This is a genomic window from Ferruginibacter yonginensis (genome assembly GCF_042651465.1).
In the GTDB taxonomy this organism is placed as follows: domain Bacteria; phylum Bacteroidota; class Bacteroidia; order Chitinophagales; family Chitinophagaceae; genus Ferruginibacter; species Ferruginibacter yonginensis.
The window spans coordinates 749,731-807,401 of the sequence record NZ_JBHSCZ010000002.1 but is presented as its reverse complement, the minus strand read 5'-3'; the positions used below and the strand labels follow the sequence as shown (position 1 = coordinate 807,401).

Genomic DNA, 57,671 nt, shown 5'->3' with positions numbered 1-57,671 from the left:
GCGAAAAAATAATTATGGCTGCTGGCATAAAAAATACCAGCATTAACGTTGTTACTAACCAACATATGGATTATGCCATTGAAGTAGCTGCTCATCAACAAACCCTTGCAACAATAGGCAGCATTCACCCTAATACGTTGAAACAATTCGGTATTAAAGATGCAGTAATGTACGCTGACATTGCATGGGATGAACTGATGGTATTACAACAAAAAAATAACATCACATTTAAAGAAATATCTAAATTCCCTGCTGTACAAAGAGATTTAGCTATTATTGTTGACAAAGCTGTAACCTACGCTGCTATTGAACAAAATGTAAAATCTCACAAAATACAAGCGTTAAAATCAATAAAATTATTTGACATTTTTGAAAGTGAAAAAATTGGTAGCGATAAACGCTCAATGGCAGTAAACTTTACTTTTAGTGATGAGGCAAAAACTTTTGCCGATGCTGAAACAGATGCGATGATGCAACAAATAATTAATGGTTTAGAAAAACAATTGAACGCTACCATTAGAAAATAACACTTGTTAGAGTTAAGCGACCATATAATTCAATTACAACAAAAGTTACAAGTACTACTAAAACAGTACCATACACTTTTACAACAAAATTCAGCACAACAACAACTCATTCAAACTTTACAACAACAGCAACAACAACAATTACAACAAATTGAAACTCTGCAACAGCAACAACTTGTACTAAAAGCAGCGGTTGATGATTTAAATGACCCCGAAAAAAAACAGCTAGAGCTTCAAATAAACCGATACATCAAAACTATTGACCAATGTATTGCATTACTCAGTCATCAAAATAATATATGAGTGAATTAATTCCTATCAATATTGTGATTGCCGACCGTACGTACCGCATCAAAACCAAACCAACTGATGAGGAAGTTATTAGAAAAACGGTAAAGCTGATTAATGATAAAATTATTGAGTTTAAAACCCAATTTGCTGGCAAGGATATGCAAGACTATATTGCCATGGTGATTATTTGGTACGCTACGCAAAAAAATGCTGGTGAAAACAATAACCTACTCTCCAAAGAGTTGGCTGATGTTATTTTAAAAATGGAACAGCAAATTGATGACACATTGAAGTTGTAATGTCATTATCTTAATTTCATCATAACCGTTTGTTTCAAATTCAAACCTATTTTATTTTCCCATAGTCATCTTTCAATAAAAATTACCCTTACCAATTTAGCAGCAAATTATTTTTGTATCTTCGCCACAAACCGTTTTTATATAACTGGTTGATTTTGTGAACAAGATTTTAAACAACAACTACTAAATGGACAATATTATAATTTACTTAATTGTAGGTGTAGTGGCTTTGGCTGCTGGCATCTTCGGAGGAAAAATCCTCTTTGCTAAAAACACAGAAAAACAAATACAAGACGCTGAATTACAAGCTGAAAGGTTACTTGCAGAAGCAAAATTAAAAGCAGATACCTACAAAAAAGAACGTGAAATTGAAGCAAAAGAGCGTTTTGCTTCCATGAAAATTGAGCATGAGAAAGAAGCGTTACAGCGCATGCAAAAAGTAGTAGAAGGCGAAAACCGTATTAAACAAAAAGAGCAAAGTTTAAATCAAAAAGATGCCAACCTCGATAAACAAATCAAGGAAAACGAAACCATCAAAGAAAATTTAAACAAGCAAACAGACATCGTAAATAAAAAAAGAACAGAGTTAGAAAAACACCAAGAAGAACATATTCGCAGGCTTGAAAAAGTAGCTGGCTTAACGGCAGAAGATGCTAAAGCACAATTAATTGAAGGGTTAAAGCAAGAGGCGCATGCACAAGCCATTACCCTACAGCAAGAAATTATTGAAGATGCTAAATTAAAAGCCAATAAAGAAGCTCGTAAAATAGTAATACAAACCATACAACGTACTGCTGCTGAGCAAGCAATTGAAAACTCTATAACCGTTTTCAACCTCGAGAGCGATGAAATTAAAGGTTCTATTATTGGTAGAGAAGGGCGTAACATAAGGGCAATTGAAGCTGCAACAGGTGTTGATTTAATTGTAGATGATACACCTGAAGCCATTGTATTATCATCATTTGACCCATTACGCAGAGAAATTGCTCGTTTATCACTACAACGTTTGGTGGCCGATGGTCGTATTCACCCAGCACGTATTGAAGAAGTAGTAGAAAAAACCAAACGCCAGCTTGATGACCAAGTAATGGAAATTGGTGAACGTACGGCTATTGAATTAGGTGTACATGGATTACATAAAGAATTAATTCGCATGGTAGGCCGTATGCGTTTCCGTTCATCATACGGACAAAACCTGTTAATGCACAGTCGTGAAACCGCTAACCTTTGTGGTATTATGGCGGCAGAGCTGGGTATGAACCCAAAACTTGCTAAACGTGCAGGATTGTTACATGATATTGGTAAAGTACCTGATGAAGAAACTGAATTAAGCCATGCCCTTTTAGGTGCAAAGTTGGCTGAAAAATACGGTGAAAACCCAGCTGTAGTGAATGCAATTGGTGCCCACCACGATGAAATGGAAATGCAATATGTAATTTCTCCAATCATACAGGCTTGTGATGCTATTAGTGGTGCAAGACCCGGTGCTCGTAGAGAAATAATGCAACAATACATTCAACGTATTAAAGATTTAGAAAATTTAGCCGCTTCGTATAATGGTGTTGAAAAAGCCTATGCTATACAAGCTGGTAGAGAGTTACGGGTAATTGTTGAAGCTGATAAGGTAACTGATGGCGAAAGTGATAAACTTAGTTTTGAAATTGCCCAAAAAATTCAAACCGAAATGACCTTCCCTGGCCAAATTAAAGTAACCGTAATTAGAGAAAAAAGAGCTGTAAATATTGCACGTTAATAGGTGCAAATCATAAAAAATAAGCGATGATTATTGTCATCGCTTATTTTTTTCTTCATTTAGCAGCGTATTATTTTAATTGAAGCACCTTTACAGCTTACCAAAAGTTGATCTTATAAAGTATTTTTAACTGAAATCGACTACCCAATAAAAAATATTAGCAGTTAAATGACATTTTTTGAAAATTTCCCTTACCTTTGCACTCCAAAATAAGAATAGATATGGACGCAGTAGCATTTGTACACGAACAATTAACCACTATACCAACACTTCCTACTTTTAAGGCAGGTGATAACGTAACTGTTAACTACAAAATTGTAGAAGGTACTAAAGAGCGTATTCAAAGCTTTAAAGGTGATGTTATTAAACGTCAAGGTACTGGTTCTACCGCTACTTTTACTGTACGTAAAATAAGCGATGGCGTAGGTGTTGAGCGCCTATTCCCTGTATTTTCACCAAACATCGAAAGTATTGTTTTAAACAAAGTTGGTCGTGTAAGAAGGGCTAAATTGTATTTCTTACGTGAAAGAAGTGGTAAAAGTGCTCGTATTAAAGAAAAAAGAATGGCTGTTGGTCTTAAAAAAGGTAAAGCCTAATTCATATACAAATGATTGTAAAAAGCGAAACTTAATGGTTTCGCTTTTTTTATTTTTATTTAATAGTGATGTAATTAAAGTTAATACCCCGTTAAACGAAATAATAATCAACAAATCAAAGTTGCACTCGTATAAAATCATTTATCTTTACACTTTAAAAAAATAGTTATGGTACAACATATTTTCAACAACGTATTGTTATTGTCTATGCCAGGCGGTAGCGAATGGATTTTAATCATCTTAGTAGTATTGTTAATGTTTGGTGGTAAAAAAATACCAGAATTAATGAGAGGTGTGGGTAAAGGCATGAGAGAATTTAATGATGCTAAAAACAATGTAAAAAGTGAAATTGAAGAAGGCATGAGAGAAAAAGACAGACAACCCATGTCAACTGCTGATGAAATTAGATTACAAGAATTAAAATTGCAACAATTAAGAGAAGAGCAAGCACTTAAAAACTCTTAATATTATTTAAAATATTGATGGCCGAAAAATAGGACAAGCGCCTGTTTTTCGGCCTTTTTATTGGTTTCAATTACCTTTACAATATGTTTTCATTTTCAACTATACAGCAATACCACCAACAACTTAATGCAGCAGAAATAAGCTGCGAAGCGGTGGTACAGCACTATCTTACCCAAATAAAACAACAGCAACACCTTAATGCATTTATTGAAGTGTACGAAACTGAGGCTTTACAAAAAGCACAACAATTAGATGCGTTACGTAAAGCCGGTACGCCACTCAAAAAGTTACATGGTGTTGTAATCGCTATTAAAGATGTTATTTGTTACGCAGGTCATAAAGTATCAGCTGCATCTAACATCTTACAAAATTTTGAATCGTTATACACTGCTACTGCATTACAATTTTTAATTGATGAAGATGCCATCATCATTGGCAACTGTAATTGCGACGAATTTGCGATGGGTAGCACCAACGAAAATTCATATTATGGAAAAGTGCTTAATGCATTAGATCATACAAAAGTACCCGGAGGTTCATCTGGCGGTAGCGCTGTGGCAGTACAAGCTGGTATGTGTATGCTTTCATTGGGGAGCGATACGGGTGGCTCTGTTCGCCAACCAGCCGACTTTTGTGGTATTATTGGTTTAAAGCCTAGCTATGGTGCAATTTCAAGGTATGGGTTAATTGCCTACGCCTCATCGTTTGACCAAATAGGCATTTTTGGAACAACCGTACAAGATGTTGCTTTACTATTTAGCATTATGCACCAGCCAGATGTAATGGATAGTACGATGCTGCAAACCACCACCGCTTTTAATTTTGAGCCGCATCATCCCCAAAAGAAATACAAATTTGCTTTTCTTCAACCAACTTTACAAACAAAAGGTATTGACGTTGAAATTGCTGGTGCCATAACATCATTACAAGTTCAATTACATCAAGGCAACCATTTAACTGATGTTATTGATTTTGAATACCTCGATTATATTGTACCAGCCTATTATGTACTCACCACAGCCGAAGCTAGTAGTAACTTAAGTAGGTATGATGGTATTCGGTATGGCCATCAATCAGCTTTACCTGCAGCCAACCTTAATGAATTTTACCTTCATAATAGAACAGAAGGATTTGGCGACGAAGTAAAAAAACGAATAATGTTGGGCACATTTGTACTAAGTACCGGGTATTATGATGCCTTTTACAATAAAGCACAAAAAATAAGACGCTTGTTAGTTGATCAAGTAACCAAAATATTTGAAACCTACGATGCCATTATTTTGCCTGTATGTCCTACAACGGCCTTCAATATTGGCCAAAATGATAAAGACCCTATTGCCACATATTTAGCTGATATTTTTACGGTATTTGCTAATTTAACGGGCTTACCAGCTTTGGCGGTACCATTATTTTCACACAGTAATAACATGCCGTTTGGGGTACAAATACTCACTAATAAAAACCATGAAGTAATTTTGCACCAAATTGCAGATATGCTCATGAGCGAATATAAAATAACGGCTGTTTAAAATTAATGCTGAAAACCATCGTCATATCAACCTTGTTATGTGTAGCTGTTTTTATAAACGGTAATGCACAAAAAACTATAGCGCAAGATAGTACCCTACTACCTTTAAATGATACCACTTTAGAAAAGGTAGAAGATAATATAATTGATGAAATTGTTGAAACGAGAAGCGTACCTAAAAAAGACAAAGTACAGTACTTTAGTCAATTAACCCGTTATGGATTAAAAAACTTGTTCCCTGCTTACGGCTACAATGCTGCCATGCCCTATTCGCAACAGGTAAACCCTAATGCAGAAAAATATATGCAAGATTATTTACGCCTACACAGTAAATATTTAACCAATATGAAAAGTTGGTGCTTGCCCTATTTTAATTTGATTGATAATATTTTTACCCAATACGGATTGCCGAAAGAATTAAAATACTTAGCTGTAATTGAAAGTAATTTAAAAACCACCGCTACCAGTTGGGTTGGAGCTGGAGGGCCTTGGCAATTTATGCCCTACACTGCTCGTCAATTTGGTTTGGTGGTAAATGGTGTAACAGATGATAGAAGAGATTATTTTAAAAGTACCCATGCAGCAGCCCGTTATTTATTAATGCTGTATAAGCAAATGCACGATTGGTTATTGGTGATTGCAGCCTACAATGGCGGGCCTGGTAGGGTGTACAGTGCTATACAAAAAAGTGGTAGTCGAAATTTTTGGGCATTGCAATATTATTTGCCTGAAGAAAGTCGCAACCATGTAAAAAAGTTTATTGCCACACACTATATTATGGAAGCAGGTGGTAACACCAATACATTTAACAACACAGGTTTTGGTATGAGCGGCTCAGGCGGCAGTGCCTTAAACCCTTATAATAACAAACCAACCATTTCAATTGAAGAAATGGAACAAGCCGAAACAGCAACCATTACAGGTAAATACAGCTCTGTTGTAATAGCAAAAAATATTGCAATGGATATTGTATCGTTTAACCGTTATAACCCTTTGTTTGATAACCAAATTGCAGCCAATGGTAGGTACGAATTGATTTTACCAAGCGATAAAATGACGCAGTTTATTACCAAAAAATACCAGATACTAAATGAATCAGTACAGTTGATGTTAGGCGATGCTGATGTGCCAGATAATGCAACAGTTTACCCAAGTTTAAAAACACCAACGGGTACAAAAAAGAAAACTAAAAATTAAATTATTGTAGTACTTGTAACAAAGCGGCTGCTTTAGCCATACATTCATCGTACTCTGCTGCTGCATCACAATAATAAGTAATGCCACTTCCAGCAAAAAAAGATACTTGTTGCATTGCTTCGTTGTAAAATAAGCTCCTTATTACAACGTTAAAATCAAAATCACCATCAGGAGTAATATAACCTAGTGCACCAGAAAACAAACCCCTTTGTGTTAATTCTGTATTTTCAATAATTTCCATTACTCGTTTTTTGGGTGCTCCAGTCATTGAGCCCATCGGGTAACATACTGCTAAGGCTTTTGCAAAATGTGAGGGGTTTTGTAAGGTACATTCAATGGTACTAATCATTTGATGCACTTGCGGAAAGCTGTAAATACCGAATAACTCTGTAACTTTTACCGATGCTTTGGTACTTACTTGGCTCATATCATTACGTACCAAATCAACCACCATTACATTTTCACTTTGCTCTTTTTTACTGTTGCGTAATGTGGTTTTATTTTGATGATCTTCATCAAAATTACTACTACGCTTTGCTGTACCTTTTATGGGTTGTGATTGTAATAATGAACCTTGCTTTTTTAAAAATCTTTCAGGGCTTGCACACAAACAATATTGTTGATTTAATTTATAAAAGGCCCCAAAGGGTGCTGCTGAAATTGCAGTAAGTTTTTGATAGGCTGTAATGGCATTAAAGGAGGTAACATTACCCAAAAACTCCATACAAAAATTGGCTTCGTAACAATCGCCACGTTGTATATGTGCTTTTATTTGTTCAATTTTTTGGATATAAGCTTGCTTGCTAAGCTGATGGGTTAAGGTGAAAGATGTGGCGGTTGTATCATTAAACACTGGCGTTTGCAAAATTTCAGCAATAATTTTTTCTGATGGTTCAATAGATTGTAAAACCGTTATTTGTGCTTTATCATCTAATCGAATTACTGAAACTGGCTCAAACAAAAAGCCATCACCAAATGATGTATTTAAAACGTTATTAGTTGAGTATGCATTGCCAGCTGCATTGTAACCCAAATGGCCAAACAGCCAACCTGGGCCTGCATTATAAAATTGCTGTAAAGCATCAAAACGGTGTGCTGCTTTAAATTCAAACGAACGTTTTACACCAACAGCCAATAAACATTCAAATGCTGATGTTTGGTGTTGGTAACCATTGTTATCTAATAAACAAAAAATGTTGAACTGGTTAGCCCAGTTCAACATTTTAAATTTTAGCGCTATTACAGCAGCTGTTATTTCAGTATTTTGTTGCAAATGCTTTTAATTAAAAATCATCATCGTCATCATCAAAACCACCACGGCCACCACGGCCACCACCTAAATCATCATCAAACAAATCAAATTCTTTGAACTCATCTAGTTTCAAATCATCATCATCATCTTTCGATTTTTTTGTAGCGCCTTTTTTTGCTTTTGATGGTGGTAAATCAAACTCTTCAAAGTCAGGATCCCAATCATCATCGTCATCTGCTTTTTCCCAATCATCAGCAACATCAATATCATCATCATCGTCATCATCTGCTACTACTTTCTTTCCTTTGCCTTTTGCGGCTTTTGTAGGTTTAATTTCATCGAAGTCATCATCTTCTAAATCATCATCTTCATCAATACTTTTTGCTTTGCTAGCTTTTGATTTTGATGTGCCTTTTTCTGGTACAACTTTTTTTGTTGTTGCTTTTTTTCCAGTATCTTTTTTCAGTGCCATTGTATCAAAATTATATTTGTAAAATTTCAACGGTAATTTTAATTCGCCAAATATTTTGCGTTCTTTTTTTTATAAAATTTTAAATAGTTACCAATTGTTCTCTTCCTGGGCCGTTACTTATATATTTTACCGGAACATTTAAATAATTATTGAGGTAATCAATATATGTTTTCATTTCAGCTGGCATGCTATCAAAAGTTGTTGACTGTGTAATATCAGTATACCAACCTTTAAAAGAATGTAATACTGGTGTAATGTTCAATTTATTCATTTGAAAAGGCACCTGCTTGGTTTCAACACCATTTACATTATATGCGTTACACACTTGCAAAGTATCTAAACCATCTAAAATATCAGCTTTTGTCATTACAATTTGCGTAACCCCATTAATCATACAAGCAAAATGTAAAGCTACTAAATCAATCCAGCCGCAGCGGCGTGGGCGCCCTGTAGTGCTACCAAATTCGTTACCAGTATTTCTTAAAAAATCGCCTGTTGCATCGTGTAATTCTGTAGGGAATGGGCCGCTACCAACCCTTGTACAATAAGCTTTTGTAATACCAATAATTTCTTTTATTTTTTGTGGCGCTATACCTAAGCCAGAGCATACACCTGCTGAAATAGTATTACTGCTCGTAACAAACGGGAATGTACCAAAATCAACATCTAACATACTGCCTTGTGCTCCTTCTGCCAATACTCTTTTACCTGCAGCAATTTGTTCATTGATGAAATACTCACCATTTACAATTTTTAATTCTTTTAAAAATTCTAATGCTTCAAAAAACTCTTCTTCCCAAGCACTAATATCTTCTTGAAAATTAAAACTATCTAACAACCGTTGGTGTTTCAAACGAAGTTTTATGTATTGTGTAGTAAAACTTTTATCTAACAAATCGCCAACTCGTAAGCCGTTACGACCGGTTTTATCCATGTATGCCGGTCCAATACCTTTTAAAGTACTTCCTATTTTTTCTGACCCTTTTGCTAACTCACTAGCTTTATCAAGGGCCCTATGTGTAGGCAAAATTAAATGTGTACGTTCACTGATGTACAAATTTTTTCTGTAATCAAAACCTAAAGCAGCTACTGCATCACACTCTTTTTTAAGTGTTACAGCATCTAACACAACCCCATTACCAATAAGGTTGATTTTATCGGTATGAAAAATGCCACTCGGTATTTGGTGCAATACAATTTTTGTATTGTTTACATACAAAGTATGGCCAGCATTTGGGCCACCTTGAAAACGAGCCACTACATCGTAGTCTTTTGCAAAAAAATCAACAATTTTTCCTTTCCCTTCATCGCCCCATTGCAAGCCCAAAATAACATCAACCATTGTAATTTGTTTAAATAATAATGTATAAAAAAAATAAAATGTCAAATTGGGGCGGTCAACAACTATACCATTCATCAGCCTCAGTTCGGGCTATTCGCTGCAATATTTTTAACCGATGGTTTTAAAAATATTTACGCTACTATCCCGGAGCCCTTGTGCGTTTTTGCAAGAATTAACCCATCATTTTTTTTAAATTTTGGGGCAATTGTATGCTTGTGGGCGTAAAAGTAAAATGAAAAAAAACAATAAACTAAAATAATGTGAACCAATAAAAAAATAACTCATTAAATTAATAAAATGAAAGTAAAATATTGAGCAATCTATTCAAAAAAAAGCCCTTCTCAAATATTGAAAAGGGTTACAAAAATTGATTTTTGGGGTTACGCTACTTTAAGCATACTTAACTTACTGGTACTAAACTTACGTTGTGCATACTCAAGGGTAACATCAAAACTTTTGAGTTTTTGGCTCGGCATTTCATACATAGCATCCGTTAAAATACTTTCGCAAATACTACGTAAACCTCTTGCGCCAAGTTTATATTCTAAGGCTTTTTCAACCATAAAATCTAGTACAGCAGGCTCAAATTTTAAAGCAATACCTTCAATTTCAAACAATTTAGTAAACTGTTTTACCAAACTATTTTTAGGCTCCGTTAAAATATTTTTTAGTGTTGGTGCATCTAAAGGGTTGAGGTAGGTAACCACAGGCAATCTGCCTAATAACTCTGGTATTAAACCAAAGTTTTTTAAATCTGGTGCACTTATATATTGTAATAAATTATCTTCTTGAAACTGTTGTAAATCTTTATTTACATTAAAACCAATGGCATTGGTATTAACCCTACGAGCAATTATTTTATCAACACCACTAAAAGCACCGCCACAAATAAATAAAATATTTTGGGTGTTTACCTTTACCAATTTTTGCTCAGGGTGTTTGCGGCCGCCTTGTGGTGGTACGAGCACTTCGCTACCCTCAAGTAATTTCAATAATCCTTGTTGTACGCCTTCGCCACTAACATCTCTTGTAATACTAGGGTTATCACTTTTACGAGCAACCTTATCAATTTCATCAATAAAAACAATACCTTTTTCAGCTGCTGCAACATCGTAATTACAAGCCTGTAACAACCTACTCAGCATGCTTTCCACATCTTCACCTACATAACCAGCTTCAGTAAACACGGTAGCATCAACAATTGCGAAAGGCACATTCAACATACGAGCAATGGTTTTGGCCAATAAGGTTTTACCTGTACCCGTTTCGCCTACCATAATGATGTTACTTTTCTCTATTTCAACGTCATTTTCTGTTTTTTGGTTAAGTCTTTTGTAGTGATTGTATACCGCAACAGCTAATATTTTTTTAGCATCATCTTGGCCAATTACGTATTCATCTAAAAACTTTTTAATTTCTTGTGGTTTTCTAATGGTAAGTTTATAGTTAGAGGTAGCCTTTGTTTCAGGTGCTAAACCAACTTCTTGACCTATAATTTCTTTAGCATGCTCAACACAGTTTTCGCATATATGCCCATCTTGTCCTGCAATTAAAATTTTAACCTCATCTCTACTTCTGCCACAAAAAGAACAATGAAGTATCGGTGTTTTTGCCATGTTATTTGTATTTAAACGCTGTATTTTTCAATTTGCAAAGATACGTGGTAGTTTTAGTAAGTATGACAAATACTTTCATTTGAAAGTTGCATGGTATATGAATGGCTTTTCAATTTCTTACGAAATAAGTCACACAATAGCCTCTATTTCATAATTACATTATAACCCTATATTTGCAGCCGAAAAAATTAAAGTGAATGATGAGGTATTATACTTTTATACTTGGGACTATATTTTTTTTGATTTGTAATGTTACTTACGCTCAAACAAATACATCACTCGACCCTGTTACGGTTACATCAGCAATTAGTCCTACCAAAGTTTCAAAAACTGGTAGAAATATTACAGTGCTAGATGGAAAGTTATTTACACAATTGCCTGTACATAATATTGATGATTTATTAAAATACATACCCGGTATTGAGGTACAAGCAAGAGGACCATTAGGTGCACAAGGCGATATTATTATTAGAGGTAGTACATTTCAACAAGTATTGCTCATTATTGATGGTATTAGGCTCAACGACCCTTTAACAGGGCATTTTAATAGTTATATACCCATTGCCGTTGCTGAAATAGAACGTGTAGAAATTTTAAAAGGTGCATCATCAGCCATTTACGGTACTGAAGCGGTTGGTGGTGTTATTCATGTAATTACCAAATCATTCGCATCATTAAAAAAGAAACAACAATTTCAAACACAAACTACATTGGGCGAATATGGTTTGTTTACTAATAGCATTGGTGGTATTTACGCAACCGAAAAAACGGCTGTTGCTGGTGGTTTTGATACTGAGCAAACAAATGGGCAACAACAAAGAGGTACCAAAGGATTTGTAAATAATATAAGAGCATCATTATCATACAGTACTTTTTTAAATAAACATTTAAAACTAAGTATTAGGCAAGCATACGACAGTAGAGATTTTAGCGCCCAAAACTTTTATACTACTTTTAGAAGTGATACAGCAATTGAAAGAGTGAACAGTTCTTGGAGTCATTTAAAATTAGCGTTCAATAAAAACAATCATGTACTTACATTAGATGTTGGTTATAAAAAAGCTGATGATTATTATCTATTTTCAAAAGCATCATTACCTAACCAAAATAAAGCTTCATTATTACAAGCATTGGCAACTTTCCAACGTAACCTATTTAAGCAAACTACTTTGCTAGTAGGCGCAAATGCAATTCAAAAAAAAATACGTTCAAACGACCGTGGCAACCACCAAGTAAACCAAATGGCATTGTTTACTACACTTACACAAAAAATTGGTACACATATAAATATCAATACAGCTTTAAGGGCTGATTATAATACTGCTGCAAAAAAATTATATATTGTACCACAACTAAATGCATCGTACCAACAAAATAATTTTCAATTAAGAGGTAGTATTGGAACAACTATTAGAGATGCTGACTTTACAGAACGTTACAACAATTATGGCAAAGCTTTGGTACGCAGTGGTAGTTTAGGCAACCCTGACCTTCAAGCGGAAACCTCTTTAAGTTATGAACTAGGGGCTGATTATTTTATTGGAAAGCCCCTTAAAATAGCTGCATCTGTATTTGAAAGAAAACAACAAGATGTAATTGATTACATACCCACAGCGTATGCTGATATTCCACGTAAAATAAATATTATTCCCAGTGGCACTTATGCTTTGGCAAAAAATGTTTCAACTGTAAACACAAAGGGAGCTGAGGTTGATGTTACGCTGCAACAAAACTTTCATCAACATTTTATTACAGCAACTTTAGGTTGGATTATTTTAACAACAAATACCAGCGAAGCTGTTCCATCATTTTATATTAATTCGCATGCAACACTTTTAACCAATTTTTCAGTTTTTTACCAATACAAATCATTTAGTATTGCTGCGAACGGTATTTATAAAAAACGACCACAACGCAGTGGCAGTGCGTTTTATACTGCTGTTGATAAAGATTATTTTTTAATGAATGCTAAAGCAGCTGTTAGTTTTTGTCAAAAAAAATGGAGTGTATTCGGTGAAATTGATAATGTGTTCAACAGAAAATATGTTGATATTTTAGGTACACAAATGCCTAGCAGGTGGTTAATGGGTGGTGTACAATGGCGATTTCAAAAAAATTAATTTATTGTTTTGTTCAATAAAAAATGCGCTTCAAAATGAAGCGCATTTTTTATTGAATTTTATAAGATTATAATTTAGTAATTACAGCATCCACTATACCGTAAGCCACTGATTCGTTGGCATCCATCCAATAATCACGGTCAAAATCTTTCATAATTTGTGCCTTTGTTTTACCGCAATTATCTGCCAAAATTTGGGCACCCATTTCTTTTACTTTTTGCATTTGCGTTGCCATAATTTCAAGGTCGGCACTAACACCTTGTCCGCCACCACTTGGTTGGTGAATCATTACTTCTCCGTTAGGAAAAATAAAGCGTTTGCCTTTTTCGCCGCCACTTAATAAAATACTACCCATACTTGCTGCCATACCCATACACACTGTACTTACAGGCGACGATATCATTTGCATAGTGTCATAAATAACCATACCGCTAGTAACTACACCACCAGGGCTGTTGATATAAAAAGTAATTTCTTTACCAGGGTCAATAGCTTCTAAGTACATTAAACGATTGGTAATATCTTTTGCACTTTTATCATCTACTGGGCCCCATAAAAATATTTTACGTTGCTCAATAAATTTTTTGTCAAACTGCCAGCCTGACATCATTTTCTCCATCGGACTTTCGGGCAGTTCTTTTGGAGCTTCTTCCTCATCATCTAAACGAATACCTGAATTATATAAACGCATATCTCTAATTGTTTTAATGTTTAATGTTGTTGTGCAAAAGCAAAAATTAATCTTTTTTTGCTTTACGTGGGTTGGTTAACAAAACTTCATCAACCAAACCATATTCTTTGGCTTCAATTGCCGTCAACCATTTATCTCTTTGGCAATCTTCAGCAATACGTTCAATTGTTTGACCGCTGTGTAAAGAAATAACGCTGTATAACTCATGCTTTACCTTCTTCACTTCGTTAACGGTTATTTCAACGTCACTAGCTTGCCCCATAGCACCTGCACTTGGTTGGTGCATCATAATACGGCTATGCTTCAATGCAGTACGTTTACCTTTTGCACCAGCACACATTAACACTTGGCCCATACTTGCCGCCATACCTGTACAAATAGTAGCAATATCTGGTGTAATAAACTGCATGGTATCATACATACCCAAGCCAGCATACACACTACCACCCGGACAGTTTACATACATTTGAATATCCCTAAAACGATCGGTACTTTCTAAAAATAATAATTGCGCTGTTACAATGTTAGCTACTTCATCATTAATTGGGTAGCCCAAAAATATGATACGGTCCATCATCAACCTACTATAAACATCCATTACTGCTACGTTCATAGGACGTTCTTCAATAATATTGGGTGTGAGGTTCGTTACATTGTGTTTTATATAGCCATCGAGTGTGTTACTACTAATGCCTTTATGCTTTACAGCATACTTTTCAAACTCTTGTCCAAAATTCATGGTTTATAAATTATGTTAGCAAATATCGTTGAATTGACTGTATTATTAGTTCAATATTAGGGAATTAGTCAAAAACTATTCCTTTACAATAACCATGACATATTAACACAAAAAAGCCCCCAAAAATGGAGGCTGTACAATATCTTTTGCTGTAATAGCTAGATTATATGCTATTTTTTTGAACCATGCTCATCAGAAACAGTAAGTTTATGACGACCTTTTGCCCTGCGGCTAGCCAATACTTTACGGCCATTTGCAGTTGACATACGCTCACGGAAACCATGTACTGATTTTCTACGACGTTTGTGGGGTTGGTAAGTTCTTTTTTTTCCTGGCATTGTTAAATGTTTTTCCTTTTACAAAAATTGTTTAAGCATTCTCATCAGCAAGGCACCATCCCCGCCGCTTGTGAAAGGATGGCAAAAGTAGGAAAATAATTTCAATCCATCAGCTAATTTTAAATCAAATTAGATTTTTACCTGCGTTGAAACAATTGTTTCACCAAAAAAAACTGACGCATGGTTGTCAAAATCTATTGTATTACCTGTTGTAAAAAACTTTCTTTCGCCATTTTTAGAACAATGAGCATCAATTTCAGGATGCTTTTGTAGATATTGAACCAAACTTTCTGCAACAATATTACCTTGTGAAAGTACCGTAACGTGTTGGGGTGTATATGTTTTTATTTTATTGATTAACAACGGATAATGTGTACAAGCTAAGAGTAAACAATCAATTGAAGCATCTTTTTGAAGTAAATTATTTACATGGTATTGTACGGGGCCATCTGCCATTGGTGTATTATATGCACCTGATTCCACCAAATCAACCCAAGCTGGCGAAGCTTCTTGCGCAACAACTATTTGAGGATGCAGTTTCTTAATTTCTAATAAATAGGAGGCTGATTGTACTGTACCATTGGTAGCTAAAATACCTACATGGTTGGTTTTGGTATATTGATTTATTACTTCTGATGTAGGCCTAATAACCCCCAATACCCTTTTATGTGGTGCTAAATGTGGTAAATCATTTTGTTGTATGGTTCGCAATGCTTTCGCTGATGCAGTATTACATGCTAATATAACAAGATGACAACCTTGGTTAAAAAACCATTGTACAGCTTGTAAAGTATACTTATATACGGTATCAAAATCAAGAGGACCATAAGGAGCCCTTGCATTATCACCTAAATACATAAAATCGTATGATGGTAATAATGCGGCAATTTCTTTTAAAACGGTTAATCCTCCATAACCACTATCAAATACACCAATATATTGTTGTTGCTGTTGCATCATCTCATCAAAAATAAAGAGGATAATGGTATAAATAAAATCCCAGTCGATGATCGACTGGGATTTTACAGTTTCAATTATTTGATAATTTAATATTTAATTACTTTATCGCTAACAATTTTCTTACCAGATGCATCGCTCAGCATGATGGTGTAGGTACCTTGATTCATTCTTGATAAATCTAACTCCATCGTACCATATCTACCTGCAACAGTAAAGTTTTTACTCATTACTCTTGCACCTTTTGCATCGTACACCGTAATAATTCTTTGTTGCGGTGTGGTTACACTACTGTAATAACTAATTCTTACTAAACCTTGTGTTGGGTTTGGAGAGATAAATAATTGATCTCTTTGATTAGCAATATCTGTAATTGTTACTGAGTTTGATAATCCAAAACAACCACTAACTGCATCAGTAACCCTAACTTGATAAGTGCCAAAATCATTCAACAAACCATTTGCTTTTGTGATTGATGTGGCTGTAATACCAGTTAAAACTTGTCCATTTAAAGTCCATTGGTAAGTATAATTTCCTACAGGACTTACAGTTGTATATAAACCACCTTGTATTGATGGGTTAAATGCAGTTGTTGGCGATGCCGTTAAAACTATAACCGGAGGTAAACCCACTCGAGCTGTAACACTATTTGAAGTAACTGTACCACATGAAGTTGTAGATACTACCACACGATATTTGTAGTTGGCCATTGCAGCGGTTAAGTTAGGTATCACCAAAGTAGCGCTGTTAGCACCTGATATGTTGGTGTATGTAGTACCACCATCAGTACTTAATTGCCATTGATACACAATACCAGTACCAGTTGCAACAACATTGAAAGTTGCAGTGGTTGTACAAGAGGTAATATCTGCCGGTTGTGTGGTTATACTTGGAGCTGATTGTACTGTTAAAATAGCTGCATTTGTTGGTGTATTTGCAGCACATGAACTTGAAATTAAAGCTCTATACCTATTATTGGCCATAGCTGCTGTAACAGATGCAATTGTGTAAGTAGCATTTGTTTCGCCAGCAATATTAGTCCAAGTAGTTCCGCCATCGGTACTTACCTGCCATTGGTAGCTAATTGTACCACCTACAGCAGCTGCGGTAAATGTGGCTGCTGTACCTGTACACCTTGTTATATCAGTTGGTTGTGTGGTTATTGTAGTAGCAGCATTTACGGTTAATGTTACACAAGTTGAAGTTACACTTGTAGGAGCACAAGTTCCACTTACAATTACCCTGTATGCAGTACCACTCATAGCCGTGGTAACATTGTTAACAGTATATGTAGCAGCATTTGCACCTGCAATATTTGTGAAGGTTCCAGCACAACTTGTTGCTGATTGCCATTGGTAAGTAACGTTTGTACCAGTTGCAGCAACTGTAAATGTTGCGTTCGCTCCACTACATGTTACTACCGCTGCTGGTTGAGAGGTAATGGATGTTGCCGCTGTAACGTTAACTACTATTGCAGTTCTTGGACTTTCACATGTAGTTGTTTGGCTAACATAAAAAGTAGTAGAACCAACCGTTGTTGTTGATGGTGTTGGTGCAGTTGCACTACCTGTACCACCTGTTGCAGTGGTGTACCATAATAAGTTACTTCCAGTTGCAGTTAATGCAGTTGCCGTAGCTCCTTGACAATAGGTTACTGGCGAACTAGCAGTTGGAGCAGCAGGCACTGCTACCGTGTTTACTGTTATTGAAGCTCTTGGGCTTTCACAACCTACTGTTTGACTTACATAATATGTTATACTACCAATTGTAGCAGTAGAAGGTACTGGTGCTGTTGCACTTCCTGTACCGCCTGTAGCTGTTGTATACCACAACAAGTTGCTACCTGTTGCGGTTAATGACGGAGCCGTAGCACCTTGACAATACGTTAAAGGTAAACTAACTGTTGGAGCAGCAGGTGGTGCAGTAACATTTACCACAATTGATGCCCTTGGGCCTTCTCCACATGAAGTTGTTTGACTCACATAAAAAGTAGTTGACCCAACAGTGGTTGTTGAAGGTGTTGGTGCAGTTGTACTACCTGTACCACCTGTTGCAGCAGTATACCATAATAAACCAGTACCTGTAGCTGTTAATGGCGTTGCTGTTGCATTTTGACAGTATGTAACTGGACTAGTAACCGTTGGAGCAGGGGTTGTTGCTGTTACATTAACAACAATTGATGCTCTTGGGCTTTCACAACCAGCGACTGTTTGGCTTACATAGAAAGTTGTTGAACCAACAGTTGCAGTAGATGGTGTTGGTGCAGTTGCACTACCTGTACCACCCGTTGCCGTAGTGTACCATAATAAACTTGTACCTGTAGCTGTTAATGGTGTAGCTGTTGCATTTTGACAATAAGCAACTGGCGTTGTAACTGTAGGTGCTGCCGGTGCTGCATTTACTGTAACTACAATTGATGCTCTTGGGCTTTCGCAACCATTTACTGTTTGGCTTACATAGAAAGTGGTAGAACCTGCGGTTGAAGTTGATGGTATTGGTGCAGTTGTACTACCAGTACCACCTGTTGCAGTAGTATACCATAATAAACTATTGCCAGTTGCTGTTAAAGCAACAGCTGTAGCGCCTTGGCAATAAGTGATAGGCGTTGAAACCGTTGGTGCATTTGGCACAGCATTTACTGTTAATATACCAGCATTTGATGTTGTGCTACCAACGGTGTTTGTAGCCACCAAACGATAACGATTATTGTTCATACCTACAGTTACGTTGGTTAATGTAAGTGTTGTTGTAGTTGCTGCTGGGGTAACTGGCGCCCATGTTGTACCGCCATTTGTACTCACTTCCCAAGCGTATGTTACACCTGTACCAGTAGCAGCTGCTGTAAATGTAGCCGTTGTACCAGCACAAGCCGTTACGTTAGATGGTTGCGTAGAAAAAGTTGGAGCAGTAGCACCACCTGTAACTGTTAATGTAGCAACTGAAGTGGTAGTGGTAGCACAACCAATCGAAACAATTGCTCTGTACTTATAGCCATTCATACTACCTGTTACAGCATTAAGCGTTAAAGTAGATGCAATTGAACAATCAATATTTGTCCATGTAGTACCTCCATTGGTACTTACTTGCCATTGATAAATTAAGTTTACATCTGCGCCTGCATTTGCAGTGAAAGTTGCGTTTGCTCCAGCTGCAACGGTTACATCTATAGGTTGTGTTGCAACAGTTGGAGCAGGCGGTAAAGTAGTGGATGCAGTTTGGTCAGTAGCGCTATTAGCACTTCCTTGTGATGCACCAAAACCTAATCCTCTCTTTGCAAAAGCTGTCCAAATTGCACATGCATGTTTACCACAATATAAATTTCTATCTGCTGCTAAAATAGCATTTCTAACATCTACATAACCAGGTGAACATGGTTGTAATTTCATACCTTCTAATACTAACTTTAAAGCAATGCTGTTACCACCATTACCTGTCGCAGTATAATTATATAAGTTCGGATTTATAGAATTTTCTTGTGCTATTATCGCCCAAGTCATCTCCCATAAAGTAACACAAAGTATTTCTCCGATGTTATGTACCTCTGTACCAACAGTACCTGTACCCATATTTGCATAAGTCAATGGATTGGTTGTTAAATTCGTAGAATAAGGATATAAACGAATACCAACTCCTGTGCTTGCACTTTGACCTGTTACGTAATTACCAATAGGACGAGCTCTTGGTCCATCAGTTAGTGGAGTAGTAGCCCAATCTGTGGTAACCATTAAACCAAAATAATCACTCCAACCCTCACCACCTTGTTCAGCATTGTTCAAGCAACTAATGTTAGTTGGACCTCCAGTTAACCTATTTGAAATACCATGTGTGTATTCATGAGCAATTACACCATTATCTAGATCCCCATCTAACACTACACCAGGGTTACCATTTATGGTTACATTTAAATTATTAGCAATTTGAGCAGCTAAAATTGCGCCATTAGCTTGAGAAATCATTACTGCAGGAATGGTAATTGTGTTATCTGGACCACCTCCCATAATAATTGGTGCAGTAGCAACATTATTTACCATAATTACAGCAATAGCACCCGCCGCTTGTGCCGCTGCAACTTTTACTGTAAAATTACAGTTACCTCTATTGATTAATGCTATTTTACCTGCTAACGGTGTTAACGAACCTCCACATGCCTCATGGTTAAAGCCCCCATCATCATCAAACCAAATTACTTGTCCTGTTTTTGGACCAGTAACTGCTAATTGGTTGGTTGTACTAAAGTTACCTTCAACTGCCTGATAATTTCCTGCAATACTTGATGGAGCGTTTACTGTAACTAAAGTAGTAGGTACTGCATCAAACAAGTACATTCTCATTCTTGGTCTTGACCCATCTGCGGGTGTAGAAAAATTAGCATTGTTACCAATTGGACCACCTGCACCGCTTTGTGCCAGTGCAATTACGTCATCATTACCAGCGCCACCTCTACTTAAGTTGTTACGCTGAAAATTACCAGCAGGCTCTGTAAAACCATATTGATAAGAAATGTCATGAACAATATTATTCCAATAAAATAAATTTGTAATTGCGAACTGCTGGAAGGCAGGCGTCCTTGGATCTTGAGTATAGTTTGGAGGGAAATTAAAGTTTAATGGATCATTTATAGTGCTTGAAGATGCAGTTAAACCTGTATTTTGATTTGAATTTGCTTGGTCTTCTGTAGCCCATGCATTATTACCTCTTGTGATGGTATAATCATTAGTCCCGTCACTATGCCAGCCTAATGTTGACGCATTACCCGGAGCATTTGTCCATGGATTACTTCTTACAGCAGCCGTGCCGCCTGGGTGAATAGGACTTTCCGCTGGGTAAGGTATCACTAAATAATTAGCCCCAAACACAACAGAAGGACTACCTGGAGCAAATGAATATTTACTTGAAGCGGTATTACGCAAGTTTTGTTTTGCAAGAGGATTTTTTGCATGTTTCAAATCCCAACCCTCTGAAACTACCTGATTGTATTTATAAAGAATTTTACCATTTGCAGCGTCCACTAATATATGCCATTCATTGTCTGTTCCTTTAGGTGCAACAAAAACATCCCATACTAGGTTTAAAGAAACAATTTTTCCCATTTTTTCAACAGGAAACCATTTTAAATCACCTATTACATTTTCTGTAACAGATAAAGGTTTGCCGTAATTAAATGAAGTAGCAGTTACCATTTGCGGTACCAATGTAGGCACTGCTAACTTTTGATCAGTAAACGCAAAACCAATAGCATCGAGAGGTTTTAAAGCAGGAGTTGCTGATTTTTGCGAAGCAATTTTTTCAGCATCTATAATAAATGCGCCAGCCGCAGATGCTACTTGATCATTTTTAAATGATAAAGTTTTGATTTGGTTGAAAATGGGCAACCCATACAAACTTTGTTGCACATACACTAATCGAATACCATCACTTTCATAAGAACTACTTACGAAGTAGTCAGTTTGTTTCATTTTTTCTAACCCTACAGCTGCACTGTGTTTTGTAATCAAATCAAGCGCAATGGCTTGGTCTGCTTTTTGTGCCATTGATCCCATCATCATCAAAAATGAAAGAAATGCTAGGTAAATTTTCTTCATAAAAAACAATTAATTAATGGTTGATTTTTCAACCTTATTTTGAAAAATATTTTATTCCAACAAATTCGATTTGGTACGAATTCGTAAAAGTTTGAAACTGAAAAATAAGTCATTTTTGAGTTTTATTAAATTTTTTTAAGCAAAATCTTAAAAAATTCTAATTATAGGCTATCATATATAATAAATTTTTTATGGTATTTCATTAAAAATTGCGCTGATAGATGAAATATGTGAGTTTTTTTTGTAAGTGCGCTGCATAACTCCTACCTTTGCGCCCGAAAATTGAGCCTTTTTAAAATGAGGTTTCAGATATAAATTAACCAACGCAACAGATAATTTATGGTAGAAATTAAACCGGATGAAATTTCGGCGATACTTCGTCAGCAATTAAGCAACTTTAATGCTGGTGCCAACTTAGAAGAAGTAGGTACTGTATTGCAAGTAGGTGATGGTATTGCTCGTGTATATGGATTAAACAACGTTCGCTCTGGTGAGCTTGTTGAATTTGATAACGGCGTAAAAGCAATTGCCTTAAACCTTGAAGAAGATAATGTAGGTGTGGTATTGATGGGCGATAGCGGTGCTATACGTGAGGGTGATAAAGTAAAGCGTACAGGCCAAATTGCTTCTATTAAAGTAGGCGAAGGCATGTGCGGTAGGGTTATTAACACATTAGGTACGCCTATTGATGGTAAAGGCCCATTACAAGGTGAGTTATATGAAATGCCATTAGAAAGAAAAGCACCTGGTGTAATTTTCCGTGAGCCTGTTAAAGAACCATTACAAACGGGTATTAAAGCTATTGATGCGATGATTCCGGTTGGTCGTGGTCAACGTGAGTTAATTATTGGTGATAGACAAACTGGTAAAACAGCTATTGCTGTTGATACGATTATCAACCAAAAAGAGTTTTACGCAGCAGGTAAACCTGTTTATTGTATATATGTAGCGATTGGTCAAAAAGCATCAACCATTGCAGGTATCATGAAAACGTTAGAAGATAACGGTGCGATGGCTTATACTACCATTGTTGCTGCTTCAGCATCTGACCCAGCGCCATTACAATTCTATGCACCATTTGCAGGCGCTGCCATTGGTGAGTTTTTCCGTGATACCGGTCGCCCAGCGTTAATTATTTACGATGATTTATCAAAGCAAGCCGTAGCATACCGTGAGGTATCGTTATTGTTGCGTCGTCCGCCGGGCCGTGAAGCTTACCCTGGTGATGTATTCTATTTGCACAGTCGTTTATTAGAAAGAGCCGCTAAGGTTGTTGCTAAGGATGATATTGCCCGTCAAATGAATGATTTGCCTGAAAGTATTAAGCATTTAGTAAAAGGCGGTGGTTCATTAACGGCGTTACCAATTATTGAAACGCAAGCTGGTGACGTATCTGCTTATATTCCTACCAACGTAATTTCGATTACTGATGGTCAAATTTTCTTGGAAGGTAACTTGTTCAACGCAGGTATTCGTCCGGCAATTAACGTAGGTATTTCAGTAAGTCGTGTGGGTGGTAACGCTCAAATTAAATCAATGAAAAAAGTTGCTGGTACTTTAAAGTTAGACCAAGCACTTTACCGTGAATTAGAAGCGTTTTCAAAATTTGGTGGTGATTTAGATGCGGCAACAAAAAATGTAATTGATAAAGGTGCTCGTAACGTTGAAATTTTAAAGCAAGCACAATATTCACCATTTGCTGTTGAAAAGCAAGTAGCTATTATTTATTTAGGTACACAAGGCTTACTTAAAAATGTTGCTGTAAAAAAGGTGAAAGAATTTGAAGAACATTTCTTAACTGAAATGGAGAACAAATTACCTGAAGTTATGGCTGAATTTAAAAAAGGTAACTTACCTGATGATGGCTTAAAGAAAATGGTTGATTTAGCCAACAGTATTATTCCTCAATACAAATAATACAAAACATATAATCATAAATAAAGCCTCCAAATTGGAGGCTTTATTATTTTCATGATGATTGATTGATTAATCATTCGTGTATTAAGGGTGATATTTTTATGCAAGGTAACGTCTTAACGTCCAAGCTAATGTTTCGTGTGCTTCCATCAATCCTGTTAAAAAATCAGCGGTACCAACATCCTTCAATTTGTCATCGCACTCTTCAATGTTTTTACGCAATGTTTGAATGACAGTTTCATGATCTTTCAACAATTCTTTTACCATCTCTTTGCTTGTTGGGTTTTTACCTGGCGTTTCTTTAATTTGAGAGGCTGAAGCAAACTCTGTTGTAGTACCAATGGCCATAGCGCCTAGCTTGCTTACTCTTTCTGCAATTTCATCAATAGATGTTTCCAATTGCTTGTAATGTTCTTCAAAAAGTTTATGATACTCCATAAAACTTTCACCAGATACGTTCCAATGAAATTTTCTTGTTTTGATGTATATCATCATACCATCAGCTAAAACAGCCGTTAGCATGGTGGTTAACTTCTTTAAATGCGCATCTGATATTCCTATGTTGGGTTTCATGTGTTATATGTTTAGTTTATTAAATGAAAAAATGCTGCCAATTTATTTTTAAGTTGATTTCAGAAAAAAAAAATGATATTGTGTGTAATTTATTCCCCGAAAAAAATACGCCATCTTTTTATGGTGGCGTATTTATAAAACTGATTTTATTTTAAGTTGGCAATTTTTTTATCTTTTGGATATTTTACCGTGTAACTAAAACGTACCTTTTTAACTTCACCAGGTTTTAAAGTAAACTGCCAATTAAGTACGCCTAATTCAGTATTAACTGCGGCATTGCCATTGTCAACCAACTCCACTTCAATTTCTTTTACATTACTTAATGGATATTGGTCTTTTAAAATCATATTCACCTCTTTCAACTTATTATTTTTAACAACTAACTCGTAGGTAAAAGTTTGTTTTGTAAATGCATCTTTGGTTTTAGTGGTAGAAGCATCTTTTACCAATGTTCGTTTTATTGCCACTCTTTTATCTTTACCTAAAGAGAGGTTTAAAGTATCAGCAGTTGTGTTAGGGTCAATAAATGACTTACCGATATAGGTATCGTCCATAATAATATTAGCATTACCTGGTATTAAATCAAAGTTTTGCCAATTAGTTAATTCTGCTAATAAATAGGCTTCACCATCTAACTTAGGCACGGCATAATTTTTTAAATTACTTTGTACATTTTCTTCTTTAATATTAATGCTATGTGCTAAGCCATTACTTTCAATATCATACGGTAAATCAATTTCAAAACTTGTATTGAGTAAACCTTGTTGTAGGTTGGTAAAATTATTTAAAGTACTAGGTGTAACTTTTACTTCTGACAATTCGTACGATTTATCAGCATCAGTATTAATTCTTTCTTTTTTTAACATATTATCGTCAAACGCTTGAATGCTATTACTCATAGATACACCTGCAACTTTTCCTTGAACTGCTGCGTATAATTGTGGTACATATATTTGTAAATACCAAGGGTTAAACACGGGTGCCTCTGTGGTAAAATTAGGTGTACCCGTACTTAATGTAAGTTTAGTTTTTACCCAGTTAATGCCTGTATTTTGTATAACGCTTGCTTTATACACTAATTTTATAGCGTTGGTTTTTGAGTTAACTCTTATGTCGTAAATAGGCTGCCAGCCTGCACTTCGGGTATAATACGATAGTGCTATGGGCGCTTGCTCATCAGCCCTACATACAACTTGTAAAACAATACGGCCATAGGTTGCTATTTTATTTTCAGTTACTTCATTTTCATCTTCATCAACGGCTTGGTTAAGCTTACTGAGCCTTTCATTTAATGCAGCAATATCTTCACGAATCAACGTCATTTTTTGTTGATTATCAAAAATTGCTTGTTTGTTTTTTTCGATTTTGGCGTTTAAAAAATCTATTAATTTCAACACCTCTGTAGTAATGGCCGTTTTATTATTACTAGTAGCAATAGTTGATTGTATAAGTTTATCAGTACTGCTCAACACCGTTTGATCAATATCAATTTTACTTTGAAATACTAACAACAATTTATTTTTTTGATTGATAGAATCTACTATTTTTTTAACCATGGGATTTTCAATGGTAGGCTTTGGCGCAGGTGTGAACAAACTAAATTGTTGCGATAATAGTGAAATAGATTCTGGACAGCTTATTTGTAAACTATTCAAATCAATTTGTGTACTCACTTTATCAATAATAATGTACCGTGTATTTTTGGTGATGGCCACTTTGGCATCATGCGTTAACTCTGCTCCGTAACCAAAGTAAACAGTAGCTTCTTTAATGTTTGCAGTAACTTTTGCTGTATCTTTTTGAGCTTTGGTTGATATGCAACAAAAAATAATAAGAATAGATAATATTGATTTCATAAAAAATAATTTCTCACTAGATGCCATAATTGTTGCAATTACATAAAGCACTAAAAAAAAATATTGAAATGCTGAATGTAAATTGATATATAGCTTTACTAAAAAGAAATAACTAATTTTACACCTGTTATGAGTACAAGCAATGGTAGTGATGTAACAAGCACTACACGATATTTTTTAGGAAAAGATGACCGATTAAAAAGTCGTAAAGCCATTGATGTACTTTTTAAACAAGGCAAAAGTTTTTCTCATTTTCCGCTTCGGGTGTTTTTTTATAAGAGTGTCAGTGGCAGTGGATTGAAAGCAGGTTTTTCTGCAAGCACCAGAAATTTTAAGAAAGCAACGGATAGAAACAGGGTGAAACGTTTGTTAAGAGAAACATATAGATTGCAAAAAAATATTATTGAAAAAGAGGTTGATACAACAACTCAATCGATCACCATCTTATTTGTATATATTCATAAAGAAGTACCACAATATGAGGTACTTTACGCAAAAATGAGTACGGCATTGCTCAGAATTGTAAAGCAGTTGCATGAAAACAATCAATAAAATACTAAGCTTCCCTTTTATAGCATTTATAAAAGTATACCAATGGGGTATTTCACCATTATTGGGTACATCAAAATGCCGTTATACGCCAACTTGCTCACAATACGGATTAGAAGCTTTTACAAAATATGGCCCATTTAAAGGTTTTTGGCTCACTTTTAAAAGAGTGCTGAGCTGCAACCCATGGGGTGGACATGGCCATGACCCTGTGCCATAACATCATAAAAAAAGCCACTTAAAAAAGTGGCTTTAGTATTTAAATGTTTTATGCTTTTGCAAAACGCTCAGCTACTTTATCCCAATTAACAACATTCCAAAATGCTTCTAAATAAGCTGGACGTTTGTTTTGATATTTTAAGTAATAAGCATGTTCCCAAACATCGCAACCTAAAATTGGTGTTCCTTTTACTTCTGCAACATCCATTAATGGGTTATCTTGATTGGGTGTTGAGCTAACTTCTAACTTACCATCTTTCACAATTAACCATGCCCAGCCACTACCAAAACGTGTAGTACCAGCTGCATTAAATTTTTCTTTGAAAGTATCGAACGAACCGAAAGCTGCATCAATAGCTGCAGCTAATGCACCTGATGGTTTTGCACCTTCATTTTTTTGTAAGCTTTCCCAAAAGAAAGTATGGTTCCAATGTCCACCGCCGTTATTACGTACTGCCGGGCTAATACTACCTGCCACTTTCACCAATTCATCAATACTTTTATTTTCGTTATCAGTACCAGCAACAGCTTTATTTAAATTATCAACATAAGCTTGATGGTGCTTATCATGATGAATTTTCATAGTTTCGGTATCAATATGCGGTTCCAAAGCTTCGTAAGCGTATGGAAGCGGAGCTAATGTAAATGCCATTGTATTAAATTTTTAAAGTTTAAAATTATTATAGTGCAAAATTAAAGCCTAATTTTCTATTCACCACTAACTTTTATTTTTACGTAAAGGTTAATAAATTATAAACGATTTTTTGCACTATTTCAATGTTACAACATAGTTTTTGAGTAATTAACTACCCACTAGCGTTTGTTCTTAAAAAAAGTTTTCATCAATAAAGCACATTCATCTTGCAAAACACCACCAATTACAATAGTTTTAGGGTGAAAGGGGTTTACATCTCCTGTATATTTTCGGTAGCTATTTTTTTCATCGGGGGCACCAAACACCAGCTTACCAATTTTACTCCAATATAGCGCACCACTGCACATTAAACAAGGCTCAACAGTTACATACAAAGTAGCATCAGGCAAATATTTACTGCCCAATGCATTAAAGGCAGTGGTTAATGAAAGTATTTCAGCATGTGCCGTACTATCGTTTAATAACTCTACTTGATTGTGTGAACGAGCAATAATGGTATTATTCAAAACTAATATTGCCCCAATAGGCACTTCATCTTTTTCAAAAGCTATTTCGGCTTCTCTTATAGCCAACCGCATATATTGTTCATCAGTCATATATGCAAAGTAAGTATTTATGGCTTATTTTTTGGCTGTAAACAATACAGTTTATTTGGATAATAAGCAGGTAGTAAATTGGATTACGTAACTTTAAAAAAATATTTTGATGGAGTCAGTACAAGCATTGCGACAATATTTTGAAACTGGAGCAACACAATCATACACATTTAGATTAGCACAGTTAGAAAAATTAAAAGCAAGTGTTCAGCAACACGAAGTTGACATATTTGAAGCTTTACACAAAGATTTACGTAAGAGTAAAGAAGAATGTTGGATAACGGAAAATGGCTTTTTTTTATCAGAAATTGGTGTGGCTATTAAGCAACTAAAAAGTTGGATGCAACCTAAAAAAGTAACAACCAACCTTTTAAACTTTCCATCTAAAAGCTATATAGTACCAGAGCCTTTAGGGGTTACACTTATTATTAGTCCGTGGAATTATCCTTTTCAATTATTGCTAACACCCCTCATTGGTGCCATTGCTGCAGGCAATTGTGTAGTATTAAAGCCATCAGAACTTGCGCCTGCTACAGCTGCCGTCATAAAAAAAATTATTGAAAGCACGTTTGACAAAAATTATATTTTATACGTGGAAGGTGATGGTGCAACTGTTGTACCTGAGTTGATGAACAATTTTGTATTTGACCATGTTTTTTACACAGGCAGTACAGCAGTTGGTAAAATAATTTACAGCTTAGCGGCCAAAAATTTAGTACCCGTTACATTGGAGTTAGGCGGTAAAAGCCCTTGTGTGGTTACTGCTAATGCTCATATTGATATTGCTGCCAAACGCATTGCAATGCCTAAATTTTCTAATGCCGGACAAATGTGTGTAGCGCCAGACTATATATTGGTACACCGTTCAGTTAAAGATGCTTTGATAGATGCGTTAAAAAAAAATATACAATCATTTTTTGGCGATAACCCTCAACAGAGTGATTATTATGGAAGAATTATAAATGCAAAACAGTTTGATAGACTGTGCCAATATTTACAAGATGGGAAAATATTAATGGGTGGTCAATTTGATCATACTGATTTATACATAGCACCTACCTTAATTGAAATAACTGATTTGAATAAAGGCATTATGCAAGATGAAATTTTTGGACCTATTTTACCTATCATAACTTACGATGATGATGCAGCTGCTTTAAAAATAATTGCACAACACAAAAATCCGTTAGCGATGTATGTATTTACCAACAATACTACTGAGGAACAACAATGGATAAAGGCTGTACCATTTGGTGGTGGTTGTATCAACAATGCCAGTTTACATTTAACCAACCATCGATTACCTTTTGGAGGTAGAGGTGCTAGTGGCTTAGGTAATTATCATGGGCGATTTAGTTTTGATACATTTAGCCATAAAAAAGCAATTATGAAAACACCTAATTGGCTTGATTTAGCTTTGAAATACCCACCCTATACAGGTAAATTATCTTTATTTAAAAAAGCAATTAAATAATATGACAGGCAAACAACAATTTTTAAAAACTGTTTATCCGATTTTTCAAAAGCTCACGAATTTATTTAAAATTCATCGCAACATTTTACAATCAAACACAGCGGCAGTAACTAATTTTTTTGATTTATCAGTTACATTAACAACGGGCAAAACCGTATCGATGGAAACATTCAAAGGCAAAAAAATATTGATTGTTAATACAGCATCTGATTGTGGTTATACTGCACAGTACGATGATTTAGAAAAGTTGTACCAACAACACAAAAACAATTTAATCATCATTGCTTTTCCGGCCAATGACTTTAAAGAACAAGAAAAAAATGATGATGCCGCCATTGCCGAATTTTGCAAAATAAATTATGGCGTTACATTTCCATTAGCTCAAAAATCAGTAGTGATCAATAATACAAATCAACATGCTGTTTTTAAATGGCTCACACAAAAAGATTTAAATGGTTGGAACAGCCAAGTACCTACTTGGAATTTTTGCAAGTACCTTGTAAATGAGCAAGGTAACCTAACACACTTTTTTGAAGCAGCAGTAAATCCGCTTGGGCAAGAAATTACATCTGCTATTGCAACTATATAACAACTATAAAATATGTTTAGCAAAACTGATATTGAAAACTATTTTACTCATTTTAAATATGAGCAATTTATTTTAATAAGTATAGGTATCATCGCATTTGTAGTTGCAGTAATTTTACTTGGTTTTTTTAAAACGATATGGAACAAAGGCTTTGCACTACCCTTAGCGGTTTATGGTTTTATTACTGCCGGTGCTGGTATTAGTAATTACCTAAAAATTCGTCCGTTACAAATACGCAGTACATATAATTACGATTTACACCCTGAGTTACTTAAAACAAAAGAACTAACAAGGCTAATATCATTGCAGCAAAATTATCAGCTACTTATCTATGTGAACAGCGCTATACTAATTGCAGCTATTTTAATTTACCTATACCTTAAAAATAAAGCAGCCAACCAATATTACATGGGTGTAGCTGCTTCTTTATTGCTAGTAAGTTTATTAAGTGTTGTTACCTACATAATTTTAAAACAAACGGCTTTACCTTATATAAATGGTATTGAGCAGTTCACAAAAAATATCATAGTTAAATAATTACAACGCAGCCGGACAACGGGTTTTTGCAACAGAACTGTTTCTAATGTTTAAAAAGTTTGTGTAGGTTAACGTTAACTCAAAACCACCCCTTAATTGGGAAGCTGTTTTAAGTTTTGAAATGTTTACATCATATGTCATTCCAACACCTACATTGTAGTAATTCAATTTTACTACGGGTATCACCGCATCATTCCAACGAAGCATGGCACCTGCGGCTAAGCTAATGGCTTCATCTTCATCTTGCTGCACTAAATCATGTTGGTACATTAAACCACCTTGCATTTGGTTACTACCGCCTTGCGTAAAGTAATCGCCATAAACAATCAACTTATCATAATCACTTGTTGGTATTGATAAACCACCATTTACCATTAATTTTTTATTTAGGATGATGTTATTGGTTTTGTCAAAAGCTACTTTCGGTTTATTAAAATGAAATAACGAGGCACCTACATAATACTTGATACCATCACCCACAGTTGAGCTAAAAAGTACGCCCACACCAGCATCTATGTAAGTAACATTGGTGTTGGTTAAAACTTGTTGTGTGCCATTACTAGCGCTATAAGCACCATTCACAAATTGATCATCAAATTGCAATTTACTTACGTCGAAGCGTTGCTGAACTGGCCCGCCCATAAATCCTAATGACAAATAGGTATCACTTTCCTCAGCCAACGATTTATGAAAAGTAAGTGTAGGTAAAATTTGCGTTTTACCCAATTTAGCATCACCAGCAACGTCATTCGTAAACTGTAAACCTAATGCAATATAGTTATCAGAATTTTCATTTACAGCAAACTTAGTTTCTAACCCAAGTGCCTGCGATGTATAAGGCGTTGTAACACTTTGCCATTGATTACGGTATGCAGCACTTATACGTAAATCACCTTTGTAAATACCTGCCAATGCTGGGTTTCGTAGTAAAGGCATTTCGTAAAACTGCGAAAAATTTAAATCTTGTGCAGCAGTAGAAAAACTACTTAAACAAAAAATAATGGCTAATAAAATGTAGATATTTTTCATGATATAGATTTTAATATGATATTAAATATGATGTGTACTACTTTAAAAAATAGTGCACATCATAAAAATTGGTTTACTTTATAATTGCCGAATTACCCTTGTATATAAACGAGGCACCATTATCACAAGTAACTTCTGCCGTATATACAAATACTTCTGGTGATGCTGGTATGCCCTTAATTTTTCCATCCCAACCATAACTAATCGTATTTGGTGGGAAGTTGGTACGTTCAAAAATTAGCTCACCCCACCTATTAAATATTCTAAAATATTTTACAGTTGTAATGCCTTTTCCACGTACCATTAATACATCATTTAATCCATCACCATCTGGTGTAAATGCATTCGGAATAAATACTTGTGCATTTTCACAGAACACTTTTACTTTCAACGTATCAGTTGCACTACAACCAAAGTTGTTGGTAACTTTTACTACATAGGTAATATCTTTTTTAACGGTTGCAATTGGTAACGGACAAGTATTGCACGATAAATTAGCATTAGGAGTCCACAACCACTGCGTAATTGGTCCATTGGTAATTTGTGTAGTAAGTGGTAATTGCGTACCTGTTGCCAAAGTAACATCTGGCCCCAATTGTACTGTTGGATATTGCCCTACCCTCACTAAAACATATGCTGTATCAGTAAAACAATTATTGCCATCGTAACCAATTACCCTGTAGTTGGTCGTAACAGTTGGGTTAGCAATAGGGTTAGCAATGCTAGCATTATTAAGCGATTGAGCTGGCGACCAACTATAGGTAGCGGCACCTGTTGCATTGAGTGGTACAGTACTACCAATACAAATATTTTGTGTAGGTGGTACTTCAATATCAAAAGGCTGTAATACTGTAACCACAACAGTATCAGTACCCACGCAACCAAAACTATTAGCAGCGCTTACTACATAAGCTGTACTTACTAACGGGGCTGCTACTGGGTTGGCACAATTAATACAACTCAAACCATTCACTGGCGACCATTGGTAATTACTTGCACCAGTTACCTGTAATTGTGCACTATTGCCTCTGCATAAAGTAAAATTATTGGTGGCAAATAGTTGTGGTGCTGTATTTATAACAATTGTATGATAGGTAGTATCAAAACAACCATTAACCGTACCTGCTACTAATCGTAACGTATAAGTACCAGCATTAATAAAAGTATAAGAAAAACTACTACCAATTGCCGAAGCTCCGTTGGATAATTGCCATTGCATTACGCCAATAGCATCTACACTAGCTACGTTGCTTGTAAATGATACTGTTTCATTAATACACTTTGTTGCTGGGCCACCAATAGTTGCAATTGGTGCACTATTAACTGAAACAGTTATTAGTTTGGCTATAGTATCAGTACAACCACTATTACCCGTAATAATCATTTCAACATTATATTGGCCTGCAGCTGCATAAGTATGCGATGTAGTAAAACCGTTACCTATTGTACCATCACCAAAATTCCATCTAACATTCGCTTTACCAAAAAATGCATAAGAAGTATCTGTAAAATTAACAGCCGCAACGCCACATTGAGCTTGAGCTTGGTGTTTAAACCCTGCAACAATTTTATCTACTTTAATAGTATCTAAACCCGGTACATTAAAATTACACAAAGCACTGTTTTGAACGGTAATGCTTGGCACATAAATACCAGGTTGGGTGTATGCATGGTATACCGTTTGATTTGGGGAACTAATACTTATACCATCACCAAAATTCCAAACAATATTATTAAAATTACTTGCAGTTGCTTGTAACTGAACTACGGCATTTAAACAACTATAACCACTATTATATTGTAATGTACCTGATGGCCCTGTAACCCTTACGGTATCTGTAGAAGTAAAGGTACAACCACCAGCTACTAACACATTTAATACAACCGGATAAATACCTGGCGCATTATAAGTATGACTTACTACGTTACCATTACCTGTAGTACCATCACCAAAGTTCCAAACAGCACTAACAGCTGGTAATGTGTTATTAGTAAATGTTACATTAAATGGAGCACAAGTGCCATTGTTTGCACTTAACGATAAAGAACCATTGGTGATGCTATTAATATTGATGGTTCGTTCTGTGTATGCATCACAAATATTACCCGGTGCATTGGTACTGTATGCGGTTAGTCGTACCACAAAATTACCCCCAGTTGTGTAGGTATGTGTAGGGTTGGCTAAGGTAGATGTTGTACCATCGCCAAACTCCCACAAATAGGATGTTGCATTGGTTGATTGATTGGTGAAGTTGATGCTGTTACCTATACAAGTATTGTATGTGCTTGCAACAAATGCTGGTATTGGTTTTGCAAATACTTGTATGAGTGTTGTAGTAGTGGTATCGGTACAACTATTAGCTGCCGTTAAACTTACAGTAAAGTTACCTGGCGTATTAAATGTGTGATAAATAGTATCAATACCACTTGTGGTAGTGAGTGTATTGCCATCTCCAAAATTCCATGTAAAATTATTAGCGCCAATGGTACTGTTGATAAACGCAACAGTATGTGGTGCACAACCAAACAGTTGTGGCCCATTTACAATTAAATTGAAATTAATATTTGTAGGGTTAATTATTACATCATAATAAACAGTATCAGCACCACAACTATTTACTGCAATTAATTGCACCCTAAAAGTATCAACAATACCAGTATTGTAGGTATGTTGCACCGAATTGTTGTTGGTAGATGATAATACGGTACCATCACCAAAATCCCAATTATACTGGTTAACAATGCCTAGTGAATTATTTTGGAACGTAATAGTAACAGGCGAACAACCCGTTGTTGTACTAGGTACAAACAGCGCTTTTGGTTTTGATTTTACAGTAATAGGCTTAGTAATTATTTGTGTATCACAATTAGCATATACAAATAAGCGAACGTTGTAAGTAGTATCAAAATAAGTTGGATTCGTGGCAAAAGTAACCGCACCAGGGTTTGATGAAGTAGAAGTTTGTCCGTTACCAAAATCCCATAAATACGTAAATGAATTGATATTAGCCGTTGTATTTGTAAACTGCACCGTAAGCGGTCCACAACCTACATTTTGCGATAATGTAAAACCTCCTTGAGGTAAATCATAGGTATAAAATGTTTTAGTAATGCTATCATTTTTACAACCAAATAACGAAAGCGCTACTAATTTAATTTTTACTGAATCATTGGGGTTTGAAATAGTGTATCCTGGGAAAGTGGCACCACTTCCTATGAATATGTTATTTGCATACCATTGATACGTACTATTATTGAGCGGATATGTTTGTAAACCAATAACGGCTGGTGTAATGATAAACGGTGGACATTTAATAGTTGTTGTAGGTACAAATTGTGCCACAGCATTTGGGTTTATTTTAACCTTGATGGTGTCTCTTGGTCCTTCGCAACCTACACTGTTTACTTGACTTACATAATAGTTAATAGTTGTAATGTTATTGGTTGGAGGTGTTGGGGCAACTGTACTACCAACGCCACCTGTTGCTGAAGTGTAATATAATAACGTACCTCCATTTGTTGCTGTTGCACTAATAGGTGCAGCTGTTGCACCAATACAATATTGCACAGGCGTTACTACCGTAGGTTTTGCTGGCAATGTATTTACTACAACAGTGGTTGACACAGTGGTTGAAGCACAATTATTTACCGTAATAAAAAGTGAATAAACACCTGCCATTGTATTGGTAATATTTGCAATTGTAGGGTTTTGTAAATTGCTTGTAAAACCATTAGGACCAGTCCATGTATATACAACGTTTGGCGTTGCACTTGCTGTTGCAGTAAGTTGTAAGGTTTGCCCTACACATAACGGACCATTATTACTTATGCTTGGAGCAGTTGGCGGTAATGGATTATTTAAAGTGATACTTGAAACAATATTGGAGTTACATTGACTAAGTGTTACATAAATATTACTATAAGTACCAGCTATTAAATTATTGATTATAATTTGTCCTGAACCATTTGCAGTGGCATTGGTATTAAACGGTGTATTATTAAAAGTGTAATGAACTGTGTATAAAGTATTAGCTGTTAATCCGTTTATGGTAATTGTGCCATTACTACCAATACAACTAGTAGGGTTTGATGATACTACATTTATTTGTGGTGTATTATTTACTATTACAGTAATAGCTGCTCTTGGGCTTTCGCATTGAGTAGTATTATTTATTTGGCTCACATAAAAAGTTTGTATACCAACTGTAGCGGTATTGGGTGTTGGAGCTGTTGATAATGGCAAGCCACCTGTTGCATTTGCATACCAAATTAAAGAATGATTATTTAAAGCAGTTGCCGTTAAAGGAACGGCTGTTGCACCAGCACAATAATTAATAGGTGTAGTAACTAATGGTGCTGCTGGCGATGGATATACAGTAATAGTAAACGATTGTGCTGCTCCTGTACAACCGTTAGCGATAGGTGTTACTGTTATCGTTGCAATTTGTGTTACATTGGTAGTATTGGTTGCAGTAAACGATGTAATGTTTCCTAAACCACTTGCAGCTAAACCAATACTAGTATTACTGTTTACCCAACTATATGTAACATTGCTCACTCCATTACCAGAAAATACTATAGCACTAGTGGCACTACCATTGCATAATTGTTGATTATTGATAGCATTAACGGTTACAGCCGGTTGCACCGTAATAGTAAAAGTTTTACTATTACCAACACAACTCACACCAGCATTGGTATAAGTTGGAGTTACGGTTATATTGGCTGTAACTACAGTATTTGTGTTGTTAATAGCAGTAAAAGTTGGGATAGCGCCAGATCCACCTACAGCCAAGCCAATACTAGTATTGTCATTTACCCAACTGTATTGCGTATTGGCTGTACCACTAAAGTTGATCACACTACTTGTTTGTCCATTACAAATAGTTACTGGTGCTGGTTGATTTACAGTAGCGGTAGGGTTAACTGTAATATTGAAAGTTCGTGGCGTACCCGTACAAGTAACTCCAGCATTTGTATAAGATGGTGTTACAGTAATTGAGGCTACAACTGGTATGGTGCCATTATTAACTGCAGTGAAAGATGCGATGTTGCCTGTGCCACTTGCCGGCAACCCAATACTTGGTTGATTATTCACCCAATTATATATTGTACCATTGGTTGAGCCGCTAAATAGTATTGCCGAAGTTAATGCCCCATTACAAATAACTTGATTGGTTGGTTGCACCACATTGGGTGATGGATTAACGGTAATAGAAAATGACTGTGCATTGCCTGTACATGTTACACCTGCATTGGTAAAAGATGGTGTAACAGTAATGTTAGCTGTTATGGGTGAAGAAGATGCATTGGTTGCTAAAAAGTTATTAATATTTCCTACACCGCTTGCGGCTAAACCAATTGCAGTATTATCATTCACCCAATTATAAGTTGTGCCTGTTATGGTACTTGAAAAATTAATGTTGCCACTGTTGGCATTATTGCAATAAACTTTATCAACAATTGAAGCAACATTAGCAATAGGATTCACAATAATGCTATAGGTAGCTGATTGTCCACTACAGATGCTATTGCCAGATGTAGTTGCTGTTGCTATATAATTAACTGTAATAGGTGCATTAGTAGTATTGATCAATGTTTGTGTAGGTATTACATTACTTCCGCTTGTAATTACACCAGTAATGCCCGTAGGTGGATTACATACCCAACTTATGGTGGCACCGGCAGTTGCCGTACTAATATTTATTGCATTGGTTGTTGTACCAGAACATATAGTTTGATTGACCGCTGAAAAATTAATTACAGGAGATGGATTGACAGTGATTGTAAAAGATTGTGCATTGCCTACACAACCAGCATAATTTGGTGTTACAATAATATTTGCTGTGATAGGGGCATTGGTATTATTAGTGGCAGTAAATGCAGGTATAGCACCATTACCACTAGTACCTAAGCCAATGTTGATATTATCATTCGTCCAACTAAAATTTGTACCTATAGGCGTTGCTGTAAAGGATGTACTTACCACATTAGTTCCGGCACAAACACTTATATCATTTGGTTGTGTTAAGGTAGGCGTTGGGTTTACTGTAATAGTAAACGTTCTTGTATTACCATTACAAGTTAGCCCTGCATTGTTGTACGTTGCTGTAACAGTAATGGTAGCTATTATAGGTGCATTGGTATTATTGATGGCTGTAAATGAAGGTATATTACCTGTACCATTTGCTGCTAAACCTATTGCTGTATTGTTGTTCGTCCAGCTATATACAGCTGTTGCAATATTGCCTGAAAAATTTATTGCGGTAGTATTGGCCCCTTCACATAAACTTTGGTTTGGTATGACATTGATAATAGGTACTGGGTTAACAGTAATGTAAAAAGTGTCTTTTACACCTACACATCCATTAAAAGTAGGTGTAACTATTATCATAGCTACTTTGGGTACTGTTGTATTGTTTGTTGTAGTAAAAGATGGTATGTTGCCCGTACCACTTGCTCCTAAACCGATAGTAGTGTTATTATTCGTCCATGTAAAAACAGTACCAGGTATGGTTCCTGTAAAATTAATATTGCCAGATGCAGCGCCTGCACAATAAGTTTTATCATCAGTTGGTTGTACAGTTGGCACTGGTTTAATGATTACGTTTTGCGTTGCGTTTGTAACACCACACTCATTTGTAACTGCCACATTTATGGCATAAGTACCGGGGTTATTAAACGTAACTGCACCAGGATTTTGTGTGTTAGCCATACTAGGTGTGCCACCAGTAAATGTCCAATCATATGTTGCATTGGTTACATAACAACTTGTGGTGAGTGTAGGCACAACAGTAAGGTTTGCACAAGTATTGGGTATACTTGCTATTGCCGCTTGTGGCTTTCCTTTCACAATTATTTGTTGTACTACCACTGCTGAAGAACAAGCAGCTCGGGGTGCTATAGTTATTAAACTAATAGTATACACACCCGGATTATTAAATTGAAACTGAGGGTTTGCCGAAGTTGCACTCGTTCCATTTAAATAAACATAATTACTCGTATTAGGTAAACAACCTGCCGTTGGTGTATAGGTTACATTCCAACTAAAAGTATTGGCGCCACAATTAGCTACCGTATTACTTGTATTGATGGTATTTACGAGTAAAGGTGCACAACCAATAGATTGGTTTACATTAAAATTAGCTATGGGTTGAGGATTTACACAAATACGACGAGTAGTTGAATCGAACCCACACAATGTTGTACCTGATATTAATTGTACATCATAAAAACCAGGTGTATTAAAAATAACTTGTAGGTTGAGTGCACCACTCGTCCATGCATCGGGGTTTAAAGGAAAACCATTATCATTACCCAAAGTTCCAGAAACGATTGTCCAGCCTGTGCTTGGCGTAATTTTCCATAATACTTTACCATTGGTACATGGGCCGCTGCCTATGTTTGGAACAGATGAACCTAAATCGCCAACACTGTTAATATTAACGATGGTATTTTGACAAACTGTATCACTAGGCGATACGCTAAATATAGACCTTGATTTTCTTGAAATTCTGATACCACCAATAAAACCGGGTGTTTCACCACAAGGATTTCTAAACAAATATGATACTGCAAAAGTGTTACTTGGCGGCACACCACAACTTGTTTGGTTAAATGTATGCGTAAATACTGCAGGAACGTTGGCTTGCGTATAACGCACTGTATCAGTACCATCGTTTACAAAAATTAAATATTCTGTACCGGGTGGGTTATTTTGAATGTTAGCAAATGGAAAAGAAAAAGTGTTACCCGTACAACCGATGGTGCTACCTGGTGAGCTAATAGAACCTGTAGGGTTGCTACCTACAAATACTTTATACACTGTAGTATCAACACAACCAGTTGGCGTACCAACAATAAATGTAAGGTTATATAAACCTACCATGTAAGTATGAGTTATTTGTCCGGCTGCACCTAATGGCCACGAATTATTGTTGGTATAGTTTGGTGTACCATCGCCCCAAATAATGGTGTAGCTTGAGTTTACAGCGGCAGTAGCACTAACATTAAAAAATGTAAGGGTGGCTTGGTTGGTGGTATTACATTGAATAAAATAAAGTTGACCATTAAAAGGTGTAGGCATAGGCGAACCGCCCAAAGTAGCATCAGGACCACTAACGATAGTTACAGGGTGAACAATAGTATCGGTACACCCATTATTAGATGTTACCACTAATTGAACATTATAAGTTTGTGCACTTGCTACAGCAGGTGGTGGAAAAAATTGATGTGACGGGTTTGCTGAAGTTGATTGTGAACCATCATCAAAATTCCATTGATAACTAATAATACTATCAGGTGCCGGAATAGATGATGTGTTTGTAAATTGTACCGTTGTTCTGCCACAACCTGTAGATGGTGTAAATGAAAAAGCTGCAACAGGCAATGGACTTTGCGTTAAAAAAACGGTATCAAAAAAATTGGTAATGGTAGCATCTGCTAAGCGGTAGGCGCCTGCATTGGTAGCTATAAAATTATTAGCATTACTTAGCGTAACCCAAGGTGCATTACCGTTTGGTGAATATTGCCATGCAATTGGCGTAGCACCTGTGCCAAGGGCCGTTAATGTTTTGGAACCTCCCACACAAAAACTTGTATCGCCAGTGTAACCAATAGATTGTGCATCTGATGTTACAAAATACAAAACGCTTAAAATAACGAGTAAAAGTTTTTTCATAAGCAACCGTAAGGTCTTTTACGAAACAGTGCTATGCGGCTTTGGTAAGTTGTTTTGGTGTCAACAAATGTTTAGGGTATTTGTTGATGACATACGTATTGCCTTAAGTTGAACGCACAATTATTTTGAAAATTGTATTAGGTGGATAAGAATTGCGGCTTTTAAAAAAATTGAGTAAATACCACTTTGTTTATTGTTAAAAATACGGTGACGGGTTTAGCGGTGAAGTACGTTACAACTGTTGCAACTAGCCCGGATAGTAGCGGAAAGCCCACAGGCCAAAAAGCGCCGCTTTGGCCGAGGACTTGCAGCGAATAGCCGGAAAACCAATGTTGACAAGGGTTTGCGGTTGATGCTACAAATGATTAAAAATTATAATGGGCAATTTTGATGATAATCAATTAACTCAATAGGTGTACGTTCGAAGCTATAATTTTTATAATGTTCACTAATTTCATCTAACACTTCGTTGATGGCTTCAGGCGTAGTAAGGGTTACCAATTTCATGCGAAAATCTTTTATGCCTGGTAAGCCTTTTAAGTAATTAGTGTAATGGCGACGCATTTCGTTAATACCAACGATTGGGCCTTTCCAATCAATAGATCGATCAAGGTGTTTTTTACAAACGGCCACTCTCTCTTCAAGCGTTGGAGCTGGTAAAATTTCGCCAGTGTTGAGGAAGTGTTTGATTTCTCTAAATATCCAAGGGTAGCCAATGGCTGCTCTACCAATCATAATACCATCAATACCATATTTTTCTTTGTATGCTTTGGCTTTTTGTGGCGAATCAATATCTCCATTGCCAAATACAGGTATGGTAATACGTGGATTGTTTTTTACTTTACCTATCAATGTCCAATCGGCTTCGCCTTTGTATAATTGGGCACGGGTACGGCCGTGAATGGAGATAGCTTGTACGCCAATATCTTGCATGCGTTGGGCTACTTCTTCAATATTTTTGGTGTTATCATCCCAACCCAAACGGGTTTTAATAGTAACAGGTAGTTTGGTACTTTTAATAACAGCTTCTGTTAATCGAACCATTAAATCAATATCTTTCAAAACGCCAGCGCCTGCACCTTTACTTACAACTTTTTTTACGGGGCAACCAAAATTAATATCTACCAAATCAGGATTTACCGTTTCGCAAATACGAGCACTCATAGCCATTGCCTCTTCATCACCTCCAAATATTTGGATGCCGAATGGACGTTCCTCCTCAGTAAAATCGAGTTTCTTTTTACTTTTTATAGCATCTCTGATAAGCCCTTCGCTGCTGATGAACTCACTGTACATCAAATCTGCACCATTGTCTTTACAAACGGCACGAAAAGGTGGGTCGCTCACATCTTCCATGGGCGCTAATAACAAAGGAAATTCAGGTAATTGTATGGAACCGATAGCAGGCATAGCTTTATTTGTATATTGCAGCTGCAAATTTACTATAATTTTTAAGGATGGAATACAAAAGCATTAAAGGTTTTACAGGTTGGGCCCAAATGGGTTTCTTATTTGCCTTTTTAGGACTCGGATTTATATTGGCTGGCGGTGTACAATTGCTATTAACCTTGCAAATTTTACCAAAGGGGGTTTCTATTACTGATACTGACGCTGTGATGAAAGCGATGTTGGCGCCTGAAAACGTGGGTATGGCAAGAACTATACAGGTTTTGGGGACCATGGTACTTTTATTTATACCGGCTTTGTTGTGGAATTTTGTAAGCAATGGCAAAAGTTTATTTTGGATTGGGTTTAACAAACACATCAACATTTTTCAAATTTTATTAGGCTTCATGATCATTTTTGCTGCCTCTATTGCAGCAGCACCTTTGGCAGATATTACCAAAAAAATAATAAGCCACTTCCCCACAATTGATGCTAGTGCCAAAAGCATGGAAGATTTGTATAACCAACAAGCCATTGCTTTAAGTAACCTAAAAAGCTTTAGCGAATACCTAGTGGCTTTGGCCATTATGGCATTTTTTCCGGCAATGTTTGAAGAAGTATTTTTTAGAGGAGTTGTACAAAATTTGTTAACCAAATGGTGGCGCAAACCAATATTGGCTATTATAGTGACTGCGGCAATTTTTAGTTTAATTCATATGTCAATATACCTATTTTTAGTACGTATGGTATTAGGCATTGTATTGGGATTACTTTTTTACAAAACGAAAAATATTTGGGTAAATATTATTGCACATTTTCTAAATAATATGTTTGCATTAACCCAATTGTACACTTTACAAAAAATGAATAAACCAATAGATGTAAGCAAGCTTGACCCTGATGTGCATTGGAGTGTAGGGCTTTTGGGTATTGCAGCTTTAGCAGGATTATTTATGTTACTAAAAAAATACAGTGCCAAAAATGTAGCAAAAATTGATGCGGCTGAAAATGTATTAATAGCCTATGCGAACCCTTATAGCGGCATTACAAACAATAACGAAAACAAGCAATAACAATGGCTTTAAACAAAGCAGTTTTTAAAACCAGAACTATTACCGCTGTTGTATTTGCAATAGTAATGCTAGGTGGCTTATTTTATAATGGCTATAGTTTTTTTATACTTTTTACCATCATTATGTTGGGTGGTATTTATGAATTTATAAAATTAATTAAGCTAATAAAACCACAAGGGTATATCGTTTTACTGCCACTAGCTATTTTCTATATTGTATTACCCATTGTGATGCTGATGGACCTTGCTGGTCTTTTTGCAGAAAGTGGTACTATTACCTTTAATAATTATCATTACCTATTACCCATTGCAGTGATATTATCTATTTGGATTAATGATACCATGGCTTACGTGGTAGGCTCTTTTATAGGCAAAACACCTTTTAGCCCAATATCACCCAAAAAAACATGGGAAGGTACCATTGGTGGTGCAGTATTATGTATAATTACAATGGGATTATTAGGCTATTTTTTACCAGCCTTACAATCATTAGCTTGGCAGCATTGGTTGGCAATAGCTAGTATTTGTGCAGTTTTTGGCACTTTGGGCGACTTACTAGAAAGTAAATTAAAACGATTAGCAGGTGTAAAAGATAGTGGCAACTTTATGCCAGGCCATGGTGGTTTTTTAGACCGCTTTGATTCACTTTTAATTGCTACCCCATTAGTGTGGTTGTATGTGCTACTTTTCGTTGCATAAATTAATACCTTTGCATTTTAATTAACTAACATTTCACATGACGATTCACAGAGAAGGTTATAAATCAATAGCTGTTGCTACTTTAATTTTTATTGCGTTAAACGTATTATTCTTTTGGTTTTTTGGCGCAACGCTTTTATGGCTTTGTATTAGTTTTTTCGTAATCACTTTAGGATTGGTACTTTTTATTGTATCATTTTTTAGAATACCAGCAAGAACATTAACCATAAACGATGGTCAAATTATTTCGCCAGCTGATGGTAAAGTAGTAGTAATTGAAGAAACTGTTGATGATGAGTATTTTAAAGGAAAAAGATTACAAGTATCCGTATTTATGAGCCCTGCGAACGTACATGTAAACCGCAACCCTTTGAGTGGTACAGTTGTGTACAATCAATACCACAAAGGCAAATATTTGGTAGCTTGGAACCCAAAATCGTCAACTGAAAATGAACGCCATTCAATTGTTATTAAAAAAGATAATATAGAAGTGTTAGTAAAACAAATTGCAGGCGCTTTGGCAAAACGTATCATCAATTACAGTGAAGTTGGGCAAAAAGTAAAACAAACTGATGAGTTTGGCTTTATTAAATTTGGTAGCAGGGTTGATTTGTTATTGCCCATTGGTACTAAAATAAATGTGGCGTTAAATGAAGTAGTGAAAGGTGGTGTTACAGTTATTGCTACTTTATAAAGAATATTCACTTTAAAATTTTAACATTTCTAAACTTATTCGTAGGGTAAAATGATTATTTTTACTATACAATTTTAAACATATTAAAACCAAAAAAATGAAAAGAATATTTGTATTAGCTACAGCAGCTTTATTGGTTACAAGTGCTGCATTTGCAACTGGTACCGACAAAGGAAAAGGTAATAAAAAGAAATGTGCAAAAGGCAAATCATGCTGCTCAAAAACAACAAAAGCATGTTGCAAAGACAAAGCTGCAAAAACTGCAAAAATGTAATGCAACTGTATTGAAGATATATAAAAGAAAAGGCTTTCAAATTTGAAAGCCTTTTCTTTTATAATATAGTTTCTAACTCTTTTAAATGGGTAATGGTATAAGTGGGCTGCACTTTTAAAGGCTCTTTAATATGGTTTACAAATACTTGATCAATACCTGCATTAATGGCTCCTTGTATATCAGCTGCTTGGTTATCGCCTAACATGATACTATGTACAGGTAATGCACCTGCTTGTTGCATGGCATACTCAAAAATTTCTTTTTTAGGCTTTAAGCTATTACTTGCTTCTGATGTTATTACTTGTTTAAAAAAAACATCTAACCCACTATTGGTTAACTTCATGCGCTGTGTTTTTTCAAAACCATTGGTGATTAAATGTAAGTGATAACCTTTATCAGTTAGGTATTCTAAAATTTCAAATGTGTATGGAAACACTGCTTTTTTGGTAGGTAAAATCTCTAAAAAATCAACACTCATTTTTTTTGATAAAGCTTCATCTGCCACTTTAAAATCAAGTAAGGTACGCCACATACGTTTCCACTTCAACTCTTCTACCCCAATAAAACCAGCTTCGTACCTTGCCCACAAATGAGCATTATGGTGTAAATATTTTTGATAAAAATCGTCAAATGAAGCGCCAACACGTTCTTGCAACGTAGGTAAATAAATATCCGTTAAGGTTTCTTTTGCGTTGGTATCAAAATCCCAAATGGTATGATCTAAATCAAAAAATAGGTGCTTATAAGAGGCCATAAATATTAATGAAAAAATGAAACTTGTTCGTTTAACTTTACTTTTTTATAAAGTTAGCCAATAAAAATTTATACAAATGAATATCGTTATTACAGGTGCAGCAAGAGGTATCGGCAAAGCTATTGCAACACAATTTGCCACAGCAGGTAACAATTTAATATTATGTGCCAGAAATATTGCTACGCTTTCACAAACGGCTGATGCAATTAAGTTAAACAACCCTAGTTGTAACGTTCATGTATTTGCAGCAGATTTAAGTAAGGTAGCTGATGCAAATGCGTTTGCAAATTTTTGCTTGCAGTGGGGTGCTCCTGATGTGCTGGTTAATAATGCAGGTGGCTTTACGCCTGGGAATGTTGTAGATGAACCAGATGATGCATTGAAAAATATGTTAGATAATAATTTGTTCAGTGCTTATCATCTTACCAGAAAATTAGCCCCTACTATGATAGCTAAAAAAACAGGGCATATTTTTAACATGTGTTCTATTGCTGGTTTGCAAGCATATAATGGCGGAGGAAGTTATAGCATCAGCAAATTTGCATTGAATGGGTTTAGTAAAAATTTACGCCATGAATTAATGCCGCACCAAATAAAAGTAACCACCGTTTTTCCGGGAGCTGTATTTACTGACTCATGGGATGGTTTTGATAACAGCAACCAACGTATAATGGTAGCTGATGATATAGCAACAATGATTGTAGCTTGTACCAAATTAAGCATAGCTGCTGTACCCGAAGAGTTGGTTTTACGCCCACAATTAGGCGATTTGTAATTAACAGTTTGTTGCCTTTTTTTTGTGACAAAAATTAAATTACCCTAACGATACTTATTTATTTTTGTAGATATTTTAGTGGCCATGCATCAATTGTATACTATTGTTTTTTTACTGTTATCGCTTTGCACAAGGAGTACCAAGGTATTGGCGCAAACGAAGTTTACAGCAACTGCAACTCCCTCTAATATTGGCAAGACAGAATACTTTACTTACAAATTAGCCATTACCAATGGTAATACTATCAATGCATTAAACCCACCAAGTTTAAAAGATTTTAATATTATTAGTGGCCCTGATCAAATGATTGAGGGCAATACCATCAACAATGTTAGCATTCAAATTATTTCATTTCAATATACCCTACAACCCAAAAAACCAGGCAACTTTACAATACAGCCTGCTACTGCAACGATAGATGGGAAAAATTATAAAACGAACAGTGTAAATATCACCGTAAGCAATAAAAAAACGCTGAACAATAATTCCAATGCAAATAATGTACAAAATATACAATCATTATTTGATGATGCATTTTCACCTCAACCTGTTGCCGAACCTTACAAAGATTACATTTTAAAAAAGAACGAAACCATACCCGATAAAATAAAAAGAAACTTACAATTTAAATTAGAAACCAATAAAACAAGTTGTTATGTGGGTGAACCTATTGTAGCAACATACAATATTTATACTCGGTTAAGAACAGAAACAAGCCTTACAAAAAACCCAAGTTTCAATGGCTTTTCTGTAATAGATATGCTACGTCAAAATGAACCCAACCCACAATCAAAAGGAAGTATTAATGGGCGGCCATGCGATGTGTATACTTTAAGAAAAGCTCAATTGTACCCTTTACAAGCAGGTGCTATTGAACTTGAACCAGCTACCATTGATAACAATATTTCATTTGTAAAGGCTGAAAATGAACAAGATGTTAATCCTTATAATATCGCAAGTACTGATGTAGTAAATGAACGAATAACCATCAATACAAATCCTATCACAATAAACGTGAAGGCATTGCCTGAGTTAGGCAAACCAGCTAATTTTAATGGTGCCGTTGGTGATTTTAACATTGAAACTACTGTTGAAAAAAATACATTTTCAACCGATGAAGCAGGTAAATTAATTATAACAATTAACGGTACGGGTAATATGCAATTATTAACCTCACCAACTATTAACTGGCCAACTGGTATAGAAGCTTTTGAGCCTACAGTAGTGGACAATATCAATAATGAAACCATTCCATTAAGTGGCAGTAAAACATTTGAAATTCCATTTTCAGTGAATGCCTCTGGAAGTTACATTTTACCTGAGGTATTTTTTAGTTACTTTAACCCAAGTACTGCCCAATATAAAACGGTATCATCTAAACCTATTACAATAAACATTAGTAAAGGAGATGGTAAGCAATTAAAAAATGCCTTGGCACAACAACAAACTGTACAACAACCTGGTTGGTGGAACTATATTTTTTCACACCGATGGATTATTGTTTTAATTGTTGCATGCATTATTATTATTGGTATTATTATATGGTTTTTAAAAGATGCCCAGCAACAGAAAAAAGCGCCAGCAATAAAACCTAATATTATTGTAAATGAAACAGTAACTGAAACCAGTAAGCCGATATTAAATATTGAACAAGCTTTTGCTAAAACCTACCAATGCCTTGAAAGGCCTGACTGTGTTGATTTTTACGTTTTACTACAAATGGAGTTAAAACAATTTTTAGCCACTCAATTGCAATTAGAACCACACCAACTAAATACCAAGCATATTATAGCAGTGATGGATCAAAAAGGGGTATCAAACCAATTAACACTCGAAACACAATCATTGCTCAACGAAATTGAGCAGCAGTTGTACACCCCATTTGAACGAAGTGACGCTTTACAACAAATGTATGTAAGGGCACAAACATTGGTACAGCAAATTGCAAAACATTTTGTTTAATCGGTAAACTTATAACCTACCCCACGTGCAGAGTGGAAATAGCGTGGATTTCTGCTATCTTCTTCAAAATATTTACGGAAGTTTAAAATAAAATTATCAATTGTACGTGTAGTAGGGTACACATTATACCCCCATACTGCTTGTAAAATTTTTTCTCTTGTAACTACTTCGTTTTTATTTTCAATAAGCAACTTTAATAGCATTAACTCCTTTTTGGTAAGCATAATTTTATCACCTGCTTTGTTGAAAGATTCTGCTGCTTTAAAATCGATGGTGTTTGGCCCAAACTCATATACATTAGGCAATGGTTGCTTAATAGAAATTTGCTCACTTTTTTTAATAAGCTTTGAAACCCTTAATAACAACTCTTCTAAATTAAAAGGTTTGGTGAGGTAATCATCAGCACCTTTTTTTAAACCCAACACCCTATCAGCACTTGAGTTTTTTGCACTTAAAATTAAAATAGGAATTTCATTATTGTTTAACCTAATGGTTTCACAAACACTGATACCATCAAGCTCTGGCAACATTACATCTAAAATAATTAAATCAAAATGTTCTTGTGCTACCATTTTTAATGCATGTGCACCATCATAACTACTGCTTACTTCATACCCTTCTAACTCTAAATTTAATTTTAAAGCTTCTTGAAGATTTTCTTCATCTTCCACCAATAAAATTGAAAACTTTTTTTCTGTCATATTATATACATTTAAGCTTCAGCTTGTAATGATAAAATAAAAATACTACCACCTTTTGGGTTATTTTCTACCGCAATTTTTCCTTTGTGAGCTAATGCTATTCTGCTTGTAAGGTATAAACCTAAACCTGTACCCTTGGCTCTTTTAGTAGCTTCGTTACCTACTCTGTAAAACTTTTCAAATACTTGTTGTTTATCAGCTTCAGCAATGCCTGGTCCTTCATCAACCACTTGTAAAATAGCTTGGTTTTGTTGTTTCAATAATTTTACAACAATTGGTTTTTCTTTAGGTGCATATTTAATAGCATTTTCAATGAGGTTACTTATAGCAATTTGTAATAAAAAAGCATCGCCATTTACAAACACTTCTGTAGCAATATCTTTTTCAATAATTCTGTTACTAAACCTTGTTATAAAACGATCCACACAATCATTTACAATAAAAGAAAAATCTTGCTCATCGTTGGTGGCTTTATACCCACCGCCATCAATTTGCGATGAAACTAATAAATTGGTACATAAAGTATCGAGTCGGTTGGTTTCTTGCAAGGTATTATACAACAGCCGTTGTTGCTGTGTTTCAGCCAACTTATGTTTTTGTAAAGTTTCTAAATTTAGCTTGGCCACTGAAATAGGCGTTTTTAATTCATGCGTAATGGCCATCATAAAATTTTGTTGATCTCTGGTTAAGCGGAGCTCTCTACGTACTGCCCTAAAAACAAAAATAGCGCCTGCTAAAATGAGTAATAAAAAGGTACCACCTTCACCTACATACTGGGCTGTTTTTACATTTTTTGCTTTAATGATAGCGTTATATTTTTCTGTGTACAAAAAATCATCTTTATGTAAATCTTGAATTTTGTACTGACTCATTTGTTCATTTTGCCTACCAAGTGCAATGAACCACCAAACCAATGCGGCAATAATATAGGCAAGCAATACCCAGTAAATAATAATAACTTTTTGAATTTTATTTTTTTTGAGCTGCATGTTAGTTGCGCTTATCTAAACCCCACGAAAGCTTGTTGCGTAAGGTTTGTAAAAAATTATTTTCGTTGAGGCGGATTAAATTAATACCAAATGTTTCTTTTTTTATTGCCAATTGCACTTCTTTTGATACTAACTCACGGCGACTATCGAGTGTACACAAAAACCCATCTGTTCGTCCTTCAATTTCAAAAGAAACTATCGTATTATCTGGCACTATGATAGGCCTAATATTTAAGTTGTGGGGTGCCACAGGTGTTATAACAAAACTTGCACTATCAGGAAAAACAACCGGACCATTACAACTCAACGAATAGCCTGTAGAGCCCGTTGGTGTTGCTACAATTAAACCATCGGCCCAATAAGTATTTAAAAACTCCCCATTTAAATAGGTATGAATTTTTATCATGGGTGAAGTATCTTTTTTGTGCAACGAAAATTCATTCAATGCATAAGGTGTATCATTAAACAAAGGAATGTTCGCATCTAAATGTATGAGTGTTCTTTTATCTAATACATATTTACGTTGCACCAAAGCAGTTATGGCAGAGTGTAGTTCTTCTTTACCAATATTTGCTAAAAAGCCTAAACGGCCGTAATTGATACCGAGTACTGGTATGCCTGTATCTTTCACCAAAGTTACAGTGTCCAACAGCGTACCATCGCCACCCAAACTAATCAAACAATCAATTGATAAATCTAAATCATCGCCAGAGGTAAAGGTGGAATATTTACAAGGAATTTTAATAGCACTGTAAAAAAGATTAAAAAAATCTTGAAAAAACACAGGTTCTACTTGATGCTTTTCAAGCTCAATTAACAATAGCTCAATATCTTTCAACTGATCATTTTCGATGCCCCTACTGTATATTGCTATTCTCATTTTTTTGAAATGGTGTTTTATAAAATTAAAAACCACCGTTGGTTGACAAAAATAATCCCTTTTCGCCTATTTGGTTGAAACTATACTCTAGTTTAATAACTATATCGTAAAACGTAAGAATATCAATACCTACACCGCCTGTGTATAAAAACTTGTTACTCAACCTCGTAGCAAATTCTTTAGTGTTATAGCTGTAGCCAACGTCGGTATAACCTTTAGCAAATATTTTAAATGGAACATACGGAATGGCTTTTATTTTAAATGGAACTTTTATATTAAATGCTGCTACTTGCTTGGTGAGTGTGTACTTAGTGGCTGCAGCCGCAACCCCATCAATAAAATATACTTCTAAGCCTCGTAAACTCAAATCGCCTTGGCCAATGGCACGTTGGTTAATAAAGGCTTGTTTAAAAGGTAACTTCAGTACACCTGCGGTTGTAATATTGCTAAACCATTTTTTACCATGCGGTATATATTTAGAATATGTGCCAGAAAAAACCAAACTGTTGGTACCACCCGAAAAACCAAACCCTCTTTTAGCTACCCCATAACCGTAAATTAAACCCTTACGAGGGTAATTGATATTATCAGTATTTGAATAACTTACGGCATACACAAAATCAGGAAACACTTGGTTGGAACGGTTTGCACCAAAATAATTGGGATTTAATTTTGAGGAGACGATGGTATCGGCAACATTCAAATAATTTAATACAGCCGAGATGGCAGTACGTTTAAAAAAACTATTGCGTTTACTGTAAGTACCCCTTACACTAAAACTATTACGAATAAAATTATCTTCTTTATAGTTTAAAAGTTTGTTGTTAAAATTTATTTTGTAGCCCACTTCTCTATTTTGTGAAAAGCTTGCTGCAACTGCAAAACCCTCCGTTAAGTTAGGGTTGCTATATGGTGCATTATAGCTAAACGCATAGTTTCGGGTATAACCGTTGAGCAAAAATACCCTTAGCTGATCACGTCTGCCACTAAAATTATAGTGAGCAAACTTAACACCATAAATAACCCTATTAAAATCGGCATTATAGGTTTTAATCCATTCATTATAACTTCTATCTGCCAATTGAAATTGGGGAGTTGGGTAGATGTACCACTTTTCTTTTACCGCAATGTTGATGATGATTTTATGTGAATCAATATTAACAGCCGTTGTTTTAACATCAGTAAATAAATTGGTATTATACACTTGGGTACTGGCCTGTTTAAATATTACTGCAGTTTGATTAGGCCATAAAGAATCACCCACGGCAAAAGGCACTTCACGTAAAATGATATACCCTTTTGTTTTGCGGTTGCCTGTAATTTGAATGCCCACAATTTTTACTTTGTTAGTATCAACTCCGTAAATTTTTGTAGAATCAATAGTTGTATTGGTATTGATTACTTGGGCCTTTACAAGGCACGGAATAATACAAAAAATAACCACCAATAAATAAGTAATAATATGTTTCAATGTAGCTGCAGCAGTTGATGTTTGTAACTTCAATATACTAAAAAATATGTTGCATGCAGGTGTTGAGGCTGTTAAATACCTAAGTAATTCATTAGGTTTTGATAATTGCCGCTTACTTCATTTTCAAATTTTTCAGTACCGTATGAGTATACCACATCGTAATCGTACCGTTCGAAAGTTGCAACAATGGAAGCTATTTCTTTTTTACTAATATGTAAGGTTACGGTTAGTAAGCCGGTAGTGTGGTTAGTGGTAGTATTGAGGTGTAATACAGTGCTATCATTACTTTCCACTATTCTACTAATTTCAGAAATAGCAAATTGAGAACGAGCCATTTCTAAAACTATAATACCACCTATTTCATCAGCACCAGAAAAGTTGCCCAACGTTTTGAGCATATCAGTAACAGTAATAACACCTTCAAAATTAGTTTCGCTGTTTATGATGGGAACGATGCTGGTATCATGCTGAATACTACTGCTTACAGCGTTTAAAAAATGTACATTATCAGGCACAGCGGTTTGCAAAAATGAATCTTGCAACACTTCGATGGTGTATTTTTCATCTTCCACATCTAACAAATCATCTTCACTTATTAACCCTAATAACTTTTTTTCAGCAACAACTGGCAAATGCGATATTTTAAAATCATTGATTAATTGCAATGCTTTGCCAACACTGTCTTGTAGTTGAAGACGAGGTATATTATGGTTAATTAAATTTTTTGTAAGCATCGGTTTCTTTTTAGTGCAACATCAACAAACGCATTCATTGTATGCTAGACAATACAATTATTTAAACCGTTGCAGGTGATTTTATTTTTAACAAAAAAGCATCTAAAATTTCATTGAACTTATCCGGTACTTCCATCATAGGAGCATGGCCACATTTATCAATAAAATGTAGTTCACTATTTGGTATTAACTTATGAAATTCTTCTCCAACAAATGGAGGCGTTACATTATCATTGTTACCCCAAATTAAACAAGTAGGTTGTTGTATGGCTTTTAATTCATCGCCCAAATTATTTCTTATAGCGCTTTTTGCTAAGGCAATAATTTTAATAACTTTTAAACGGTTATTAGTTATTTCAAACACTTCATCAACCAGCTCTTCTGTAGCCATAGCTGGGTCGTAAAAGGTATAGGCTGTTTTGTTTCTGATATATTCTCTATCGCCTCTTTTTGGGTAAGTATCGCCCATACCATTTTCAAACAAACCTGAGCTACCAGTAAGTATGAGTGATTTTATTTTTTGTGGATGTTTTAAAATATGCACCAATGCAACATGCCCACCTAGTGAATTACCTAATAAATGTATGCCGTTGTATTTTCGATGTTCAATAAAACGACTTACAAATTTTTCTAAACCACTCACAGAGGTATGCAACAAATCCATATCTAGTAATGGCAAAATAGGTACTACTACTTTATATGATTTTCTAAAATGTTCAATTAAATCTTGAAAATTACTGAGTGCTCCAAAAAGCCCATGCAACAACATCAAGACTTCGCCTTCGCCTTCTTCTATAAAAGTAAATTTACCGTCTTGTTTTAATTCGTAGCTCATGCCTTCTATTGTAAAATTCTGTGAATTGCTAAAATACGTTGTTTAATGCAAAAATGCAGTTTTATCGTTTATATATAAATTAATTTTTTGTTGTGTTGTAGGGTGTGTTACAGCGTACAAGCACATTCCAATCAATGATTTACATTGTCAATATAGAAACTAATTTTGAAATTACGTTGATTTAAAACATATTAATGATATAATATTTTTTTGTAGCTCCTTTCCATTGGCCTAAAATAATACATAATAGTAACCACTAAAAGTAATATAATAAATGCTGTATAAAATGTGGGGTACGCATACCAAATCCAATATAAAAAAATAAAAAAGCGCATACTTTCTAAATAAAAAATCCACGACTGCTGCTCTAGTATTGCGCCTGTATTTATAACGCTTATTATGATGAGCACAGTTGTAAAACTTATAGTAGGTATTTGCAATGCAACATAGTTGTATACTAACCAAAATAATGCTACTAGCGTAATGGTGGTTTGTGCTATAATATAATGTTGGTGCGCTTTAGTAGGTTGAGTAGCCACTTTATTACGCAAAAAAACTTTTTCGAGGGCTGTTCTAATATTGGGGTCGATGTTATTGGGGCTACCAAAAATAACTTTCCATTTTTGTTTAAAACCTACTGCTTTTTTAAAAGCTACTGCTAGCTCTAATACATAATGAAAATGCTGCCACAAAAAACTATAACTATTAATTGGTTTAGTTAAACCATATACTGGTTGCTCTTTTTCTTCTACAAAAGTGCCAAAAATTTTATCCCAAATAATAAGTACATCACCATAATTTTTATCGAGGTATTGTGGGTTTGATGAATGGTGTACTCGATGATGACTTGGCGTAACCATGAATTTTTCAATAAAACCCAACTTACCAATGGTTTGTGTATGAATAAAAAAAGGGTAAATGCCATGTATTAATAAAAATGTGCTAATCATTATTGGCGGAAAACCAATGAGAGGCAATACAGCCCAAAACAAACATCGAACGGAAGCTTGAAAAACTGTTATACGAGCAGAGGCTGTATAGTTAAAATCTTCGCTTTGATGGTGTACTATGTGCGCTGCCCATAAAATATTAATTTCATGTGCAAAGCGATGATAAAAGTACCAAACCAAATCTGTAGCTAAAAATAATAACACCCATGTATACCAAGTAGGTTCAATTGTTAGCAATGCATAATGTTGGTATATGAAATTGAAGAAATAATAAAACGGTACAATGGTAAAAACATCCATTAAACGCTCTGCAATACCTACATTAATATTAGCAACCGATTCGGCAAATTGAAAAAAGTTTTTGCCTTTTCGTTTACTATACCAATACTCTACTCCCATAAAAAATAAAAACATGGGTATGGCAAAAGCTATATAAGAATGATGCATATTTATATAGTCTACTTTTTTTATAGACTATACAAATATAGTTTTTTACTTGATAGTATACACACAATTTTTAGATGGTTACTATGGAAATTTGGTTGATACGCCTTCAAAAAAATGTTCGAGAGCTGTAAAAGTATCTTTAAACCAAGGGAGTATTATACCAATACTACCTATTACTTTTGGACCAAGTGGTGCTAAGTAAGGGTAAAAAATTGATGCCTTTATGGTAACATCATCTACAAAATGAAGTTGTACGGCATAAAATAGAAGTACGCTAAAAATAATGCTGTATAATAATAGGTATAAAAAAATACCAGCTAATTTATTGAGCCAACCGAGCAATACGGTTTCAAATGTTTTCTCAATTAATTTAGCCGTAACGTGTATTAAAAAAACAACACCTAAAAAAACAATTAAAAAAGAAAGTGCCGGCAACCATTTGCCAGCACCAGTATGTTCTGCCAGTTTAACGGCAACAACCGCAGATAATTTTATAGCTGCTGCCAAACCAATGATAAAACCAACTAATGAAAACACCGCAATTATAAAACCTTTTTGTAAGCCTTTATAAATAGCCAATGCCACTAACATTAGAAAGATTATATCAATCATGTTGCATAAAAATTACGATAGTAATGATTTCACTAAGGCACTCACTGCTTTACCATCGGCCTTACCAGCAAATTGTTTACTTGCAACTCCCATAACTTTACCCAAATCGGCTGCTGATGTTGCACCAACTGTTGCAATAATATCTTTAATAGCAACTGTTAATTCAGCTTCGGTTAATTGAACGGGTAAAAAACGTTGTATAACCGCTAATTCTTCTTTTTCTTTATCGGCTAAATCTGCTCTGCCTTGTTGTTCAAATATTTCAATAGAATCTTTACGTTGCTTTACCATTTTTTGCAAAAACTTTTGCTCTGTAGCTTCATCAATTTCGCCGCCTGCACCAGGTTCAGTTTTAGCTTTTATTATTTCAGCTTTAATGGCACGTAATGCTCTTAGCGTTGCTTCATCTTTCGATTTCATCGCTTCTTTCATCTCTGTCATAATTTGTTGCTCTAAAGCCATAATATGTAATTTTTTTAATTAAAAAATATGATTGGTTTTATTTTAAGAGGCGCTGTTCTCTTTTATTTGCGCTGCCCTAAATTTCTTTATAAATGCTTCAGCAAAACGTTTTAATTCGCCTGCTTGTTCCGTATTTTTTGTAGCTCTTGCAAACGTATCACTCATGGTAAATAACATTTGGTAAAAAAACTCACCCATTTCATCTACCATCATATCTTTCGTCCACAAATCAATACGCATCGCAGTTTTATCAGCACCATCCCAAAAGGCAACACACATAGCTTTCGCCTTTTGAGCCATTGCAGCACTACTATCGCTTGCATTCCATTGTATTGTTTCTGGTACTTTATCGGGGTCTAATAATATGTCGATATTGATTGATGATTTATGCATGTTGTAATTTTTAGAATAGCAAAGTTAATTGGTTTTTTTATTAAGTAAGTTTAGTAAAATGGTATGTTGTAGCAGATTGTAAGTTGTTTTAAAAAAATATTTTTAAATAAAAAATTGCGATTGTTCATCATAAAATTTTGATACAAATACATATCAAATACAAATAGATCTAAAAAAATAAAAACCTACAACCCTTTATTCATCAATATTTGAAGCAATTACTTTTTCATTAATTATTTGCTTCACGTAAATAATATTTGTTTTGATGTATCAAATTTTTTCGCCATTATCCACAGCCTCAAAAAAAATGTGTATAAAATAGTTTGTAGTATTTTTTCATAAAGCAAAAATTAATTTTAATATTGTATAGGGATTTACTATCCCTGTACTTACTAACCCATCTATATAAAAAGCCTGTCTTAACAAAGCCGGGCTTTTGTTTTTTTATACACTCAAGAAATAAACACTTGCAATTTTTTTTATTGAACTTGTACGCATCAATTTAAAAAGATGTGTTACGCTGCATGGTAAAAAAGTTATATTGCAAACAAATAAACATGTATGTTGAGATCAATGACAGGCTTTGGTAGAGCGGAGCAAACAACTGGCGACAAAACTTTTTTAGTAGAAATTAAAGCACTCAATGGAAAACAATTTGAGTTGCAACTAAAACTTCCACCGTTGTTAAAGCCTTATGAATTTGACATTCGCAACATTTTACAAGAGCATTTAATAAGAGGTACAATTGATTGTTACGTAAACATTAAACAAAATGGTACTAACAAACCAGTTGTAATAAATACTGATTTAATAAAGTCGTATTACACTCAATTACAAACCGTAGCTACTGAATTAAATATTGATACCAATGCTGTACTCAGCTCATTACTTCGTTTGCCAGAAGTGGTAACACCAGCTACAGATGTGTTGAATGATAATGATTTTAAACAATTTACCGAAGTGCTATTAAATGCCATTAAAGAGCTCAACAACCATCGTTTAGAAGAAGGTAAATCACTTTACGCCGATTTGCAAAAACGTATAGCGAATATTAAAGCAGAAGAAGAAAATATTATTGTATTAGCACCTGCTCGTAAACAAAAAATTAGAGACGAAATTACCAACCTCCTCAATGAAAATGT

49 protein-coding genes (2 of these 49 only partly in view) are annotated in these 57,671 nt (G+C 35.2%); 22 read left to right on the top strand and 27 right to left on the bottom strand.

Going from position 1 to position 57,671, the window contains the following annotated elements; translation table 11 throughout:
* From pheT to ACFOWM_RS10720, 8 genes are all read left to right on the top strand, one after another.
* On the top strand, positions 1-527 hold the 3' end of the coding sequence (pheT, locus tag ACFOWM_RS10755) for a phenylalanine--tRNA ligase subunit beta (protein ID WP_379709810.1). 1,900 nt of this gene lie to the left of the window's left edge; 527 of the gene's 2,427 nt are visible here — the last part of the coding sequence; its start codon lies off the left edge, out of view; its stop codon occupies positions 525-527.
* Positions 528-530: 3 nt separating this feature from the next.
* Positions 531-830, top strand: coding sequence for a hypothetical protein (locus ACFOWM_RS10750; RefSeq protein WP_379709808.1), 300 nt, complete (start codon positions 531-533; stop codon positions 828-830).
* The gene (locus ACFOWM_RS10745) at positions 827-1,117 is read left to right on the top strand and encodes a cell division protein ZapA (RefSeq protein ID WP_379709806.1); all 291 of its coding nucleotides are present in this window, start codon (positions 827-829) and stop codon (positions 1,115-1,117) included. The genes ACFOWM_RS10750 and ACFOWM_RS10745 overlap by 4 nt, the downstream gene beginning before the upstream one ends.
* Before the next feature lie 187 nt (positions 1,118-1,304).
* Complete coding sequence (rny, locus tag ACFOWM_RS10740) at positions 1,305-2,870, top strand: ribonuclease Y (RefSeq protein WP_379709803.1); 1,566 nt, start codon at positions 1,305-1,307, stop codon at positions 2,868-2,870.
* A 221-nt stretch (positions 2,871-3,091) separates the two neighbouring features.
* Positions 3,092-3,466, top strand: coding sequence for a 50S ribosomal protein L19 (gene rplS / locus ACFOWM_RS10735; RefSeq protein ID WP_379709801.1), 375 nt, complete (start codon positions 3,092-3,094; stop codon positions 3,464-3,466).
* A gap of 168 nt (positions 3,467-3,634) precedes the next feature.
* On the top strand, positions 3,635-3,931 hold the full coding sequence (locus tag ACFOWM_RS10730) for a Sec-independent protein translocase subunit TatA/TatB (RefSeq protein WP_379709799.1): 297 nt from the start codon (positions 3,635-3,637) through the stop codon (positions 3,929-3,931).
* An 83-nt stretch (positions 3,932-4,014) separates the two neighbouring features.
* On the top strand, positions 4,015-5,460 hold the full coding sequence (gene gatA, locus ACFOWM_RS10725) for an Asp-tRNA(Asn)/Glu-tRNA(Gln) amidotransferase subunit GatA (RefSeq protein ID WP_379709797.1): 1,446 nt from the start codon (positions 4,015-4,017) through the stop codon (positions 5,458-5,460).
* Between the two features lie 5 nt (positions 5,461-5,465).
* Positions 5,466-6,656: a lytic transglycosylase domain-containing protein gene (locus ACFOWM_RS10720; RefSeq protein WP_379709795.1), complete on the top strand. Its 1,191-nt coding sequence runs from the start codon at positions 5,466-5,468 to the stop codon at positions 6,654-6,656.
* A gap of 1 nt (position 6,657) precedes the next feature.
* On the opposite strand, the gene ACFOWM_RS10715 is transcribed toward ACFOWM_RS10720, so the two are convergent.
* From ACFOWM_RS10715 to clpX, 4 genes are all read right to left on the bottom strand, one after another.
* Positions 6,658-7,929: an anthranilate synthase component I family protein gene (locus ACFOWM_RS10715; RefSeq protein ID WP_379709792.1), complete on the bottom strand. Its 1,272-nt coding sequence runs from the start codon at positions 7,927-7,929 to the stop codon at positions 6,658-6,660.
* Between the two features lie 10 nt (positions 7,930-7,939).
* The gene (locus ACFOWM_RS10710; protein WP_379709789.1) at positions 7,940-8,380 is read right to left on the bottom strand and encodes a hypothetical protein; all 441 of its coding nucleotides are present in this window, start codon (positions 8,378-8,380) and stop codon (positions 7,940-7,942) included.
* A gap of 79 nt (positions 8,381-8,459) precedes the next feature.
* On the bottom strand, positions 8,460-9,722 hold the full coding sequence (locus ACFOWM_RS10705; protein WP_379709787.1) for an adenylosuccinate synthase: 1,263 nt from the start codon (positions 9,720-9,722) through the stop codon (positions 8,460-8,462).
* 380 nt (positions 9,723-10,102) lie between these two features.
* Positions 10,103-11,338 carry an ATP-dependent Clp protease ATP-binding subunit ClpX gene (clpX, locus tag ACFOWM_RS10700; protein WP_379709784.1) on the bottom strand — a complete coding sequence of 412 codons (1,236 nt, stop codon included), beginning with the start codon at positions 11,336-11,338 and terminating at the stop codon, positions 10,103-10,105.
* A 197-nt stretch (positions 11,339-11,535) separates the two neighbouring features.
* Here clpX and ACFOWM_RS10695 point away from each other — a divergent pair, with 197 nt between their 5' ends.
* Positions 11,536-13,458: a TonB-dependent receptor plug domain-containing protein gene (locus ACFOWM_RS10695; protein ID WP_379709782.1), complete on the top strand. Its 1,923-nt coding sequence runs from the start codon at positions 11,536-11,538 to the stop codon at positions 13,456-13,458.
* Between the two features lie 67 nt (positions 13,459-13,525).
* Here ACFOWM_RS10695 and ACFOWM_RS10690 read toward each other — a convergent pair whose 3' ends face one another.
* The 5 genes from ACFOWM_RS10690 to ACFOWM_RS10670 all read right to left on the bottom strand — a co-directional run bounded on the left by ACFOWM_RS10690 (position 13,526) and on the right by ACFOWM_RS10670 (position 21,765).
* Positions 13,526-14,149 (bottom strand): ClpP family protease, encoded by a 624-nt coding sequence (locus tag ACFOWM_RS10690; RefSeq protein ID WP_379709780.1) that lies wholly within the window; start codon positions 14,147-14,149, stop codon positions 13,526-13,528.
* 46 nt (positions 14,150-14,195) lie between these two features.
* Positions 14,196-14,888, bottom strand: coding sequence for a ClpP family protease (locus ACFOWM_RS10685; protein WP_379709778.1), 693 nt, complete (start codon positions 14,886-14,888; stop codon positions 14,196-14,198).
* A 170-nt stretch (positions 14,889-15,058) separates the two neighbouring features.
* A complete protein-coding gene (rpmH, locus tag ACFOWM_RS10680; protein WP_379709776.1) occupies positions 15,059-15,226 on the bottom strand; it encodes a 50S ribosomal protein L34 in 168 nt (55 codons plus the stop codon).
* Between the two features lie 129 nt (positions 15,227-15,355).
* On the bottom strand, positions 15,356-16,186 hold the full coding sequence (gene murI, locus ACFOWM_RS10675) for a glutamate racemase (protein WP_379709774.1): 831 nt from the start codon (positions 16,184-16,186) through the stop codon (positions 15,356-15,358).
* An 86-nt stretch (positions 16,187-16,272) separates the two neighbouring features.
* The gene (locus tag ACFOWM_RS10670; protein ID WP_379709772.1) at positions 16,273-21,765 is read right to left on the bottom strand and encodes a M36 family metallopeptidase; all 5,493 of its coding nucleotides are present in this window, start codon (positions 21,763-21,765) and stop codon (positions 16,273-16,275) included.
* Positions 21,766-22,104: 339 nt separating this feature from the next.
* Between ACFOWM_RS10670 and atpA the strand changes: the two genes are divergently transcribed.
* Positions 22,105-23,682, top strand: coding sequence for a F0F1 ATP synthase subunit alpha (gene atpA, locus ACFOWM_RS10665; RefSeq protein WP_379709770.1), 1,578 nt, complete (start codon positions 22,105-22,107; stop codon positions 23,680-23,682).
* Between the two features lie 99 nt (positions 23,683-23,781).
* On the opposite strand, the gene ACFOWM_RS10660 is transcribed toward atpA, so the two are convergent.
* Positions 23,782-24,255 carry a Dps family protein gene (locus ACFOWM_RS10660; RefSeq protein ID WP_379709767.1) on the bottom strand — a complete coding sequence of 158 codons (474 nt, stop codon included), beginning with the start codon at positions 24,253-24,255 and terminating at the stop codon, positions 23,782-23,784.
* 146 nt (positions 24,256-24,401) lie between these two features.
* Positions 24,402-26,111 (bottom strand): mucoidy inhibitor MuiA family protein, encoded by a 1,710-nt coding sequence (locus ACFOWM_RS10655; RefSeq protein WP_379709765.1) that lies wholly within the window; start codon positions 26,109-26,111, stop codon positions 24,402-24,404.
* Between the two features lie 129 nt (positions 26,112-26,240).
* Here ACFOWM_RS10655 and rnpA point away from each other — a divergent pair, with 129 nt between their 5' ends.
* Positions 26,241-26,663, top strand: coding sequence for a ribonuclease P protein component (gene rnpA, locus ACFOWM_RS10650; protein ID WP_379709762.1), 423 nt, complete (start codon positions 26,241-26,243; stop codon positions 26,661-26,663).
* Entirely contained in the window at positions 26,647-26,880 is a 234-nt protein-coding gene (yidD, locus tag ACFOWM_RS10645) for a membrane protein insertion efficiency factor YidD (protein ID WP_379709759.1), read from the top strand. Before rnpA ends, yidD begins: the two co-directional genes overlap by 17 nt.
* A gap of 48 nt (positions 26,881-26,928) precedes the next feature.
* Here the strand turns inward: yidD and ACFOWM_RS10640 are convergent, their stop codons facing one another.
* Together ACFOWM_RS10640 and ACFOWM_RS10635 are read right to left on the bottom strand one after the other, a co-directional pair.
* Entirely contained in the window at positions 26,929-27,531 is a 603-nt protein-coding gene (locus ACFOWM_RS10640) for a superoxide dismutase (protein ID WP_379709756.1), read from the bottom strand.
* A 161-nt stretch (positions 27,532-27,692) separates the two neighbouring features.
* Positions 27,693-28,130 carry a nucleoside deaminase gene (locus ACFOWM_RS10635; protein WP_379709754.1) on the bottom strand — a complete coding sequence of 146 codons (438 nt, stop codon included), beginning with the start codon at positions 28,128-28,130 and terminating at the stop codon, positions 27,693-27,695.
* A 109-nt stretch (positions 28,131-28,239) separates the two neighbouring features.
* Between ACFOWM_RS10635 and ACFOWM_RS10630 the strand changes: the two genes are divergently transcribed.
* From ACFOWM_RS10630 to ACFOWM_RS10620, 3 genes are read left to right on the top strand one after another with little or no spacing between them, the layout of a single operon-like run.
* A complete protein-coding gene (locus ACFOWM_RS10630; protein WP_379709752.1) occupies positions 28,240-29,604 on the top strand; it encodes an aldehyde dehydrogenase in 1,365 nt (454 codons plus the stop codon).
* A gap of 1 nt (position 29,605) precedes the next feature.
* Positions 29,606-30,193: a glutathione peroxidase gene (locus ACFOWM_RS10625; protein WP_379709750.1), complete on the top strand. Its 588-nt coding sequence runs from the start codon at positions 29,606-29,608 to the stop codon at positions 30,191-30,193.
* Between the two features lie 12 nt (positions 30,194-30,205).
* A complete protein-coding gene (locus ACFOWM_RS10620; RefSeq protein ID WP_379709748.1) occupies positions 30,206-30,730 on the top strand; it encodes a hypothetical protein in 525 nt (174 codons plus the stop codon).
* Here ACFOWM_RS10620 and ACFOWM_RS10615 read toward each other — a convergent pair whose 3' ends face one another.
* From ACFOWM_RS10615 to dusB, 3 genes are all read right to left on the bottom strand, one after another.
* Positions 30,731-31,759, bottom strand: coding sequence for a PorP/SprF family type IX secretion system membrane protein (locus tag ACFOWM_RS10615; RefSeq protein WP_379709746.1), 1,029 nt, complete (start codon positions 31,757-31,759; stop codon positions 30,731-30,733).
* 73 nt (positions 31,760-31,832) lie between these two features.
* Positions 31,833-40,439: a PKD domain-containing protein gene (locus ACFOWM_RS10610; protein ID WP_379709743.1), complete on the bottom strand. Its 8,607-nt coding sequence runs from the start codon at positions 40,437-40,439 to the stop codon at positions 31,833-31,835.
* Between the two features lie 372 nt (positions 40,440-40,811).
* Positions 40,812-41,849 (bottom strand): tRNA dihydrouridine synthase DusB, encoded by a 1,038-nt coding sequence (gene dusB, locus ACFOWM_RS10605; RefSeq protein WP_379709741.1) that lies wholly within the window; start codon positions 41,847-41,849, stop codon positions 40,812-40,814.
* Positions 41,850-41,896: 47 nt separating this feature from the next.
* Here dusB and ACFOWM_RS10600 point away from each other — a divergent pair, with 47 nt between their 5' ends.
* The 4 genes from ACFOWM_RS10600 (at position 41,897) to ACFOWM_RS10585 (ending at position 44,564) form a co-directional block, all read left to right on the top strand.
* Entirely contained in the window at positions 41,897-42,898 is a 1,002-nt protein-coding gene (locus tag ACFOWM_RS10600; RefSeq protein WP_379709739.1) for a CPBP family intramembrane glutamic endopeptidase, read from the top strand.
* 2 nt (positions 42,899-42,900) lie between these two features.
* Entirely contained in the window at positions 42,901-43,596 is a 696-nt protein-coding gene (locus ACFOWM_RS10595; protein ID WP_379709737.1) for a phosphatidate cytidylyltransferase, read from the top strand.
* Between the two features lie 37 nt (positions 43,597-43,633).
* Positions 43,634-44,290: a phosphatidylserine decarboxylase family protein gene (locus tag ACFOWM_RS10590; protein ID WP_379709735.1), complete on the top strand. Its 657-nt coding sequence runs from the start codon at positions 43,634-43,636 to the stop codon at positions 44,288-44,290.
* A 97-nt stretch (positions 44,291-44,387) separates the two neighbouring features.
* Positions 44,388-44,564, top strand: coding sequence for a hypothetical protein (locus ACFOWM_RS10585; protein ID WP_379709733.1), 177 nt, complete (start codon positions 44,388-44,390; stop codon positions 44,562-44,564).
* A gap of 58 nt (positions 44,565-44,622) precedes the next feature.
* Here the strand turns inward: ACFOWM_RS10585 and ACFOWM_RS10580 are convergent, their stop codons facing one another.
* A complete protein-coding gene (locus tag ACFOWM_RS10580) occupies positions 44,623-45,318 on the bottom strand; it encodes a YjjG family noncanonical pyrimidine nucleotidase (RefSeq protein WP_379709730.1) in 696 nt (231 codons plus the stop codon).
* 76 nt (positions 45,319-45,394) lie between these two features.
* Here ACFOWM_RS10580 and ACFOWM_RS10575 point away from each other — a divergent pair, with 76 nt between their 5' ends.
* Complete coding sequence (locus ACFOWM_RS10575; protein WP_379709728.1) at positions 45,395-46,093, top strand: SDR family NAD(P)-dependent oxidoreductase; 699 nt, start codon at positions 45,395-45,397, stop codon at positions 46,091-46,093.
* Positions 46,094-46,177: 84 nt separating this feature from the next.
* A complete protein-coding gene (locus tag ACFOWM_RS10570) occupies positions 46,178-48,055 on the top strand; it encodes a BatD family protein (RefSeq protein WP_379709726.1) in 1,878 nt (625 codons plus the stop codon).
* On the opposite strand, the gene ACFOWM_RS10565 is transcribed toward ACFOWM_RS10570, so the two are convergent.
* From ACFOWM_RS10565 to gldC, 10 genes are all read right to left on the bottom strand, one after another.
* Positions 48,052-48,756 (bottom strand): response regulator transcription factor, encoded by a 705-nt coding sequence (locus tag ACFOWM_RS10565; RefSeq protein ID WP_379709723.1) that lies wholly within the window; start codon positions 48,754-48,756, stop codon positions 48,052-48,054. The two genes, ACFOWM_RS10570 and ACFOWM_RS10565, sit on opposite strands and share 4 nt — an antisense overlap.
* A gap of 11 nt (positions 48,757-48,767) precedes the next feature.
* Positions 48,768-49,745: a sensor histidine kinase gene (locus ACFOWM_RS10560; RefSeq protein ID WP_379709720.1), complete on the bottom strand. Its 978-nt coding sequence runs from the start codon at positions 49,743-49,745 to the stop codon at positions 48,768-48,770.
* Between the two features lies 1 nt (position 49,746).
* Complete coding sequence (locus tag ACFOWM_RS10555; RefSeq protein ID WP_379709718.1) at positions 49,747-50,625, bottom strand: NAD kinase; 879 nt, start codon at positions 50,623-50,625, stop codon at positions 49,747-49,749.
* A gap of 25 nt (positions 50,626-50,650) precedes the next feature.
* Positions 50,651-52,129, bottom strand: a complete 1,479-nt coding sequence (locus tag ACFOWM_RS10550) for a POTRA domain-containing protein (protein ID WP_379709715.1) — start codon at positions 52,127-52,129, stop codon at positions 50,651-50,653.
* 38 nt (positions 52,130-52,167) lie between these two features.
* Entirely contained in the window at positions 52,168-52,830 is a 663-nt protein-coding gene (locus ACFOWM_RS10545; protein WP_379709713.1) for a CBS domain-containing protein, read from the bottom strand.
* Between the two features lie 61 nt (positions 52,831-52,891).
* A complete protein-coding gene (locus ACFOWM_RS10540; protein ID WP_379709711.1) occupies positions 52,892-53,665 on the bottom strand; it encodes an alpha/beta fold hydrolase in 774 nt (257 codons plus the stop codon).
* 191 nt (positions 53,666-53,856) lie between these two features.
* Complete coding sequence (locus ACFOWM_RS10535; RefSeq protein ID WP_379709709.1) at positions 53,857-55,062, bottom strand: sterol desaturase family protein; 1,206 nt, start codon at positions 55,060-55,062, stop codon at positions 53,857-53,859.
* A gap of 81 nt (positions 55,063-55,143) precedes the next feature.
* Positions 55,144-55,674, bottom strand: a complete 531-nt coding sequence (locus ACFOWM_RS10530; protein ID WP_379709707.1) for a CvpA family protein — start codon at positions 55,672-55,674, stop codon at positions 55,144-55,146.
* Positions 55,675-55,686: 12 nt separating this feature from the next.
* Positions 55,687-56,136: a GatB/YqeY domain-containing protein gene (locus ACFOWM_RS10525; protein WP_379709705.1), complete on the bottom strand. Its 450-nt coding sequence runs from the start codon at positions 56,134-56,136 to the stop codon at positions 55,687-55,689.
* A gap of 42 nt (positions 56,137-56,178) precedes the next feature.
* Positions 56,179-56,529, bottom strand: a complete 351-nt coding sequence (gene gldC / locus ACFOWM_RS10520) for a gliding motility protein GldC (RefSeq protein WP_379709703.1) — start codon at positions 56,527-56,529, stop codon at positions 56,179-56,181.
* Between the two features lie 561 nt (positions 56,530-57,090).
* Between gldC and ACFOWM_RS10515 the strand changes: the two genes are divergently transcribed.
* Positions 57,091-57,671, top strand: partial view of a YicC/YloC family endoribonuclease gene (locus ACFOWM_RS10515; RefSeq protein ID WP_379709701.1) — the 5' portion only. Its footprint extends 295 nt past the window's final position; the window shows 581 of its 876 coding nt (coding positions 1-581); the start codon lies at positions 57,091-57,093; the stop codon falls past the right edge of the window.

Coding starts and splice junctions, on each gene's coding strand:
- ACFOWM_RS10745 (WP_379709806.1), top strand. CDS start 827: ATGAGTGAATTAATTCCTATCAATATTGTGATTGCCGACCGTACGTAC.
- rny (WP_379709803.1), top strand. CDS start 1,305: ATGGACAATATTATAATTTACTTAATTGTAGGTGTAGTGGCTTTGGCT.
- rplS (WP_379709801.1), top strand. CDS start 3,092: ATGGACGCAGTAGCATTTGTACACGAACAATTAACCACTATACCAACA.
- ACFOWM_RS10730 (WP_379709799.1), top strand. CDS start 3,635: ATGGTACAACATATTTTCAACAACGTATTGTTATTGTCTATGCCAGGC.
- gatA (WP_379709797.1), top strand. CDS start 4,015: ATGTTTTCATTTTCAACTATACAGCAATACCACCAACAACTTAATGCA.
- ACFOWM_RS10720 (WP_379709795.1), top strand. CDS start 5,466: ATGCTGAAAACCATCGTCATATCAACCTTGTTATGTGTAGCTGTTTTT.
- ACFOWM_RS10710 (WP_379709789.1), bottom strand. CDS start 8,380: ATGGCACTGAAAAAAGATACTGGAAAAAAAGCAACAACAAAAAAAGTT.
- ACFOWM_RS10705 (WP_379709787.1), bottom strand. CDS start 9,722: ATGGTTGATGTTATTTTGGGCTTGCAATGGGGCGATGAAGGGAAAGGA.
- clpX (WP_379709784.1), bottom strand. CDS start 11,338: ATGGCAAAAACACCGATACTTCATTGTTCTTTTTGTGGCAGAAGTAGA.
- ACFOWM_RS10695 (WP_379709782.1), top strand. CDS start 11,536: ATGATGAGGTATTATACTTTTATACTTGGGACTATATTTTTTTTGATT.
- ACFOWM_RS10690 (WP_379709780.1), bottom strand. CDS start 14,149: ATGCGTTTATATAATTCAGGTATTCGTTTAGATGATGAGGAAGAAGCT.
- ACFOWM_RS10685 (WP_379709778.1), bottom strand. CDS start 14,888: ATGAATTTTGGACAAGAGTTTGAAAAGTATGCTGTAAAGCATAAAGGC.
- rpmH (WP_379709776.1), bottom strand. CDS start 15,226: ATGCCAGGAAAAAAAAGAACTTACCAACCCCACAAACGTCGTAGAAAA.
- murI (WP_379709774.1), bottom strand. CDS start 16,186: ATGATGCAACAGCAACAACAATATATTGGTGTATTTGATAGTGGTTAT.
- ACFOWM_RS10670 (WP_379709772.1), bottom strand. CDS start 21,765: ATGAAGAAAATTTACCTAGCATTTCTTTCATTTTTGATGATGATGGGA.
- atpA (WP_379709770.1), top strand. CDS start 22,105: ATGGTAGAAATTAAACCGGATGAAATTTCGGCGATACTTCGTCAGCAA.
- ACFOWM_RS10660 (WP_379709767.1), bottom strand. CDS start 24,255: ATGAAACCCAACATAGGAATATCAGATGCGCATTTAAAGAAGTTAACC.
- ACFOWM_RS10655 (WP_379709765.1), bottom strand. CDS start 26,111: ATGAAATCAATATTATCTATTCTTATTATTTTTTGTTGCATATCAACC.
- rnpA (WP_379709762.1), top strand. CDS start 26,241: ATGAGTACAAGCAATGGTAGTGATGTAACAAGCACTACACGATATTTT.
- yidD (WP_379709759.1), top strand. CDS start 26,647: ATGAAAACAATCAATAAAATACTAAGCTTCCCTTTTATAGCATTTATA.
- ACFOWM_RS10640 (WP_379709756.1), bottom strand. CDS start 27,531: ATGGCATTTACATTAGCTCCGCTTCCATACGCTTACGAAGCTTTGGAA.
- ACFOWM_RS10635 (WP_379709754.1), bottom strand. CDS start 28,130: ATGACTGATGAACAATATATGCGGTTGGCTATAAGAGAAGCCGAAATA.
- ACFOWM_RS10630 (WP_379709752.1), top strand. CDS start 28,240: ATGGAGTCAGTACAAGCATTGCGACAATATTTTGAAACTGGAGCAACA.
- ACFOWM_RS10625 (WP_379709750.1), top strand. CDS start 29,606: ATGACAGGCAAACAACAATTTTTAAAAACTGTTTATCCGATTTTTCAA.
- ACFOWM_RS10620 (WP_379709748.1), top strand. CDS start 30,206: ATGTTTAGCAAAACTGATATTGAAAACTATTTTACTCATTTTAAATAT.
- ACFOWM_RS10615 (WP_379709746.1), bottom strand. CDS start 31,759: ATGAAAAATATCTACATTTTATTAGCCATTATTTTTTGTTTAAGTAGT.
- ACFOWM_RS10610 (WP_379709743.1), bottom strand. CDS start 40,439: ATGAAAAAACTTTTACTCGTTATTTTAAGCGTTTTGTATTTTGTAACA.
- dusB (WP_379709741.1), bottom strand. CDS start 41,849: ATGCCTGCTATCGGTTCCATACAATTACCTGAATTTCCTTTGTTATTA.
- ACFOWM_RS10600 (WP_379709739.1), top strand. CDS start 41,897: ATGGAATACAAAAGCATTAAAGGTTTTACAGGTTGGGCCCAAATGGGT.
- ACFOWM_RS10595 (WP_379709737.1), top strand. CDS start 42,901: ATGGCTTTAAACAAAGCAGTTTTTAAAACCAGAACTATTACCGCTGTT.
- ACFOWM_RS10590 (WP_379709735.1), top strand. CDS start 43,634: ATGACGATTCACAGAGAAGGTTATAAATCAATAGCTGTTGCTACTTTA.
- ACFOWM_RS10585 (WP_379709733.1), top strand. CDS start 44,388: ATGAAAAGAATATTTGTATTAGCTACAGCAGCTTTATTGGTTACAAGT.
- ACFOWM_RS10580 (WP_379709730.1), bottom strand. CDS start 45,318: ATGGCCTCTTATAAGCACCTATTTTTTGATTTAGATCATACCATTTGG.
- ACFOWM_RS10575 (WP_379709728.1), top strand. CDS start 45,395: ATGAATATCGTTATTACAGGTGCAGCAAGAGGTATCGGCAAAGCTATT.
- ACFOWM_RS10570 (WP_379709726.1), top strand. CDS start 46,178: ATGCATCAATTGTATACTATTGTTTTTTTACTGTTATCGCTTTGCACA.
- ACFOWM_RS10565 (WP_379709723.1), bottom strand. CDS start 48,756: ATGACAGAAAAAAAGTTTTCAATTTTATTGGTGGAAGATGAAGAAAAT.
- ACFOWM_RS10560 (WP_379709720.1), bottom strand. CDS start 49,745: ATGCAGCTCAAAAAAAATAAAATTCAAAAAGTTATTATTATTTACTGG.
- ACFOWM_RS10555 (WP_379709718.1), bottom strand. CDS start 50,625: ATGAGAATAGCAATATACAGTAGGGGCATCGAAAATGATCAGTTGAAA.
- ACFOWM_RS10545 (WP_379709713.1), bottom strand. CDS start 52,830: ATGCTTACAAAAAATTTAATTAACCATAATATACCTCGTCTTCAACTA.
- ACFOWM_RS10540 (WP_379709711.1), bottom strand. CDS start 53,665: ATGAGCTACGAATTAAAACAAGACGGTAAATTTACTTTTATAGAAGAA.
- ACFOWM_RS10535 (WP_379709709.1), bottom strand. CDS start 55,062: ATGCATCATTCTTATATAGCTTTTGCCATACCCATGTTTTTATTTTTT.
- ACFOWM_RS10530 (WP_379709707.1), bottom strand. CDS start 55,674: ATGATTGATATAATCTTTCTAATGTTAGTGGCATTGGCTATTTATAAA.
- ACFOWM_RS10525 (WP_379709705.1), bottom strand. CDS start 56,136: ATGGCTTTAGAGCAACAAATTATGACAGAGATGAAAGAAGCGATGAAA.
- gldC (WP_379709703.1), bottom strand. CDS start 56,529: ATGCATAAATCATCAATCAATATCGACATATTATTAGACCCCGATAAA.